The organism is Cellvibrio fibrivorans, from assembly GCF_031457055.1.
Taxonomy (GTDB): domain Bacteria; phylum Pseudomonadota; class Gammaproteobacteria; order Pseudomonadales; family Cellvibrionaceae; genus Cellvibrio; species Cellvibrio fibrivorans.
This window is the reverse complement of record NZ_JAVDVX010000003.1, coordinates 288,357-346,027: the sequence shown is the minus strand read 5'-3', so window position 1 is coordinate 346,027 and position 57,671 is coordinate 288,357. Positions and strand designations below refer to the sequence as shown.

The window sequence follows — 57,671 nt, the reverse complement described above, 5'->3', positions numbered from 1 at the left end:
TAGGTACAAGCATGAGCTTGGATATTAGTTACAATTTTTAAAAAATATGGATGTCACTGAGCCACCTTCGGGTGGCTTTTTTCTGTGCACAGAAATTGACTGCCTCGCACCAAAATACAGAACTATACTTTTTAAACGGTGATTTAAGCAGCCAAAATACATATTCAGGGACACTAAAAAAACCAATCCCCCCTAGTTCGAGGCAAAACTTATAATCAAAATCACAGAAATAACTAAATATTTTTAAATTATTTCTATTTAAATCAAAAAGTGTCACAAACTATTCACATTAGTGTGCTAAGCCGAGTGCTAATCTAACAATGAAGCCGGAGATCAATGACCCAGAAGGGTGCAGATAGCCGTTTAATGATTCACGAGGAGCACACTATGACTAAAAATTTCCTACAAAAAACCATTCGCTCACTGGTAATACTAGCGGCTATTGCACCCATTGCGAGTTATGCAGCAGCATATACTCCAGCAAAGTTTGGCAATGCAGAAGAAACTCTGGGTAAACAAATCACTATGCCGGCCTCGTTTGGCGAGGGCGTAAAAACCGTCGCGGTTTATTGCCAGGCTGATGTAATGACCACCGGCAATATCAACGCAGTCACCTGCTATGAAAACAGCCCACTGGTATCCATGCAAAAAGTAACGGAATCGGCACTCAAGTCAGCCACCTTCACCCCCGCCACTATTGATGGCAAAGCCGTTCCGGTGAGAATGCAAATGCGTGTTGTCTATTCACTGGCCGGCACACAGGCACCGATTGTTTTGCTACCCAATTTAGGCACGCTGCAAGCACAACACGGTACTCACTATTACGCACCGCAAGAGCGGTTGGATACCAGTGATTGGTATGCCACCTACTCCACCAAAGAACACGGTGACGGAAAGTTATTTTTTGCCGAAGGCAAAATGACCCGCGTTATGGCAAACATTGAAGCCGATGGCAAAGTGGAAACTGTGAGCACCATCGAAGCCGCGCTGCGCAAACAAGCAGACGCAGCAAGCATAGAAAGCTCGCTGAAAAAATCCAAATTTATTCCCGGATTTGTGCAAGACAAACCGACTGCCATGCACTACATCGCCGTGGTTAATTACCAAAAATAGATTTTTTATCCCACAAAAAAGGCCGCACCATTTGCGGCCTTTTTTGTTTTACACTTCACAATTAGTTAATCAAGGCAGACAAATTCTATCACCAGCGAAATTCTTCCCATCGCCAGCGGCCGATAATTTTCACGTATCACGGAAAAACCGTTTGCGCATGGCTCCATAGCTTTAGGCAACAACTGCGTGCGCGCCAAAGCGACGCTTGACCATTGATCCACTTCAACACTGAGTGAAAAAACTTTTTTAGCTTGTAGGGAGTTGCCTGGGAGATTTTTTGCTCCTCCTGTTGCTGGGATTTTCTCATCAGCAGAATTTTCTATAGCCGTTTCCAGCACTGCCCCTTCACTACCTTTTTTAAAGGCTTTGCGTAAAACCCCATTAAGCCCTTCATCGGTGTAATCGCAATCCTGCTGGTTTACATTCATTGAATCGGCCGCGTCAACAGCATTTTCACAGGTGTCATCGGCATAGGACTGAGTAGCGCAACACGCACTGATAATGACTGTCAGTAACCATTTCATCGCATCACCTCTTTTTAGCTACTTATCAGAATTACGTACAAACAATAAAGGGTGCCGAGGCACCCTTTATTTTCGCATAGAAAGAACTACAACAATTAGAATTTGTAATCCAAACCAATACCAGCGTAGTTATCATCGCGGTAGTTGTCTACAGCAACCAAATCTGGCTGACCATTTTCTACCACGGTGTAATAACCAAACAAAGTAGCGCTCTTGGTCATTTTGTAATCCACACCAATGCTGCTGCTTTCGCCATCAATCCATCTAACTTCTGAGCTGCCGTGTTGTGCTTTTACCGCCCACTTGTCAGTTACATTCCACAATGCAGAAACCAGTGCACCATCTTCTTCATCGGCAACACCGTTATCGTAATTCTCACCTAACACACCTAACTGGAAAGCGCCGAGAGTCAAACGACCAACCACACGAATCAAATCAACGCCTTCAGCTTCAACGTCCTGATCCATAGCTACACCAACATAAAACGTTGGGCTGTTGTAGCCGAATGATGCAGAAATACCGTTACCTGTTTCACCGGTTTTTTTGGTCACACCATCATTTTCTTCAGTCACATAAGCAACCGAACCAGAGAATCCACCGCCAAAGGTTGGAGTTACGTATTGAACGATGTTGCTCGCACGAATCTCACCTTTGAATATATGTGTGATATCACCTTCCAGATCGTTGAACAAATCAATTTTTTCTTGCGCGACTTTTGTCGGGGTATCAAAGTGACCGCCCATAATAGTACCGGCAGAGCCTTGCAAACCCAAATAGATATTACGCTGACCAAAAGTCTGGCTACCGTTGGTACCATCATCCACTTCAGTTTGGTATTCAAATTGATAAATTACTTTCAGCTGTGAATTAACTTCTTCACCACCTTTAACACCAATGCGCGATGCGTTGCTCAGCAATTCAACTTTGCTACCGTCAGCTTGGTTGCCGTTAGCGCTGGAAAGAGCAGCTTCATCGGTGCTTTGCACAGACACATTTGCTTTACCATAAACGATAACGTCGGCGAACGCAGCGGCGGGAAGTACAGATGCAATGACCAGAGCCAATAATGTTTTTTTCATGGAGTCGTCTCCTGGATGTGTGTGTTTGGTGTTCAGACCCTGAACACCGGGAGTCAGGTGTTATTAATAAAATGACATTTGTGTTTCAGGGGTGTTGCCATTGTGTGACCATAAAGTTACAGAAAGATGACAAAACGCACTCTGAATGTCGCGGGCGGATTATATAAAGAAATTTGCCCTAATTTTGTGATTAAACGTGGTTTTAGGGCAAAAGACCAAACTTTTTGCACTATTTTTGCGCTTTTGATAACCAAATGGCTGCAAAAATCACCAGTGAAAATGTAGTCACGGATATCCGTTACTCAAAATGGCTGATGACATCCAATGCAAACAGCTCATTAATGAGTACCTGAGCTTCACCAAACAAAACGTCAGGTTGGTTGTGCTGCAGTTCGGTGGCAATAAGTTGCAGTTGGTCCCCCAAGGTAGCCTGGGGGTTGGTTTGCAGCAAATGTAAGAGGCGCAACGTCATAGTATTAGCCGTCATAAAACGCACCTTATCCTCGCGGTTGCGGTATACCACTAACCGTGTCAGCTCTGGTGCCAGAGGTCGATGGCGGGGAGAGATTTTATGTACGGGATATTGATAGCTTAAACACACAGCCAAAGGCGAAACACGTGGTTTAGATAGAAGCGGCGTTTCTGGATAGGCAGAAACTGCTGGAATACTCGCCTCATTCACATCCAGCGCCAACTCAATCCACTCATAGTGTGCGAGTTCAAGCAAATATGCCGGGTCGCCATCGCACATGCCACGCTCTTGCGACAGATACTGCAAAAACTCCTCACTGATTTCCAAAAAATACGGCGTTTGACAGCGGTGGCGATGAATAAAATCGCGCACCATCGAATGCCAATGCCCGTCGCTGAGCAGTGAACGCAGAACAGGAAATACATTGGCGATAAAACTTTCAATATTGTTGTAAATCAAGTCGCGATAAATACCCATCCGCGTATCGTTCATTTCTGCTGGTGCAGGGTAGCGATCGGGGGCGCGCAAATGTTGGGTAAATGCCAGCTGGGTTTCTTGAAACGATTTCATGATGCTATAGACCAGCACGAACATTGATTGACGAAGACAAGCGCTGGCGTGTTTTGATTTCATCTAACTCCGCCATTAATTCTGGCAGCGGTGGAATATTAAAATCGCGCTCCAACAACGTCGGTTTTACACCGAACAGTTCATAGGTTTTGTCGAGCAGATCCCACACCGATGCAATTACCGGTGCGCCATGGGTATCTACCCGCAAATCCTCAGCTTCTTTGTAATGGCCTGCAATATGAATGTAAGCGGTGCGCTCGCCAGGCAAGCTGGATAGGAACTCGTAGGGATCGTAATTATGATTAATGCTGTTAACGTAAATATTATTCACGTCAAGCAAGAGCGCGCAGTCTGCTTTTTTGATGACGGCATTGATAAATTCACTTTCCGTCATTTCCTGCTGTGGTGCGCAATAGTAAGAAGAATTTTCGATGGCAATGCGCTGGCCAAGAATATCCTGCGCTTGCTGGATACGCGCGGCGACATAGTCAACGGCTTCTTCGGTAAAAGGAATGGGCAATAAATCGTAGAGCTGCCCGTCATCGCTGCAATAACTTAAATGCTCGCTGTAATAACGGATACCGTGCTCTTGCATCAGCTTTTTTATTGCGTATAGCAAATCTGTATTCAGTGGTGCGGGCGAACCAATTGAGAGGGATAAACCATGGCAGACAAACGGAAAACGCTCAGTGTAAGCGCGAAATTTTTTACCAAGACGACCACCGACATTAATCCAATTTTCCGGTGCCACTTCCATAAAATGGATATCGTCTGGCGTGGATTCTTCAAGGGTATTTAGCAGCGTCCGGCGCAGGCCTAAACCTGCACCGACAATTGCAGCAGAATAATCCACCAAAGAATGCGCTGGCATTATTCAGCTTTTTTCTCTTCTTTAGCTTCGTCTTTTTTCTCGGCTTTATCGGCACCACACTTACCTTCACCGCATTTGCCTTCACCACATTTTCCTTCGCCATCCGCTTTTTTATGCTCAGCAGCGCATTTACCTTCGCCACATTTGTGCTCGCCTTCGGCTTTTTTATCCGCGCCGCATTTGGCTTCACCGCACTTGTGCTCGGCATCAGTTTTATCGGCGTTATCCGCTAGGGTATAACCTGCGTTTAACGAGGTGGCAGCAAAGGTGGCATCTGCCGCTGTTGCCATTGGGGCCAACGCCGCCGATGCTACAAAAGCAGCGCCAACCAAAGCAGACAGAGAAGCAATTTTGTTATTCATAATGAACTCCAGCGTGTTATGTGTCGTTAGGGGCTGTTCAAGCCGTAAGAAAACTATCATAGCCAAGGCAGTAGAGCTAGCGGATGCATCCGATTTTATGGACACTCCAACAGCTAACCACCATATGGTTACAGGATAGACTCAACACACCCGGATTTGTTACAAGGGATCAACATTTCTTAACCTTGGGCCTCCAACATGGCCTGCTCCCACTGTTTATCCATCCGCTTATCGGATACCGGAACCTGGGTTTTGAGGGTCTGCGCAAAAAGCGAAATCCGCAACTCCTCAATCCACCAACGGTAGTCCATCAGTGCCGTATTCTGCGCCAACCGGTAATCGCCCTCTTTCGCCAGATAATCCACTAGCCGCTGCCAATGCGGCGCTATTTCCGCTAGTTGAAGTTTATCTTTTTGCGGGTTCAACGCCGCTTTCTCCAAACGCTGTTGGATGCCACGCATGTATTTCGGGTATTGCTGCAACCACAGCGCAGGCGTTTTATACACCAATCCGGGATAAAACAACTGCGCTAATTGTTGATTGATATCACTAATCGTAAACGCTAGCATCAACATATTTTTTTGTTGCTTGAGTTGTTTTTTAACTTCAACCAATAATTTCAAACTGCTAACCAGATAGCTCGCCAAATCTTGTGCATAAGCAATTAATTTTTCTTTAATAAGATTAACCCGCTCATCAAAAGCAATTTGGGTGCGAGGTAAATTTTTCTGATCAGGTAAAGCAAGTTGTTTGATCGCCGCCATAATTAAATCGTCGGCCACTTGCTCGCGGTTACCAATACCAGCTAAAGTCAATGCAACCTCTTGCCCTTTCAACAACTCTTTCTGTAAATATTTAACTGTTTGTGCCAGCGACAAACACACCAAACGCGCGAGCCCACGCTGGGTTATATCCAATGTTTGCAATGGATTATCTAACACTTGCAGTGCAACTGAGGATTGCTTGTCAACCAATGCCGGATAAGCGCGAATACTGATTCCACCACGAGGCAATTGAATCGCTTGCGGCAACTCAGCAAAATCCCACCCGACTATGCCATCGCGCTCAATATTGGTCGCAGCTGATTGGATATTTTGTTGTACACGCTCTCGGTATTTATCGCGCAGTGGCGCCAGTTCGCGGCCGCTGGCGATGACTTTGCCTTTGTCATCCACCACATGGATATTAAAGCGGTAGTAATCATCCACGCTGGTTTCAAGCCAAGCCTCTTTGGACACCTCTACACCGGTCAAGCGTTTTAATTGCAGGCCCAGCGCTTCGGTCAAGGGCTTATTGTCAGGTGACAAAGTGGCAAGAATTTTATCCACCACATCAGGCACAGGAACAAAATGTTTGCGCACAGTTTTAGGTAGGGATTTAATCAGGCCGATACATTTTTCACGCAACATACCCGGCACCAACCATTCCAGACGCTGCTCCGGAACCTGATGTAAAACACTCATGGGCACGTGAATGCTCACACCGTCAAAAGCATGGTTTGGTTCAAAATGGTAACTCAGTGGAAATACCATACCGCGCCATTCCAATTCATTGGGAAATTGCGCCTGGGTGATATCACCCGCGCCGTGACGCATCAAAATCTCTCGCGTCAGGAATAATAGTTTCGGATTTTGCTGTTCCGCTTTTTTTCGCCATGCATCAAACCCGGCAAGATTTACCACAGATTCAGGGATGCGCTCGTTGTAGAAATCATAAATCACCTGCTCATCCACCACGATATCGCGGCGACGCGCTTTGGATTCAAGATCTTCCAGTTCTTTTAACAACTGTTGCTGATGTATAAAAAAGTCTGAGTCAGGATTTTTATTCTGCAAACTTTTCCGTTTGGGGTGTTGGTCATACTGCCCTTCTACCAAAGCCGCGCGAATAAATACTTCGCGACACTGCACTGGATCTATATGGCTATAACTGACCGATTTTTTCTCAACGATGGTCAAACCATAAAGTGTAATTTTTTCAAACACCATCACCTGGCCGCTGCGGCTATCATAGTGCGGCTCAAAATGCTGGCGTTTCACCAAATGTTCAGCAGCGGCAATGACCCATTCTGGTTCGATTTTGGCAACCGTATGGGCAAACAATTTAGAGGTTTCAATCAGCTCTGCCGCCATAATCCATTTAGGTGTTTTTTTGGCGAGCGATGAACCCGGAAATATTGCAAATTTGCGGTTGCGTGCGCCCAGATATTCGCGCTCTTCATGATTAAAACCCAAATTGCCGAGCAAACCGGTCAACAATGCCTTGTGCACCGATTCATAATTAGCCGGTTCGGAATTAACACGAATACCGAGATCCTTCACTGCAACGCACAACTGATGATGCACATCGCGCCACTCGCGCAAGCGCAAATAAGACAGGAATTCTTTTTTGCATAGCTTGCGCAATTGGTTTTGCGTGAACTCCTGTCGCTGGGTTTCAAAATAATCCCACAGGTTTACAAAACCGGCAAAATCCGTGTGTTCTGCCCAAAAACGGCGGTGACTTTGATCGGCCGCCTGTTGCTTTTCAGCGGGGCGCTCGCGCGGGTCTTGTACTGACAGTGCACTGGAAATAATTAATAGTTCGCGCACACAGGATTGCTCCTGCGCTGATAGCAACATACGGGCAAGGCGCGGATCCAATGGCAATTTACTGAGTTGCTGCCCCACTGGTGTGAGCTGGTTTTTGGCATTGACCGCATGTAATTCTTCCAGCAATTTAAAACCATCGCTAATCAAACGATGATCAGGTGCATCGATAAATGGAAATTTATGGATATCGCCCATGCGCAATTGCAACATTTGCAAAATAACGGCAGCGAGATTGGTGCGCAAAATTTCTGCATCGGTAAATGCCGGGCGCGAATTAAAATCGTCTTCGCTATACAAGCGGATACAAATACCTTCAGCGACACGACCGCAACGACCTTTGCGCTGATTGGCGCTAGCCTGTGAAACAGGTTCAATCGGTAAGCGCTGCACTTTGGTGCGATAGGAATAGCGGCTGATACGCGCAAAACCCGGATCAATTACATAGCGAATTCCAGGCACAGTAATCGAGGTTTCTGCCACGTTAGTGGCCAATACAATGCGCCGCCCGGTGTGAGGTGCAAATACTTTTTGCTGCTCCGCCAAACTCAAGCGCGCATAAAAAGGAATTACTTCCATATGCGCAAACTGTGCTTTGCGCAGCGCTTCGGCGGCCTCGCGAATTTCGCGCTCACCACTTAAAAAAATGAGTATGTCGCCACCGCGAGCACCCGAACCGGTCTTTTCGTGCAATTCAATTTCGTGTACCGCATCGACAATCGCCGCGTATTGGTCGGGTTCATTTTCACTCTCGTCGCTGCCCTCAAACTCATAGAGTGGACGGTACCAGACTTCAACCGGATAGGTGCGACCGGAAACTTCAATAATCGGTGCGTTATTAAAATGTTGTGAGAAACGTTCGAGATCGATAGTCGCGGAGGTAATAATTAATTTTAAATCAGGGCGTTTGGGGAGAAGTTGTTTTAAATAACCCAGCAAAAAATCGATATTCAAACTTCGCTCATGGGCTTCGTCGATAATGAGCGTATCGTATTTATTCAAGTAAGGATCGTGCTGGATTTCGGCCAGCAGAATACCGTCGGTCATTACTTTGATAAGGGTATTTTCATTGGACTGATCACTAAAGCGAACTTGATAGCCCACCTTTTCACCGAGCGTGGTTTTTAATTCTTCAGCGATGCGATTGGCAACGGTATTAGCGGCAATACGGCGCGGTTGGGTGTGGCCAATCAACCCGCTCACACCACGACCGATGGTTAAACAAATTTTGGGGATTTGGGTAGTCTTGCCCGAACCAGTTTCACCCGCCAATACTACTACCTGATTGTTGGCAATAATCTGTGCGATCTCTTCACGCTTTTCGCAGACGGGTAAATTGGGGAATTCAATGTCGAGAGGAACCAGTTGCTGACGACGCGCCACGGCGGCTTGTGAGCGAGCCAATTGGCTATGCCATTTCTCCAAAGCCTGATCATAGGGCTTTTCCGCACGTGCAAGCTTTTCTATCTCGCCCAGCCGGCGCGTGAGATTGTGCCGATCCTGCCCCATCACGTTGACGATGGATTGTTTATAACTTAACCAAATATTTGACATATCGACCCAGATTGCTGCATTGGCACCATAAGGATTAAGGGTGCCGGTGACTCTGGGTGGGGATGATACAGCGAGGAAGATTGGTGATTCAAATAATGCTTACCAAAAGCATAAGCTTAACCCCTATCACTAAAACCAGTATTAACATGGAAGGCGGTTTCGGAATAAGTGATAATGAGCGGTATAAAAATCATGAGTTCAACAACATGTCCAATAACAATTTCTTGCCGCCGCTGCACCCACAGTTCCGTTATCGCATTGAGATTGTTGGCAATGAAAAAGTACCTGTATTGGTAATCGATAATTTTTTACACGAAGCGGAAGCTTTATTGGGCTACGCGGTGAAATTTGGCGAGTTTAGCGATGGGACGGATTATTACCCCGGAATACAATCCCATGTACCTGAGTTTTATAGCCAGGCATTGCAAACTTATTTACCCGATATAATTTGTGAAGCGTTTAGCCTTACGCGAGAAAATATCAATTATTCCCAATCTACCTATTCATTGATACTCACTCCACCGGCCCGTTTAGCGTTGCCGCAATCGCGCCCGCATGTCGATACGATTCACAAAGAAAAGCTGGCGTGTGTACATTACCTTTGCACACCAGAAAAAGGTGGTACCTCTCTTTATCGGCATAGAGCAACTGGATTTGAACTGCTTTCACCTGAGCGAATGGATATATACGGGGAACATCTTGCAAAAGAGGCGCAGGATACGAGTTGGCATAAAAAATATATTAATGGCTCCAACCAATACTACGAGGAAATTGCCCGTTATGAGTCCAATTTTAATCGTTTGATTATGTACCCTAGTGATGTACTTCACTCCGCCTCTATTCCAGAGAACTTCCAGTTCCGCCCCAACCCGATTATTGGGCGGCTAACGTTAAACAGTTTCATTTATTTAAAATAATAAAAACGATTAATTCCAATCGCTCGCTTTGCAATAAAAGTCCAAATAATCTTTATGCGTAGGCATTTTTGGCAGGTTTTGATTTACTTGCGTGCGGATTTCCGCAAGAAATTTTACCAAGTCGTCTGCCGGAATTTCATTCGCCACAGGATGATAATTTTCAGGAATTAAACCCTGCCCCACCATGACCTGCAACCAGGAAGCTTCCGAAAATAATTCATAAGATTTAACAAACACCTTGCCTGTCTCGCGGAACATTCTCATGCGGTGTTCAAGTGATTCGGGAATATCCATATTTCTGCAGTATTGCCAGAATGGACTATCGTTTCTGTCAGTTAAATGATAGTGCAGAATGATAAAATCCCGCACGTTCAGAATTTCCACTTTCATCTGCTCATTATATTCGTCCACATCACAAGCTCGAATACCTGCAAATGGAAACATCTGAATCAAGCGAGTGATTCCTCGCTGAATCAGATGGATGCTAGTAGATTCCAGGGGTTCGATAAATCCACTCGCTAACCCCAATGCAACACAGTTTTTATTCCAATGTTTAAGGCGTTGCCCAGTGCGATATTTGATGATTTTTGGTTCAGAAATCAAACGCCCTTGTATATTATCCAACAATAATTTTTTCGCGTCATCGTCAGATATATAACGGCTACAGTACACCAAACCATTACCTACCCGGTGCTGCAACGGAATTTGCCATTGCCACCCTGAAGCATGAGCGATAGAACGAGTGTAAGGTACAGGGTCACGCACTGATTCAGTCTGCACAGCCACAGCACTATCGCACGGCAACCAATGTGACCAATCTTCATAGCCCGTATGCAACGCTTGTTCGATAAGTAACCCCCTGAAACCAGAACAATCAATAAAAAGATCGCCTTCAACTATGTGGCCAGATGCCAATTCAATGGATTTAATATAGTCATCTTTATCCAGAGAAACATTGGTAACCTTACCCTCAATGCGAGTCGCACCTGCCTGCTCTGCTATGTTGCGCAAAAATTTCGCATAGAATCCGGCATCAAGATGGTAAGCGTAATTGAGCGACGCATTGGGCATGTGAGCGAATTTATTATGCTCTGCTGCTTTGTGCTCCAGCGAATAATCACCCAAAGGATGGTTAACGCCCAACTCCTTTCCACGCAGCCAAAAATGCTGAAAACTTGCTGCCCAAGTGTCTTTACCTGGTGTACCAAACATATGGAAGTAATTTTCGTTAACGTTTTTCCAGTTTTCAAAAGAAATCCCTAGTTTGATACTGCCCTTAACAAACGCAAGAAATTCCTGTTCATTTATTTCAAGATAGCGATTTAACAATATTAAAGGAGGTACAGTAGCTTCACCAACACCAACGGTTGAAATTTCATCTGACTCAATCAAGGTAACAGAAATACTTTTCCCTAATAATTTAGCGAAAGAAGCTGCTGCCATCCAACCTGCGGTGCCACCGCCAACAATCACCACGTTTTTTACTGCTTGACCACCGATCATAGTATTACCAAAAATAGTTAAACATTTATTATCTGGATGAATGACTCATCTGTTTAATTGATTCAGCAGTCGTGCCCGAATTTTTCGGGCATTATCATCTGTCAAATCGCCAATCGCACCTTGGGCTTGTTCAGGTATATGAGCAAAGTCTTCTTTGTTGTAATCAAAAATATAATGATCAAAGATCATTTTCCAGGCAGAACGTTGCTCAGGTGGAAGATCGCGAATTGATAGCACTGCATTAAAAAGTGCGTTTACCGGCTTCCCAAAAAATCCGGGGGCACCTTTAAACCAATAGTTAACCAGTACATTTACAGAATCCAAACTTTCAACATGGTGCCACCACATACTGGGAATAAATAACCCATCACCGGGCTCCAAATCTGCAATCTGTGCATAGGGTAATGCATCTTTAAATTTCGGAAATTTTTCGAAATCGGGATTATAAAAATCCACCAGACTAATGGCTTGCCCGGCAGGTGTTTTATCCAAAGGGCCAACATACAAATTTTCCATCTGTTCAAATGGAAACAGGGTAAAACGGCGATGCCCGACAACCGAGCAAGCAATATTCAACGGACTATCCCAATGGGCAGCGATGCGGCATTTGTTGGAAATCCAAATACTGACCAACGGATTGTGCTCGCCCAAAGCGATATCATTCTCTGCACGAAACCCCGGTAAGTATTGATCGACCGATGTAGAACCTATGTAAATCGTGGGGGGGGCGGAATTTTCGGCGTGTTGACGCAATTGTTTTAATGCAAAATCTAATTTTGTCGAGACAGAATCATAATTAAACCCTGTGAGGGTTTCATCGTAAAAAATGCGACCGTTATTTTCAGGTTTACCTAAAAAGGCTACCACCTCTTGGCCTTCGTAAAATTTCAACAAGTACTTTTCAACTTCCTCAAGAGAAGCTAAACCAGCTTGTGCAATTGGCCAAGAGGATACCAAACCTTTCAAAATCAACGGTTCCGATGAAGACAATACTTCATCGGGGATTTTATCAGGCGTGCAGCCTTCAATAACCTTCACTTTTTTATCAATGTTAATCATAAAAACAACTTGGCGATGTTGGTTATTGGCTTGACAACTTCGCCTCAACACGGGCAATTAATTTGATGACATTGGAATGAGAAGCCAACACCATATAGATGCACTCCATAAAACCTTTAGTGTGCAAATCTGCTACTGCACCACCTGCCAAGCCACTAAGCTTGTCTTCGTTAATGGTGTAAAGCCCTGCAAGATTATTGCGCTCGCCGTTTTTCAGTGTGATCTCAAGTGTCACCACTTCCAACAGTTCATATGCCAATAGCACATCAATAAATTGGTCATTTAATTCTGTTCCATATTGGATGTACTCCAACAACTCCACTATAGATTCCAAATAAGGAGAGTAGCCACCATGTGGTAAAAATACTGGCTCTCCTACCGACTCATTGACACGCGGGCTATCCATATCGACATACACCATACGGCTTGGCTGATTACCTTCGCCCGGTTTAGGTGGCTGCACTCCAATTAAAAAAGGCCGTCTTCTTACTGAGGCTGGAACATATTGCGCATCCCACCCATTTTCAGATAAAAAAAGATTTTCATTTTGGCGAAGTCCCATTAATGCAATAGGGATAAACTTTCCAGTTTCTGCATTTTTCTGAAAAAATATGGGGTATTCATTTTGGATTGCACGGAACTCTTGCGGAAATGTCACAACAGATCTTTCATTATCGCCAAACTGCACGGTGTTATCGCGAATCACACGCAGATTTTTATGGGCAACGTTATTTAATAAAGCAAAATTAGGCATGATATCTCCCGGATAAAGCGTTTCCGCTATCGTTATAATTGGGCTTAAATGGTTTGCAGCCCATGTTGTTTTATTTTGTTGATCAGATCGCGATTAGACTGTAATACTTTTTTAAATTGCTGGATGTACTGGGCATTTTCTATAAACAACGCTTCCGCCTTCCTCAAATTTTTATCATATAGGCGCTTGCTATTGCCATGCGCGCTGCTATCTGCAGCCACGACATCTGTAGTGCTTTGCATACCATAATAGATATATTGATAGCTGGCCGATGGAAACATTTCCTCGCGCCGTATTTCATCGTGCACCCAGGGAGACTGCACTTTCCACAACGCTAACAATTCATGCAAGCTATCGGGAATAGTGCCCGCAAGACAGTTGTCGCGCCAGTATTCAGTATCGGTGCGTTTTGTTAGCACGTAATGCAACTTTAGAAAATCGACTATCTGTTTCCAGTGATGGTGTAGCGTATTATTGAATCGTTTAGCCACAATATCCATCGCACTACGATTAGCAGGAAACTGCTCAGCAATCATTTTTGCCGAGAGTTCGATTAATACCAGTGCGGTCGCTTCCAATGGCTCTATAAAACCGGCAGACAGACCAATTGCAACGCAGTTCTTATGCCAGAAAATATTGCGGTGCCCCGGATTAAATGAAATTTTCCTAACGGATAACTCTTCCGCCATTTTTTCACCCACCGTAGGGGCGATGTATTTACGTAACTCGCGCTCAGCAAGCTCATCAGTAGTATAGTTACTTGAAAAAACATGGCCTATGCCACGACGTGACTGCAAACCTATATCCCAAATCCATCCATGGGTTTGCGCCGTTGATAGCGTATGCGATGCTATAGCATCGGCTCCCTCTGCGTAAGGGATCTGAACAGCAAGGGCGGAGTCATTAAAAAGGACATTTTTTTGTGATAAAAATGGAATGTTGTAATGTTTTCCGAGCAGCAATGACGACAACCCTGTGCAGTCAATAAACAGATCACCAACAACCTTACCTTGGGTATCCGTATTTACCGATTGAATATCACCATTTTCATGAGAATTAATTGCGGTGACATTTGCACTGATGTAAGTAACACCTAATTTTTCTACGCAGTGCTTATGCAAAAATGGCGCAAATTTTCCTGCGTCCAAGTGATATCCGTAATTTAATACAGCAGCAAACTCTGCTGTGGTGATTTGTTTGGGTGCACAACCCAAATCGCACATGACTGCCTGTGGGCAAACTGCATTTGCAAAAGCAATTTTATCTTTAAAGGGCAACCAAAAAGGTGCCAGATTAATTTCATGGTATTTGGCCGGCAGCGTGAAAGGATGATAATAATCATCGTCTTTTGACAAACTCGTCCAGCGCGAAAATTTTGAGCCTTGTTTAAAACTGGCATCGCACTCGCGGAAAAAATCCGTTTCCGATATGCCCATTGATTGCAAAGTTGCGCGCATGGTAGGCCAAGTGCCTTCACCAACGCCAATAGGAGCGACATCAGGAGATTCTATGAGGCTTACATGAACATGAACCGGGCTTGACGCTGCAATAATGCCCGCCGCTAACCAACCTGCGGAGCCCCCGCCCACTATTACAACCCGGGTTATATGATCAGTCATAAACGCCCTATAAATTGCTAATCTTTTTTATTGGTAAGCAGCATATACAGAAATAAGACTAACGCAAACGGTTAAAAAAGCCGCTGTTCCCAGCGGCTTTTCCGGTTTTAACTCCAACTCCACATATTAGAAGCTGTAACGAACACCCAGGTTGTAACGAGCACCGGTTTCCCAGTAATTGCGCACCAGATTCTCATGACGACTGTATTGACGCATGGTTTCGTCAGTCAAATTCAACGCCTCTAAAGAGACCGTCAAATTATCAGTGAAGTCATAGCTCACGCTCGCATCCACTTGACCGTACTCTTCAGTGTAAACAGGGTTTGAACCCGCGCTGTCGCCAATGCTAGCCAGGAAGCTGTCACGCCAGTTGTATGCGATACGCACTTGCAAACCATCTTTATCATAGAAACCGATAAAGTTAGCCGAGTCGCTTAAACCAAAAATCGCAAACTGAGTCGCTTTTGACAGGTTATCGTACTCGGTATCGGAATCCACTTTAGTGGCGTTAGCCTGGAAGCCAAAACCAGACTCACCGAAGGTGTGCTGGAGAGCAAGTTCAACACCGTCTAACGATGCGTCTTTGTTGTTAACGGGGCTGTTAACTTCAAATGGCAAAATTGGATCTTCTGCTAATGCGAATATGTGACCCGTCGCCGGATTCACACTCGCAGGGTAGTTCTGCAGAATGTAATTCTGAATTGCAAGCAGATCAGTACCAACCGCTGCAACTGCCGCTTTCCATCTTGGACCATTCACTGGCGTATGGAAACCGCTGTTGGGCAGTGGCAATTTGTCAGTGCCAATAAAATCAACTACGTCTTTCTTGAATACCCCAAGAGACACATAGCTCGCATCTGCGTAGTACCATTCAGCAGAGATATCGTAGTTAGTTGACTCTAACGGATCCAAATCCGGGTTACCGGCTGAAGCTTCACCCATTGCAATACGTGGTGCAGTATTCCAAACAAACCCACCTTTGATGTCATTGTAGTTTGGACGCGCAATCGTTTTGCTGAAAGACGCACGAGCTTTAACGTCATCTGTCAATGCAATGTCGAAATCAACATTGGGCAATGTTTTGGAGTAATCGCCGTAAGTTGTCTCATCGTTGCTGCCTGATGGTAATAGCGCATACTCGTTACCACCATTCCAACGAATGTACGGAGTATAGGTAGACAGGTATGAAGACGACTCAACATCAGTCGTTTCATAACGTACACCTACGGCCAAGTTTGCTGGCATACCAGCAATATCTTGCTTGAAGCTCGCTTGTAAATAAGCAAAATCAGATGTTTCGATAGTTGATTGATCCGCAAAACCATCGTTTGCTTTGGTCGGATCATAAGATGTGCAATATGCTCTTGGGCAATCACCGCCATCTGTTCCATACAACTCGGCACCAATCGCCAACAAATCATTCCAGTTGCCGTGAATGAAATTGTTTTGGAATCCAGAGTTTCCAGTCGCACCGTTGTCAAAATATTTGGAGAACTGGTCAATCTTCCAATAAGAGGTGGGAATATCACCTATACCGTTGGCTCCCTGTACACCATTCCAACTACCTTGGTTTTGCGCTTGAACACCCAAGTTAAAGTAGTGGTTAGTGATTTCATTTGTACCGACACCCGCTTTGATGTTATCGATGAAACTATCATCAAATGTATAAGTGCCTTTCAACTGGTACTCGTCTACAGATGAGTCCTGTAGCTGCACACGGAATACGTTGTTAGTCAATTGCGCACGGGAAACATCCGGAATAGCCCCAGTGCGACCATCCTGATAACCCACATTGAGGATTGGGAAGTCACCAGTGAAGTCGACGTTGGCACGGTAGTTATCAAACACACCCATGTTAAAGGTGTTGCCGTTGCCCCACTTGCCATTTGGACCTGAGAATGAGGTCGAATTATGACCGTCAAATTCAACAGTCAAATTGTCAGTGGCATCCCATTTAGCATTCAAACCAGCTGACTTGAGGTTTGACTCGGCCAAATTGTAGTTCAAGGAGTTATCGAGTTCGTGCCAACCAGTATTTTCAGTGTAAGAAACTGGGTAAGCCGGGTTGGTATCACTCCACTCAACATCTACACCGCTTGCACGAGTGAACCACATCCCACTTGAAAAACGATTGGTTTCGGTTTCTTGCTGCACGTACAAGTAATCCGCCGTAACCGTCAATTGCTCAACAGGTTGATATTGCAGCGTAAACTGGCCATTTAAGCGCTTACGATTAACTTCGGTCACTGAATAACCAATGTTTACCGGAATCGCGTAAGCACGGTCACCGCTGGGTTTTTCACTATCCGGTACGCCAGCCCAGTCACCACCGTCTTTGGTGTGAGAGAACCATCCACCAACGTTGGCGTTACGGTCACCACTGTTACGCTCCTGATAACTACCAGTCAGGGCAATACCGATAGTGTCGTCGGCAAACGTATTGCTGAACAAACCAGATACTTCCGGAGTCAAGTCGTCTTCCATTACAGAAGACTCATCCTTTACTGCTTTAGCACCCACAACAGCCTTCAAGCCCGGGCTACTAAGCGGGCGAGGAGTCGTGATGTTAATTAATGCACCCATACCACCGGATTGCACATCAGCACGGCCGCTTTTGTAAACTTGTACACCTGAAATACCCTCAGAAGCCAAGTTTGCAAAATCAAATGAACGGCTGGTACCGAAAGATGAAGCCGGCATTTGACGGCTGTTCAGGGTTACCAGATTGTAGTCACCTGCCAAACCACGAACAGTTACTTTACTACCCTCACCGTTTACGCGGTCAATAGACACACCGGGAATACGTTGCAGGGATTCCGCGAGGTTGGCATCAGGCATCTTACCGATGTCTTCGGCAGAGATAGCATCTACTACGCCGACTGCCTCGCGCTTCACATCCATTGCACGCTGTAATGAGCCTTTAATACCGGTAACAACAACTTCTTCTACGCTACCGTCTTGTGCAAGTACTACGCCACTGAACCCGGCCAAAGCGTAGGTTGCGATAGCGCTCGCGATGATCTTCTTCTTAAAGTTGATTGGTCTTTGCATGAACTTATCCTCAAACCGTTTATTGTTATCGTAACCTGCTGTGCGGGATCACTCTCCTGGAGTAGATGTCCTGGGATTGCCGTATCCCTTAGCCAGTTACCATACTGGTCTTGCCTTTGTAGTAGGCTGGTCGCTTAAAGCTTCTCAGCCCATTACATAGTCACAAGTTCGCGTCAAACCAGCGTCCTAGTAAGGCACTAATGTTCAACATGGGAAGTTCAGTTAATTAAATTTATTTAAATCACCCTAAAACAGTCATAAAAATCAAGTAGTTAAAATAAAATTCAACGCCAATTTCACTAGTAAAAATTTGTAGCGAATTTACTCACATCCCAGTTTTACGACAGAGTTCTAACAAAAAATCCCTAGTTGTACGCCTAATTTTTAAACAATAAAAAACCCGGCAAGCCGGGTTTATCAGATATAAAAGATAATCTACTTCAACACGAGAGTGCGATTTACTCTAGCAAACTGCGCAGCATCCAAGCTGTTTTTTCGTGAAGCTGGATTCGCTGGGTTAGCAGATCAGCGGTGGCTTCATCACTAGCAGCTTCAACTGAGGGATATAGCGAGCGCGCTGTGCGCACCACTGCTTCTTGACCCTCTACTAGCAGACGGATCATGTCTTTAGCAGCAGGGACCCCATCTTCCTCTTTGATGCTGCTGAGTGCGGCGTATTGTTTATAGGTTCCAGGCGCAGGAAATCCTAAAGAGCGGATGCGCTCAGCCACCAAATCTACCGCCAGTGCCAATTCGTTGTATTGGGTTTCAAACATCAGGTGCAGTGTTTGGAACATAGGGCCGGTAACATTCCAATGGAAGTTGTGGGTTTTTAAATAGAGGGTGTAAGTATCAGCCAATAAACGTGACAACCCTTGGGCAATCTCCTCGCGATGTTGCTGGGAAATACCGATATCAATATTCATAAGCGGCTCCTTATTAACCTACTTGTTTATTAATAGTAACAACATGATTTGAAATGACTATAGATACGGATCAAACCCTCAGCCATTTGCTTTTGCCTATGGCGGGGATTGCAAAAAATGGTTCACCTTTGAATATACCCCATAAGCACCCAATCGCGGCCACGGGTGCGATAAGTATTGTAAGTACGGAGAATATCTTCAGGGCAGTGTGATGGGTTTTGCACAAAACCCAATGCAGCGTAAAAATCACCCAGGTGTGGAAGAGCAAAACAATAGCAGCGGCGCGGAGTCAAATCAGGCAAGAGTTTCAGCATTAACCAGGTTGCTATGCCCTGCCCGCGCCAATCGCTCGCGACCAACAAATTGCGCATCCAGTAATGCCCTGAACTTTGCGGTACCAAGCGAGCCGCAGCGATAAAGGCTCCATCTTTATCAGCCATAGCATAAACACGCTCATTCACACCGCATTTTACTTTGTAACCCTGGGCGCGATAGAAACGGTCAACCAGTGCGAAACGCTCTGACTCAACCGGTTGAAAAACACAGGATTTATCACCAGTAGATAGAAAAACGGAATCAATTACAGACATAAGGGAGTTTATTTTTTGTTGCTATCGGAATCATCCAAATTATCCAATGGAAATAAATTATCCGCCATCAAATCGTCAGACATACTCATCTCCGAACCCGACATATCTCCCATAGGTATATGTGCCGTCTGGTCATCCGAGACATCAATAGCCGTTTTTTTGGCCGCGTCTTTTTTCAAACTACCGGAATCCGTTGCAAGCGTTTTTTCAATTTCTGCCAATTCATCTTTATTGCCCTTGCCTGCGATCAGGCGATAGGCAACGTACCCCAGCACCAACACCAACAAATTGCCAATACCGATACTGATATACAGCAATAAATTATCCGACTCCTCTTCAGCTTCAGGCTCTTTTTCAGTTGCAGGATCCGCTGCAGCAGCGGGTTCGCTAGCTACCGATGAAGACGCCTCACTTACTGGTTGTTCAGCAGCAAGAACGCTTGCCTCATCCGGAAAATAGAATTGATCTGCTTTGATGGTTTCGGTCAGTGGGCTGCCATCAATTTGCATACCTTCAACTTGCAGCACAATGTCATAACGCGCTACCTGCACCGGCGTAAATGAGAACTCCCAGTGATCTTTACCAATCGTGTTTAGCTGCCGCTCCAGGTTATTGTCTTTGGAGTTTTTAATTACGGCAGTCACTTTGGTCTTGTCTACATCAACCGTTTCCAGATCAGCGGTTAGTGTGTACATGTAGGTCTTTTTACCATCAGCCTCATCTACGCGCTTTTCCAGCTTAAATGCTGAATCAGTAATATTGACGTGATGGACAAATTCGCGCTTGAAGGTTTTTCCATCGATCACGACAGTGACATCGTACTCCCCTTCATTGCCAAAACCGTTTAGGGAATGCTGGAAGATACCATCGGCAGACGCAGCGGTTGCCAAATCAATTTCCGTTACTTCATGGGAGGCTTGATTGGAAACCAATGCCTTACCGGTCAACAAATCCAGAAAATCTTTATTGGTAATCGTTTGACCATTCTCTTGAAACGAATAGGCAAGATCCAATGCCTGATTGGATTTAATGTTGCTTTTCAGAGGTGCAACAACTAGCTGTAAATTACTCACTACCGTAACGCGGCTATTGGGCGCCATATCAGTTTTGACTTTCCACTGACCGGGAACAGGCTGCTGCACAGTGATCAAGTCATATTTACTGGTGCGATACCAATTGACATTATTCTGCGGGTCGGTGCCGCTGTACTCTTTGCCATCAGGTGCAACAATAATTGTTGCAGGTACCTCGGCGCGACGAAAAATCAGCGCGGTAAATTCCTGAATGCTGGCATCTACCAGAAAACCATTTTCATCGAGCGGGACACGTTCAGCAGGAACAGCTTGATCAAATATTCGCAAAAAAGTACTCATCAACTCATCGGCAGTATCGGCAACTTCAAAAATACCGTCGGTGGCGATGGACAATTTCTTCATCAACTCCTGATCCGCATCTCCTGACAGCGCGATAGTGTGTATGCGGTAGTCAGAGGCTTTTAAGCGCGGTAACAATTCAGTCAGTACACGTTTGCGTTCATTTAAATTGACGACAGCTTCTTTGCTGATATCCACTACACCATCAGTCAATAAAATAATATTGCGGCGATAATCTTGCGCAGGCGTTGCGAAATCTTCAGTCGCTTTTTCAAGTGCTGCACCGATATTGGTAAACATGGCAACCGAATTAATCGTTGCCGCTTTTTGAGCACCTTCGCTGCGCCACTGTGGATCTACGACGCGGTGCGGCATCAACATATTGACCGACTGGCCAAAAGTCCACAGGCCTGCTTTGCTCGCGTCGGGCAAGAGCCGCACAATTAAATCTACCGCCGGTTTGCGCAAATTCTCCGGATCGGTTTTTTTCATACTGCCGGATATATCAATAATGACCCGAACATCAGCTGGGAGGGGTTTGGTCAGTTCATCCGCGGATGCCGTAGCGGCAACCCATAGCAGGCAGGACATTAATATACGAACAAGAAGTTGCATGAGAGTTCCCATAAATAATCGCTCTGCGCGCAAGCCGCTGAACCTGCAACTTTTTTGCGCTCATATCGCCATTAGTTATAGCAGCTCATCGCCAATTCGCCATTTTGGACAATCGGGACTTTTGTAAAAAGTGGTTCACCAAAAACCAAAAAGCCAGCGCTATGGCTGGCTTTTGATTGCACTAAACAAATTGAATAAGGCTTAACGGACGGCGCGGATCGGCTCTTCATGCAGCAACTCATCGCGCGCAATACGCTCCTCACGGCTTAAGTTACGGGTACTGGCGGTACGGCGGGTATTAGGGGAATAATCGTAATCGTCCTGCATTTCCGGATGCACATAACCTTTTGTAGATTGACCGTTGCGATAACCTTGTTCGCTTGATGCATGAGTTTTACTACGCGTTAGTAATTGATAGATCAATGAGAGAATCAAGGCACCAATCCAAAAACCCAGCATGAGTTTCAGCACGGGTTTGATAATGATAAAGCCGCCATCCAAATACCCAAACACGAGCGTATAAATCGCAGGTGCCATGGTCATGGTTTCTGCATCAATGGCATAAGGGGTGAATAAAATCACCATTACCGTAATAACAAAAAAATGCACCCAGGCGCGCCCTGCACGGCGAAACAGTAACCAGGTCGCTAGGCTGCAGCCAACTGCGCCGATCAGGTACATCATCCAGGCATATTGATAGTCAGTTATATTTTCCACAATCAAGTCTCCTTTCGGCCCATCATCTGTGACCGCGGTCGATTAATTAACCCAACGTACAACATGGTCTTCCAAATCATCCGGATCGACGGTGTTTTCATGCACAACACGACCACGCACGGATATACCGGCAGTGTGCACTGATTCAGGGTCACCCGAAATCAGTGGATGCCAATCAAACAGGGGAATCCCCTCAGCCACCAGGCGGTAGGCACAGGTTTCCGGCAACCAGTAAGTATCTTGCACGCTTGCAGGAGTCAGCACTGCGCAAGCTTCCACCAGACGCTGACGCTCAGTGTATTCCTGACAGCGGCAAGTGTCATGATCCAGATAGCGACAGGCGACTTTGGTGTAATACACATCGCCAGTGTCTTCATCTTCCAGTTTATGCAGGCAGCACTTGCCGCAGCCGTCGCAGAGGGATTCAAACTCCTCTGAAGACATCTGCGCAAGCGTCTTAGCCAGCCAAAAAACCTGTTGTGCCATTGTTGCCTATCCAAATAAATAACAAGAATGCCCGAATTAATGCCCCGACAATTTGGAATTAAGCGCGCGTAAACGCTCTGCTTCCGGGTCGCGCTCATTGCGCGGTGGCAACTGCAAATAGAAGCCCTTTTCCTCAAGACTTTCTGCCACCTTCTCTACACTTGCATGTGCCAGTTTTTTGCCGGGAGTTAACAGCAACACCATCGCTTGTTGTGGTTTACCAAACACTTTTAGCAGCTCTTCCGGCACCTTACTAAGGCCTTCTTCCTTTTTTACGTAGAGGTACATACCCTCTTCTTTTGGGCTGCGGTAAATTTCGCAAATAATTTTCATAAATAATAGACGTCGCTTTAGAGTGTTTCAGACTGCTGGGATTGTGTTTGGGCAACCTTAAGCAAACCTTCACCAATCAAGGTAAAGCGCCAGCCCATTAAACGCGCAGGCAATTGGTACGCACCACCCTGCATGCCGGAGCGCACTAGATATTCGTAATCTTTTTTACGGATCAACACTTCCGGTGGCAACTGCGCCTGCTCTGCGTATTCACGCACATAATTTTTTAGCGCTTTCATCAGCGGCCCTTCGCTCTGCGCCAGTGGCGGTTCGAGGCGCGCAGGCCAACTTGACTCATCAAGTTCAAGCGCGTCACGCACAATCTGTAAAATTATTTCAGCATCGTTTTTCAATGTCCGCGAAGGGATATCCGGCACCTTGGACAAATGCGCTATATCCTGAATTTTTTTGCGCGCGATTTCCCACAACGATGGCTCTTTGATTAAACGGTTGCGCGGCAAGTCGCGTGCGCGCGCTTCGCGTTCACGCCAAATACACAGCTGTTTTAATATCGCCAATTCTTGCGGGCGCAACTTCCAAGCGAAACCGACTTTTTGGTAGGCATCGCTATAATCTTCAAGTTTGCGTGCATTAGCCACCAAATCTGCACAATCGCTTTTTACCCATTCCAAACGCTCGCTGGTTTTAAGCAATTGCAGTAATTTTCCGTACACAATCAGCATATGCGCAACATCCAGAGCTGCGTATTTTAATTGTGCGACGCTGAGTGGGCGCTGCAACCAATCGGAGCGGGTTTCATCTTTGGGGATTTCAATGGTCAATAAATTTTTAACTAATCCCGAATAACCCAGACTAAATCCCAAACCGGCAAATGCAGCAGCAATTTGGGTATCAAACAAAGGAGCGGGCACAACACCCAACCAACGCTGAAACACTTCCAGATCTTCCGAGCAGGAGTGCAATACTTTAGTCACCGCAGTATCGAGCATTAGCTCGCGCAGCGGCGCAAGATTGCTGATCGTCAGTGGATCAATTAAATAACAACCTTTGCCGTCGCCAATTTGCAGTAAGCCAGCGATAGGATAAAACGTATCGCTGCGCATAAACTCGGTATCTACAGCAATCGCCGCTTGTTTACGCCATACAGCGCACAACTCGGCCAATTGATCGTCTTGATCAATCCAGATAGGTTCACTCGGAATCAACATTAAAATTACAGACTTCTGCGAGAGGAAAAAGCGTGAGCGAGTGTTCCGCCGTCAATAAATTCCAACTCGCCACCGAGCGGAACACCATGAGCAATACGCGAAACAGTCACATTAAGATTTTTAGCGCGCTCACTAATATAATAAGCTGTCGCCTCACCTTCTACGGTGGGATTAGTTGCAAGAATTACCTCGGTAATCGGTTCTTGTTGCAACAAATTAATTAATTGATCAACACCAATATCTTCTGGCCCTATGCCATCAATCGGCGATAAATGCCCGAGCAATACAAAATATTTTCCTTGATAAGTTCCAGCCTGTTCAATCGCCAATACATCACCCGGCGTTTCAACGACACAAAGCAAACTGTTGTCGCGGCGATTATTCGCGCAAATCCCGCAATGTGTTTGCTCTGTGAGCGTGCGGCAACGCTGGCAGCGGCCAACACCTTCAACAGCCTTGTGCAAGCTCTGCGCGAGACGCTCAGCACCCGCGCGGTCGCGCTCTAATAAATGCAGCGCCATCCGCTGTGCGGATTTGGGGCCAACACCAGGCAAGCAGCGCAGAGAAGCCATAAGATCGTCGATTAGCGGGCTGAACATTCAATTTCCAAATTTTGTAGGGGCGCCGCTGGCTGCGCCCAGATGTTTTTGCGGTTTTTCGGGCGCAGCAAGCAGCGCCCCTACGATGTAAAAACGAGCAACATCACAAGAATCAAAACGGCATTTTGAAATCCGGCGGAATTCCCATACCAGCAGTCATTTTTGCCATCTGATCGCGATTTTGTGTTTCGATTTTACGCACCGCATCATTCACGGCAGCCGCCAATAAATCTTCCAACATTTCTTTGTCTTCAGTCATCAGGCTTGCATCAATCTGCACGCGCTTTACATCGTGACGACCAGTCATCACTACACTCACCAAACCAGCGCCCGCAGAGCCTGTGACTTCAGCTTTCGCCAAATCTTCCTGCATTTTTTGCATATTGGCCTGCATTTCCTGGGCCTGCTTCATCAAATCGCCAAGACCTTTCATAGCATCCTCTTTCGTAAATTAACTAAATAGATTAGACAGGTTGAATAGTTTCTTCGCGCAGGGTCGCGCCAAATTGCGCAATTAGTTGCTGCACAATAGGATCATTTTTTATCGCGCTAATCGCATCCTGCAAACGCTCTTCGCGCAATCGGATTGCCATCATCGATGGCGTTTCTGCAGTGATCTCACCCAATTGAATATGCGCACGCACCGGCTCGACAAAATAATCGCTGAGTAAATCCGCGAGGCGCTTTTCGTGACTGGTGTCGTAAAGGGTGCTATTGGCTTTATCCAATACAAAATAAAAATCATTGCCCTGGCGATTGATCATCTGACAATTCGCCACAGTGCTTTGCAAAATGCCGGTTACGCCCAACCCCAAATAAATTTCTGTCCAATCGGCAGGGCTCGCCTGTTCGTAGGGTACCTTGCGCAGGGTTTTGGAGGCTGGAACTTTAATCGGCTCCGCAGGGGCTATTGCGGCGGGCACCGCTACTGAAACCGCCGCTGCTGCTACCGGCGGCTGAGCCGCCTCAGGCTTTTTTGGTTCGTTTACCTCGGGCACGGCAGTAGCCGGGGCTTCGTAATATGCAGGCGCCGGCTCGTATTCATCTTCTGCGGCGGGGACATAATCATCATCAGGCCCATTCCCGTAAGAGCCCTCGAATACAGGCGGCTCTGGACTTGTCGGTGCTGGCTGTATGACCGACGCAGAAGTGTCTACTACAGATAGGGACGTCATTACCGCCGGTACGGGGGCCGTTACGGAAAGCGGTGCAGCAACTGGAACAGCAGCGGGCGCAGCATTCGCGGCAACAACATTTGCCACGGCAACAGGCGCCAGGGCTGCGGGCTTAATCGGCGTCGTCGATTGCGGCAAAGCCTGCGTCGGAACCTCCATCACACCCTGAGGCTTAAATGCCAACATGCGCAGCAGAACCATTTCAAATCCGGCACGGGGATCGGGAGCTAAGGGTAAATCGCGACGACCTAATAACGCGGTTTGATAAAAGAGTTGTACATCTTCCGATGGTAATTGCTGCGCGAGTTGCATGATGCGCTCACGATCACCATGGCTATTATCCACCGCTTCAGGCAAGGCCTGTGCGATTGCAATGCGATGCAACACCGCCAACATTTCTGCCAGCGCACTGGCGTAATCCGGTGCTTGCTCGGACATGCGCTCCACTGCCGCCAACACCGCGCGGCCATCAAGCGAAGCCAGTGCATTGACAATATCGTAGACCGCCGTTTGGTCGATGGTGCCGAGCATGGTGCTAACTTCAGCTTCGGTAATTTTGCCTGAGCCGTAAGCAATAGCCTGATCAGTCAAGCTCATCGCATCGCGCATACTACCATCGGCGGCGCGGCCCAGATGCCAAAGCGCTGATTCTTCAAATGGCACCAATTCCTCGTTTAGCACAAATTTCAAATGCTGAACGATACGCTCGGGGTTCATATTTTTGAGATTAAATTGCAAGCAGCGCGACAAAATCGTCATGGGCAACTTTTGCGGGTCGGTCGTCGCCAACAAAAACTTCACGTGCGGTGGTGGTTCTTCGAGTGTTTTCAGCAAGGCGTTAAAGCTGCTATTGGAGAGCATGTGCACTTCGTCGATCAAGTACACCTTATAGCGGCCTCGGGTCGGCGCGTACTGGACATTTTCCAGCAGCTCGCGGGTATCTTCTACTTTGGTGCGCGAGGCCGCATCTACTTCGATCAAATCGACAAAACGGCCTTCGGCAATTTCGCGGCAACTGGAACATTGGCCGCAGGGTTCAGAGCTAACACCGGTTTCGCAGTTCAGGCACTTGGCCAAAATCCGTGCGATGGTGGTTTTACCCACACCGCGCGTACCAGTAAATAGATAGGCATGATGCAGACGATTGTGATCCAGTGCATTAATCAACGCCTGCAGGACATGCTCCTGCCCAACCATTTCGCGGAACACACGCGGGCGCCACTTGCGCGCCAGAACTTGATAGCTCATGCCGATTGCTGCTCTCTATTCAAAAGGGGGCGGATTGCCAAAAACAGGGCGCGATTATAGCGGCCAATGGCGGAAATAGACACCAACTCAAATCGATGAAAATCGGATGGAATCGCTATAGCCAGCAGTGTTTGAGGCACCCAGAGATGCAAAGGGAACCAGAAGGAAAACAATAGGAAAGAAAATTGGAGGTGACCTAACCAGCCACACCCCGGCACATAACTTACTGCTACCGTTGCTCCCTTCCGGGCCTGGCGGGGTTTACAGATCGTCATTGCGAGGGGACCGGCTAGATCACCATTGCAGCTTGCTAATAACATCACCCCAAGACAGAGGCGGCCAGCGCAAGAGGCGCGCATTATCATCACTTTGCATTGCCAATGCAAGGCGCAATTTTGTAGTTTTCGAGCAATAGGGCAAGAGCAATCGCTTGTTAATGAAAGATTTTATTGCTGTGGCGCCCATTGCAATTCCCTTTTTCGCCACGATCAACTAGGCTTCATGCAGTGTTTTTCTATGACAAAAAAACCACAACAAATCCATCCCCACCGTTCAGGAGTATTTCAATGGCAACAGTCACCCTCAAAGGAAACCCATTCAACACCAATGGCAATTTGCCCGCTGCAGGCAGCAAAGCGCCAGCGTTCAAACTGGTTAAGACAGATTTATCAGAGGTTTCCTCAGCGGATCTCGCTGGCAAACGTGTGGTACTGAATATTTTCCCCAGCGTTGACACTCCTACTTGTGCGCAATCTGTACGCACTTTCAATGCCCAGGCCAGCGCACTGGATAACACTGTAGTCGTTTGTGCATCGCAGGACTTGCCCTTTGCGCTCGCACGCTTCTGCGGTGCTGAAGGCTTGGATAAAGTCATCCCCGCCTCGGCGTTCCGCTCCAACTTCGCTGCTGATTACGGCGTAAAACTGGTTGACGGCCCGCTGACTGGCTTAACTGCACGCGCGGTTGTCGTGCTGGATACCGAAGGCAAAGTGTTGCACACCGAGCTGGTAAGTGAAGTAGCGCATGAACCTAATTACGATGCGGCACTAAAAGCACTGGCGTGATCGTCGTTACGCATTTTTATTGATCAATAACGCCAGCAACTATGCTGGCGTTGTTTTAATCACCCTATCGCCCAATCATAAAGCCCTGCCAAAAACTGCTATCAATAACTATTTTTTATTTCCAAACACTCTGAAAAATACCGCCCTTTTTTCTTGCCTGCCAATGCCCGTGCATAGACGATGCCTATACTCAAGCTCATAGACGCTAAAACGAGCGAGAAGCAATCTTACAAGGGAGAAAATGCAGGATGTCCTTTCAGGAAGAGCCCGGGAGTGCCAATCAACCGAGTTACATAAGGGAACTGTTGGACGCAGTGCCCGCAGGCATTATTGTCACCCATCAGGACGGCCGCATCAGCTACCTGAATGCAGAGGCCGAACGATTATTTGGTTACGCCCGCAATGAGTTAATCAATCAGAGCATTGATTTATTGCTCCCTGACCGCTTCAATCACAACCATGCACAGTTGCGTCAAAGCTACATCAACAACCCTTCTACACGTTACATGGGTGCGGGCCGTGATCTATATGGCAAACGTAAGGACAACAGTGAATTCCCTCTCGAAATAGGCCTGCGTTCGCTAACCGCCGATAATGAACAACTTATTGTTGCTACTATCGTCAACATCACCCGCCGAAAACAATTGGAAGAGCGGCTGGCAAAAGTCATTGACGCCTCCCCCTATGGACAGTTATTGGTTGATGAGAAGGGCATCATTCAATTAATCAATCCCAGCTTGCTACAGCTTTTTGGTTACAACAAAGAAGAATTGCTGGGTAAATCCATGGATATCCTATTACCCGAACGCTATCGGGCTGGCCATGAAAAATTGCGCTTGGGCTATGTACAAAAGCCCAGTTTACGCCCAATGGGACTCGGCCGGGATCTGACCGGACGCCACAAAAGCGGAACCGAAATTCCTATCGAAATTGGTTTAAGCCCGGTAGAAAGCGATGCAGGAAATTTAACGCTCGCGGTCGTCACCGATATTTCCGAGCGTAAACGGCTGGAGTTAAATCTCAAACAAGCTAATGCGCACCTTGAAGAATTTACCTACGTTGCCTCGCACGATTTGAAATCACCACTGCGCGGCATTAGCGATTTGGTGGAATGGATTAGTGAAGATTTGGGAGCAATCACACCCGAGCCCGTCGCTAAAAATATCGAGCGCATTAAGCTGCGCATTGGCCGGATGGAACGTTTAATTGATGATCTATTGTTGTACGCGCGCGCGGGCAAGCGCGCCAAGGAATCGGCAGCAGTTGATGTATATTCATTGATTGCTGACATTATTGAAATGCATCCCATTCCCGCTAACTTTCAAATCCTGCAAGACATCCGTATCAGCGAAATTTATGCTGCAAAAATTCCGTTGGAAACGGTATTGCGCAATTTATTTAACAATGCGTTAAAACACCACAGCGGCATCAACCCCACCATTACCATCAGCGCCGAAGCCAGTGGTAGCTATTGTTTATTCAAAGTGATCGATAATGGGCCTGGCATCCCTAAAGCAGCACAGGAGCGAGTATTTCGCCTTTTTCAAACGCTTGGCAACAATGAAACCAGTGGTAGCGGTATAGGTTTGGCGCTAGCCAAGCGTCTCACTGAAAGCCACGGTGGACAAATTGAACTAATCAGCACGAGTGATAATAAAGGCTGCAGCTTTCATGTGTGGTGGCCGCGATTTGCGAGGAAAGATATTGATGAATAGCCCGACCAAAGTGAATATTTTATTAGTAGATGACGATGATGTCGCCGCTGAATCTGTAGTACGTAGCCTGCGAAAGCACGCCATGGATTTTCCGGTGACACTTGCACGCGATGGCATTGAAGCGCTGGAAATATTGCGCCACACCCACCCTGATTTAAGCATTGAGAAGCCCTACTTAATATTGCTGGATCTCAATATGCCGCGCATGAATGGTTTTGAGTTCCTACAAGAAGCGCGCAGCGATAAAAATTTACACGATTCAATCATATTTGTACTAACTACATCAGATTTCGAATCCGACAAATCCCGCGCTTACCATGAAAATATTGCTGGCTACATGGTTAAATCTGCCGTCGGCCCACAATTCGCCAAGTTAGCTGCATTGCTGGACAATTACCGCAGCACAGTTTCGCTGCCCGCTTAATACCGTCGGCATGGAAAGAGGTAAAGGCAATGATGCTCGATAACATTTCAGATAAACCTATCAATATTCTACTGGTAGAAGATGATGATGTTGACCTTGAAAAAATACTTCGTTTATTGCATAAGGCCTTACTCAAATTAACCATAGTAGAAGCCTCTTCTGCTGCCGAAACCATGGAGCTTATCAATAATCAACAATTTGATTGTGCCATTCTCGATTACCAACTAAAAGATGCGATGGCTTCAGAATTAATAAGGAAAATCCAAAATCATAAAAGCGCACCAACTCCTATCATTATGATCAGCGGGAACAGCGATGAACGTGTTATTGCTGATCTGATGCGCGATGGTGTATTTGATTATTTACCCAAACGTCATTTGGATGCAGGACAGTTAACTGACACCTTGAGCGCAAGCCTGAAATGGGCAGAATCCGAACGTCTACTGAAAGAAGATCGTTTAAGGTTCAATCAACTCGCAGAGGGGTTGCCGCAATTGGCATGGACTTGTTTACCCGATGGGCGCTGCGACTTCTTAAATCGCCGTTGGTGTGACTACACAGGTATAAGTGAACAAGAGCAATTGGGTTATGGATGGCTCAATCAACTTCACCCGGATGATCGCGACCCCTTGCAACAAGCATGGACCAAAGCCGTTATTAGCGGCAATGAAATGTATACGATGTTTCGCATTCGCCGTTACGATGGCGAGTACCGATGGTTTGACACGCGCGCGGTTCCGCAAAAAAATGATAAAGGTGAAATTATTCGTTGGCTGGGTAGCAACACCGACATCACTGACATTGAATTAACACGACAAGCCCTTGCCAATAGCGAACAACTATTTCACACCGCTTTTGATTACGCTCCACTGGGCATGATGATGGTCAATCTGGATGGCACCACTATTCAAGCTAACCCGGCGCTGCGCCAACTGCTGGGTTACGAGAGCTCGCCCAATTCATCGGCTATGCCGGGGCTACTGGCATTAGTCCATCCGGAAGATTTGAGCAACACTCAGTTCCAATTAGAAAAATTACGCATTGAAAAACTGGCGTTTGCTCAATACGAAACACGCCTGCTCGCGGAAGACGGACATTCCGTCCCAGTATTGATTAGTTTGGCATTCATTAACAAAGTCGCCGGCGAACCCTGTTACCTGCTACAAGTTTATGACCTCTCCGAACGCAAACGCTACGAATTGCAATTAATTAAATTAGCACATTTTGATCCACTAACCGGGTTGGGCAATCGAGCCAAACTGCATGAGGAAATTGAATTTTTAATTCAAAAATCTCGCCGCAACTCTGCTCCCTTTGGTGTTCTTTTTGGCGACCTTGATCACTTTAAACAAATTAACGACGGCCTTGGGCATGAAGCTGGCGATCTACTATTAAAAACCGTAGCGCGCCGCCTACAAAAAGCATTACGCCATGAGGACAGTATTTGCCGATTGGGGGGTGATGAATTTGTCGTTCTCTTGCATGACGTCACCAAATTTGAAGCCGTCGTCACTGTGGCAGAAAAACTGATAAAAAAAATTAATAAACCCATTCGCCTCGGCAATAACAAAGTCCACGTGGGCATGAGTTTTGGTATTGCACTCTACCCCACCGATGGTGATGATGCCAAAACCCTGTTGCGCAATGCTGACAGCGCACTCTACGACGCTAAAGGCAAAGGGCGCGGCTGCTGTCAGTTGTACCGCAAAGAGCTTACTGAATATGTCCATAATCGTCTGCGGATGGACACTGATTTGCGCAAAGCAATTAACAACGACGAGTTTGAACTTTATTATCAGCCTATTATCAATTTGCAAACGCAGCAGATTGTATCGGCGGAAGCGCTGTTGCGCTGGCATCACCCGACACGCGGAATGATTCCACCCAACGACTTTATTCCCTATGCGCAAGAGAGCGGCCTGATTTCACCTATCGGTGAATGGGTGATTCAGCAAGCATGCAGACAAGCAGCTGAATGGCACAACAATGGCTTTCCACTATCAGTATCGATAAATGTCTCTGTCCGACAATTTGAGCAGCATAATTTATTGCAATTATTTTCCCAGGCACTAACGGAGACCAAGCTGACCGCAGAAAAATTGGTTATCGAGATTACCGAACAAATGTTTTTGGAAAATACCGAAAGCAACTTGAAACAAATCAGCGAACTTAAAAGTATTGGTATCAATATATCGCTGGATGATTTTGGAGTTGGCTATTCATCACTCAGCTATATAGTGCGCTTTGCGCCCCAGTACTTAAAAATTGACCGCTCATTTGTAAGCAGGATAGGTGAAGCTAAAGAACACGATGAAATGGTGAATGCAATTATCGGATTAAGTAAAATTATCCCGATGAAAATTGTGGGCGAAGGTATAGAAGAAGAAAGCCAGCGCGATTTTTTAGCCAGCCGCGGCTGCGATCTGGGCCAGGGTTATTTATTTTCGCGCCCACTACCACAAGATAAATTCATAGAATTATTGCGCAACCGCACTCGCTAATTAATTTGTACCACGCCTTGTAAATGATTAAGGCAATGCGCTTTTGCCAATTGCAAAAATTCCTGCACAAATGGCGACATCAAGTGTTCTTCACGAACCGCCGCATAGAGCGTCGGCCAAACACCTGCTTTTCCTGCCGAACGTACACTGATTAATCCTTGCGCTACATACTCGGCCAATACCCAATTAGGTAAAGCACACACACCACGGCCACTGGCAACCAACTGCACCATCATCAAGGTCAATTCCGACGTGCGCACCGCTTTGGGTTCAACACCAGCAGGTTCCAGAAATTGCTTGAACACATCCAGCCGATTGCGCGCAACCGGATAACTAATCAGCGTTTGGTCTGCTAAATCCTGCGGCTGCAAAAAAGTTTTTTCAATTAGTGTGTGATTATTCGCAAGCGCGATTTGCATTTCGTAACCAAATAGCGGCACATATTCGACGCCTTTAATAGGTTGCGGATCAGAGGTGATCACCAAATCAATATCGCCCTGCGCCAACGCAGGCAGTGGTTCAAAGGTAAATCCACCGGAAAAATCCAGCTCAATACCTGGCCACTGATTGCGGTAAATATCAATTGTCGGCATCAACCAGTTAAAACAACTGTGGCATTCAATCGCCATATATAAACGTCCCGCTTCACCGTGCACGAGTTTTTTGACATCGCGTTCGGCTTCGCTGACCTTGGCGATGACTTCATCGGCCAACATCAAAATACGCTTACCCGCCTCACTAAACCGCAATGGGCGGCTTTTGCGGATAAACAGCTCGCATTCCAAACGCGATTCCAATTCCTTGAGCTGGTGTGAAAGCGCAGATTGAGTGAGGAACAAACGCTCAGCCGCCTCCACCAAACTGCCCGTTTCCCGCAGTGCAATCAAGGTTTTCAGATGGCGGATTTCAATCATAGCGATGTGCTCCGTAGGTTGCTGGTCAGCTTGCGAACTGCAACGTTTGTCGATTGGGGTTCCTGTGGTTCGGCTAATTGGTCGTGTTGCGGTTCGCTCCTCAGTCTGCGCGACCCGCGACAACCCACACAAAAACATTAATATTATTCATGTTAAACCTGAAAATTACCAGTTTGATTCATATTAACCACTAAGAAACAATAGGTTCACTTGCCAGTGCATAAAGTTATACGAATCGAAAAGGGTAATTTCACATGACTCAAAACATCACCACCCATAATCTGGGTTTTCCCCGCATCGGCGGCGACCGTGAACTTAAGAAGGCACAAGAAGCCTACTGGCGCGGCGAGATAGACCAGGCGCAACTGGAGCACATCGGTCGCGAGCTGCGTAATATTCATTGGCAGTTGCAGGCCGATGCCGGTTTGGATCTTATCCCCACTGGCGATTTCGCCTGGTACGATCAGGTCCTGACCCTCTCGGCCACAATCGGTAATATCCCGGCGCGCCATCGTAAAACCGCAAAACCTGGCCACACACATGCGCATGATGACGACCAACACTGCTGCGCACATCTCAGCCATGATGTGAATGAATTTAACCCGGCACCTTGCCGTGATATCGATTTGGACACGTTGTTCCGTGTCGCTCGCGGCCGTGCGCCCACCGGTAATGCGACAACTGCTTCGGATATGACCAAATGGTTTGATACCAATTATCACTATCTGGTACCGGAATTTCACCAGAGCCAGCAATTTCAACTAAGTTGGACACAGATTATTGATGAGACTGCCGAAGCCATCGCTTTAGGTTACAAGGTAAAACCGGTAATTCTTGGGCCGCTCAGTTATTTATTCTTAGGAAAAGAAAAAGGCGCGGCGTTTGACCGTTTTGATTTGCTGGATAATCTCTTACCTGCTTATCAACAATTGCTCACTGCACTCTCGCAATCTGGGGCGACCTGGGTACAAGTTGATGAGCCCATTTTAGTATTAGATTTGCCCGAAAAATGGCAACGCGCGTTTGAATCGGTGTACAACCGTTTACAACACCACAAATTAAAAGTGCTGCTAGCCACCTATTTCGGTGCACTGGGTGAAAATTTATCAACTGCAGTCAACTTACCTGTTGCCGGATTGCACATAGATGTCGTGCGTGCACCGGAACAACTACTCGCAGTAGTTGATCGTTTACCTGCACATAAAATTCTGTCGGTCGGCGTCGTCGATGGCCGCAATATATGGCGCAATGATTTAGCGAAATCGCTCAATCTATTAAAACAAGCGCGAGAGCGTTTGGGTGATCGCTTGTGGGTCGCACCTTCATGTTCGCTGCTGCACTCACCGGTGAATTTGGAGCGTGAAGAAAAACTGCCGCAGGATATTAAAAGCTGGCTTGCATTTGCAAAACAAAAAGTGCAGGAAGTGGTCACCTTAAAAACACTACTGACACGTCCGTTTGACGCAATCGCACAGGAATTTTTGGCTGCCAGTGTAGCAGCGGCACACGCGCGCTTGAACTCCCCAAAAATTCACAACCCTGAAGTGCAAGCGCGCCTGAAAGCCATCAAGCCAGAACACACACAACGCAGTTCGGTATTTGCAGAGCGCATCGCCAAACAACAAGCAATTCTGCAATTACCTGCATTCCCTACCACCACCATTGGTTCCTTCCCGCAAACAGAACATATTCGCCAAACGCGTAGCGAGTTCAAGCAAGGAAAAATTAATTCTGTGGAATACGAAAACCGTATCCGTCAGGAAATTGCAGATTGCATTGCGAAACAGGAACAGTTGGATATTGATGTGCTCGTGCACGGTGAAGCCGAGCGCAACGACATGGTGGAATATTTTGGCGAGCAATTAAACGGCTACGTATTTACCCAATTTGGCTGGGTGCAAAGTTATGGTTCGCGCTGCGTAAAACCGCCGATTATTTTTGGCGATGTATCACGCCCAGCCCCCATCACTGTGAGCTGGGCGCGCTATGCACAATCGCTCAGTAAAAAACCGGTAAAAGGCATGCTCACCGGCCCTATCACTATGTTGTTCTGGTCATTTGTGCGCGACGACCAACCGCGCGCAACTACTGCGCTACAACTTGCATTAGCGCTACGCGATGAAGTTGTCGATTTGGAAAGCGCAGGAATCCGAGTCATCCAAATTGATGAACCGGCAATTCGCGAAGGTTTGCCGCTGCGCGAAAAAGATCGCAAGGAATATCTGGATTGGGCAGTTAAAGCCTTCCGTATTTCCGCCAGTGGCGTGCAGGATGAAACACAAATCCACACTCATATGTGCTACTCGGAATTCAATGACATCATAAAAGCGATTGCAGACATGGATGCGGATGTCATCACCATTGAAACCTCGCGTTCCGATGGCGAATTGCTGCAAGCGTTTGAGCAATTCAATTACCCGAATGATATTGGGCCGGGAGTTTACGATATTCACTCACCGAATATTCCCGACATTCAGGCGATGGTGAATTTACTGAAACGCGCCGCACGTGAAATCCCGGTAGAGCGTTTATGGGTGAATCCGGATTGCGGTTTAAAAACGCGCCGCTGGCCGGAAACTGAAGCAGCGCTGGCGCGCATGGTAGAAGCGGCAAAAATTTTGCGTGTGGAATACAACACTGGTGCATCTGCCAAAACCAACAAAACAGCAGAACTTGCTTAACACTTAACCCCTGCTCAAGGATGAGCCTTTTTATTTTTTTTGCTAACTTAAAACTGGCTCACCATTGCCAATGCAGACCTATACTCGCCTCACGCCCGCGATTGGGCACACCACCGACTAATCCAGTACCCTGCGATGGCGTGAAATAATTTTTATCCGATAAGTTTTTTATCGCGAATGCCAAGGTAGTTTTTGCATCTACCGCATAACGCACCTGAGTGTTGAAGTACCAATAAGAATCCAATGTTGCGCGCTGGCTACTGGTCAGTTGGTATTGGCGTTCGCCTTGATAAATTGCCGATAGATTCCAATTCCAGCGATCACGCTGATAATTCACACCTAATGAACCCAAGCTGTCGGCTTCACGAAAAAAAGCGTCGGGCAATTCATGAAATTTGCTTACATGACCACGTAGCATCCATTGAGAATTGAGCTGCCACTCAAATCGTGCCCCACTGCCATATATTTTTTGGCCGGCGCCATTGACATATGTTCGTGTCGCACCAACAAAACCTGTGCTAATCGGTTTTTCATATTGATTGTGGTTCAACGTCATTCCCAAGGTGAGCTGTTTCCAAGTACCAACCCACAGCAATTCGCTGGATTTAACCGTTTCACTTTCCAAATCGGGATTGCCTATTAAAAACTGGTTATTCTGTAAATCGGTTTCGCCAAACGTTGGCGCACGAAAAGCTTCACTGTAGAGCAATTTGAGCGTGTGATGCTCATCCAGTTGATGAACCACTCCAAGGCGCGGACTAACATGGGCTTCCAGAAATTCGTAATGATCATAACGAAGCCCGGCCGTTAAACGCGTATCATCGCGTAACTGATACAACCATTGCGTGTAAATCCCGGTCAAATCGCGCGACCGCTCCCGTCCCACAACAGTTTCACTGGTCAATTCGCCGTAGTAGTTCACCGGATATTCGCGCTGGACCCATTGCAGCAAATCGTAATTGTTGTAGGAGCGCGCCTTAATTTCGCGTTGATGTTGCCACTCCATCCCAAACTGCATGCTAAGCAGTGCGTTGATATCCAAATCGTTAGCGACATTAAACCGGTAAGCTTCGCTGGCCAAAACACCCTTGGTTAGCAGAGGTGCGTCGCTGGAAGGGGTACTGATTACACTCAATGCTCCGGCCGGCAAAAGAGTTCCCATCAATTCTTGCTGAGCTTTTTCATGGCTGAGCGCCAGATTTATTTTCCAGTTTTCGCTCGGATTTAACTGGTGATCAAAACGCAAATGCTTGAAAGTTTGCCAATAATTATTAAATCCATTGTTTATTTTTTCCAGCACATAAAAATCACTGGCTTCTTGCTCGGAATAAAACGCTTGTATGCGGCTATTGCGGTACTGGACATTCCAGTCTAACAACATTTCCCGGTGGGGATCACGCGTCGTCTGGGACCCAATTTGATACTGCTGTCCACTGTCCTGTGCCAAGCGCCCATAAAAGTGGGTTTGCCAATGACCTAGCTGGTAGGAGAGATTAATATCGGCATTACGCTTTTGATTTTCCCCCACCCCCAACGTCACCTGATTAACTTGTTTGCGGCTGGTGATGCTGATCACGCCGGTGAACGCCCCGGAACCATAAATCGCCGATGCGGGACCACGGATAATTTCCACCTGTTCGATATTGGCGATGGGGTAAAGATGTATAGCACCCTCGATACTGCCCGAACGGGGATCGGTAAACGCACGACCGTCCACCAGAAGCATAACCTCGCGCGACTGGCCACTTTGGCGACGGCCACGAATACTGAACGAATAGCTAAAAGGGCCATCGGCGGCGCGGCTGGTTTGGAAACCAGGCACCAGACTGAGAAGCTCATGCAAATAATCCAGACCCAATGCATCCAATTGGGAACGCGTAAAAACCGTGGTTGCTGAAGGTACTGTTTTAATTGACTCTGCGCGTAACGTTGATGAGGTGATATCGACTTGTAGCAACTGCTCCAGGTTCATATCCAGCAAGTTGCCCGGATTGGCCCAAACAGATTGAGTCACTAGCACAACACCCGACAACATCAGACGAATGACACGGAGCATTGCGGGGGCTCGTTTAAACATGATTAAAACCGCCACTCAACTTCAGCACTAAGTTCACGGCCGCGATTGGGAATTCCATCGAGTTTCCCCAAACTCTGGGCGGGTGTTGCGGCTTCTTCGTTGGTGATATTTTTTACTTGCAGCTTCAGCTCGTAACCGGCAGAGAATTGATAGCGCCACTGGGTGTTGAGCATCCAAAAATCATCCAGCGTTTGCTCGCTCGTTGGGGTAATAGGTGTTTGGCGTTCGTCCTGATAAAAGCCTAACAAATTCCAGTTCCATTTTTCAGCAGCGTAATTTATTTCAAATGAACCGGTGCGCGCAGCTTCGCGAAATGCGCTCGCAGGTAAATCCATGTAGGTATAAGTCGAGCGCAATGACCAATGGGTGGATAACTCCTGCGCCAACTCAACCTCCACCCCTTGGCTCTTTTCCTCAGGACCGTTCCGGTAAGTACGCGCAGCGCCCACAAATACAGTTTCAATGGGATGCTCATAGCGATTTTCAAACACCCCCACACTGAGGTTAGTCGCCTTCCAATTGCCCATCAGGATCAGGTCCCAGGTTTTTACAATTTCGTGGTTTAGATCCGGGTTACCGAATAGCAGCGGATTATTGATCAACCCGATTTCCGCCAGCGTAGGCGCACGAAACGCTTCGCCATAAAGCAGTTTGAGGCTGTACGTCTGATTTAGCTGCTCCACTAAACCCAAGCGCGGGCTAAAACGCCCAGCCAACTCTGTAAAGTCATCATAGCGCCCCCCCAGAGTGAGGCGGGTGGACTCACGCAGATCGCGCAGGTATTGGACAAAAAAACCGACGTTGCTCTGCGACGCCTCAGTACCTATAGGAAAAACCTTGCCCTCATCACCATAAAACGCGATGGGGAATTGCCCGTGACTAAGCTGGATCAAATCAAAATTGCCGCGCGCGCTGGCTCTGGTTTCTTCATGCTGCGCCCACTGCACACCCCATTGCGCGCTGGATTGATCATCAATCGCCCAATCATTACTGAACGTGAAGCGCCAACTTTCGCCCGCCAAACCAGCATCACCCCAGAAAGGCTCAGCGCTAGGTGGATTGCTGTAGTTAGCTAAAAAACCCGGGGCAGTAACATACAATTTAAAGTCATAGGAAAATTGCTGGTAGCTCAATACCACCTGCGATTGGGTATCAGGAAGCCATTTAAAACTCTGATCAAACGCGATATGCCATAGCTCCCGCTCATTGGCATTGAAGCCATTGGCGGTATTCTCAGATTGGTAAAAATCCTCAGTTTCCGCACGGTTGTATGACAGGCTGATACCGGTGTTGCCCTGCTTGAGCGCCAAATCTACGGCGAGTTGCTGGCGCGGATCGCTAGTGGTGATGGGCTGGCCACTGAAGCTGTCGCGCAGGGTAAATTGCTCGCCATTGTCCTTATAGGCATGAATGAAGAAGTCAGACTCCCAGCCACCAACTGATTGTGACCAAAATCCTTCCAGTTGACGCCGCTGCTGCGAGCCGTACGCCAACGCGAGAGATTTTTGCTGCTTGCGCGTGATGATATTAATAACGCCGGTAAACGCAGAACTGCCGTACAAAGCTGAACCTGGCCCGCGAATCACTTCCAAGCGCTCGATACGCGCCAGCGGGTAAAGTGGCAAGGTGATATCCGGACTGCCGGCGCGTGGGTCATTCACCACTTTGCCGTCGATCAATAGCATCACTTCCAGCGACTGCTGGGTAGTCCGCCTGCCGCGCGCGCTGTAGGTATATGCTAATCCGTTACTGGCATTGCGGTTGAATTGGAAACCGGGTACCAGGTTAAGTAGTTCATAAAGGTAATCCATCCCCAAGCGGTCAATCTGCTCACGGGTAAATATCGATACGGCTGCCGGTACGGTTTTGAGAGTTTCTTCAGTCAGAGTGGAGCCGGTGACGGGTACATGAAGCAGCTGTTCAAGGCTGAGGTCGAGATAGGCGAGATCTTCATCGGCATGGCTGCCATTAGCGAGCAGGCATAACAAGACCAACACTATGATCGATGGCAAGTCTTTCGAATTCCTGATCGGCATAACACCTCCTCCATCCCCCATCTGACAGCGGTGGTGAGTTGATGGCTACCAGCGCCAGTCCAGCCCTATTCCCCACTCACGGGCTCGATTGGGAACACCCCCAATAATCCCCGCCCCCTGCGGCGGGCTTGCGTAGTCCTCATCCATAAGGTTTTTGATTGTTAGTTTGATTCGTGTGTCTTTAACCAATTGGTAACTTAGCTGACTATTGGCTAACCAGTAGCCTGCCAAACGCTCTCGTTGGCTGGCGGTGCGCAGGTAGTCCCGCTCGCCTTGATAATTGAACGAAAGGTTCCAGTTCCACACACCCTTGTGGTAGTTAAGTATATATGCTGCCAGCCGATCTGCCTCCGCGAAGGCGGAATCGGGCAGATCGGTAAAACGGGTTAGGCTCAGGCGCATTAACCAGCTTTCGCCAATTTGGTGTTTGATATCCAGTGAAGCACCTGCACTCCGCTGATCGCTACTGTTGATGTATGAGCGTGCGCCTATGTCATCCAATCCCGAGATAATCGGATCTTCATAGCGATTAAAAAAGCCGGCCAGATTGGTGCTGGTGTTTTGCCACATTCCCACCCAAACCAGATTCCAGGTTTTGACCAATTCGTGGTTAAGCTCCGGGTTACCACGAATGAACGGATTATTAGTCAACCGCGTCTCGGCAAATGAGGGGGAACGAAACGCCTCGCCGTACAGTAGCTTCAGGCTGTGATATTCGTTGAGCTGGTGTACCAGGCCCAAACGCGGACTGGGGTGATCACCAATCTCCTCGTAGTGGTCGTACCGGATGCCCAACGTCAAGCGGGTATCAAACCCGAGTTCTTGCAACCACTGGGCATAGGCACTGGCTGTATCGCGGCGGGCGGCGCTCTCGACTACCGTGAAGTTGTCAAAATTACCGTAATAATCCACTGGAAACTGCCGTTTAACTATCTGCTCCAGATTGAAATTGGTGTAGGCCTTGGCATCAATCTCTTTCGCGCGCAGCCCCTCAAGGCCAAATTGGATACTGCCGTCGTCGCTCAGTGAAAGATCATTTGCCAGGGCGAGTTTATGCGCCTCAGCAAAGAAATTAACTTTGGTGAGCACTGGATCTCCGCTGGCCGGTTGGCTGACCGATGTTAGTGCACCTGCAGGTGACAAAAGCGCATGCAGATCCTGATCGTCGCTCTGGTAGTGATAACTCAATTTGGTCTGCAAGTTGGGGCGCAGGTGAAATTCCTGTTCAAGGCTAAAGTGGCGATACTGCGGCTGGAAGTGATTGAACTCGTTGTACACTTTTTCAAGCACGTAGAAATCATCTGCAGTCAGGCGAAACCACGCAACTTGAACACGGGTATCGCGATAGGCCAAGCCTAAATCCAACCCCAGTTCCTGACGCGGGTCGCTGGTATGTGCACCGTTCGCCAAGCGATAATCCTGCCCTTGATCTTCATAGGCATGGGCAAAGAGATTCAATTGCCAATCATCCTGCGAATGGTTTACATGCAAATCGGCCTTGCGCCTCTGGTCGCTGCCGGTGGCAACACTGAGCGATTTACCGCCACGGCGACTCACGATATTAATTACACCAGTGAATGCACCGGAACCATAAATGGCTGATCCGGGGCCCTGAATGACTTCCACCCGCTCAATATTCGCCAGCGGGAACAATGCAAAAGCACTGTCGGCCCCGCTAGAGCGGGGGTCAACAAATAACCTGCCATCCACTACCAGCGCGATTTCGCGCGCGCGGCTACCGGTGCGCCGACCGCTCGTGCTAAACGTGTAATTCAGCGGATTATCAGCAACCCGGTTAACCTGAAAACCTGGCACCAGGCGCACCAGCTCATACAAATAATCCAACCCAAGAGTATCCAACTGCTCACGGGTAAACACAGTGACAACCGAGGGCACGGTTTTAAGGGATTCATCACGCAGGGTTACGCCCGTTACCTTGACCTCCAGCAACTGCTCCAGATCCATCTCCAAATAATCCGCCCCACGTGCCATCATCGACATGACACCAGTGGCCGCCAAAAGCCATATCGATAGACGATGCGCGCTCATATCAAGATGCCAACCACTGCGTCAACCAAGCCTCAAACTGTACGGGTGGCAAAGGTTTGGAAAAGTGGTAGCCCTGCATCAACCTGCAACCCTGGCTGGCGAGCAGAGCTACCTCTTCCGCTGTTTCCACCCCCTCGGCAATCGTCTCCATTCCCAGCGATTCAGCGAGGCGGATAATGGACGTTACGATCGCGAGCGAAGCGCCATCTGTCTGCATATCGCGTACAAAGGATTGGTCGATCTTGAGGATATTCACCGGCAGGCGACGCAGGTAATTAAGGCAGGAAAAACCGGTGCCGAAGTCGTCGATGGCAATGCGGTAGCCCAGATCACGGAAGGCTTGCAACACCTGGATCGACACCTCCATGTCACTCATCAACATGGATTCGGTCAACTCCAATTCAAGCGCACTGGGTTGGGTACCCGCTTGCGCCAACAGCCCCTGCACTTCTGCTAAAAAACCCGCCTGATGGAATTGCAGCGCAGAGATATTCACGCTCACTATCAAATCGGCAAAGCCTGCCTGATGCCAGGCGTTGACTTGCCGCGCCGCTTCGGCAATAACCCATGCCCCCAAGGGGATGATCAAACCTATCTCTTCCGCCAAGGGGATGAAGTGGTTGGGCGGCACCAACCCGCGCTCAGGGTGACGCCAACGCAACAGCGCCTCGGCGCCGTAAAGTGTTTTACTGCCCGCCACAATTTGCGGTTGGTAGTGCAATTCAAACTGCCCCTGCTCCAGCGCCGAGCGCAGGTCATATTCCAACTTCAAGCGATCCAGCGTGCGTGCATTCAACACCGGGGTGTAGAACTGATAGTTGTTGCGCCCCTTCTCTTTGGCGAGATACATAGCGGCGTCGGCATTTTTGATCAGCGTACTGGGAGTTTCGCCATCATCCGGGTAAACCGCAATCCCGATACTCGGGCTCAAGTGCAGCGGCATATCTTCCAGAATGTAAGGTAACAGCAATTCTTCGCGCAATTTGATCGCTACTTCAGCGAGGCTGCGTTCATCGCGCACACGCGGGAGCAGCACCACAAATTCGTCGCCACCCAAACGCGCAACAGTATCGTCGGTGCGCACCGCAGCACTTAAACGCGCGGCAGTCTGGCGCAAAATCTGGTCGCCCGCTGCGTGGCCTAGCGAATCATTAATATTTTTAAAGCGGTCGAGATCGATAAATAAAATTCCGACTTTTTCGCCACGCCGTTTGGCGGTATTGATCGCCATTTCCAACCGGTCATTGAGCAGCGCGCGGTTGGGCAATTCAGTCAGGCTGTCGTGATGGGCGAGGAAGTCGATCCGCTCGCGGGATTTTTTCCGCTCGGAAATATCGCTGAAAATGGCGATGTAATTTTCCGGCTGGCCGTCGGCATTCAGCACCTGGCTGATCGAATACCAGGTCGGAAACTTTTCGCCATTCTTGCGTTTGTTAATCAGCTCGCCCTGCCAGTAACCACGTTCCTTAAGAATATGTACAAGGTTGCGGAAAAAACTGTGTGAGTGCAGCCGGGTGCCGACCGTTGCGGTATCCACCCCCAGCACTTCCTCTTCTGTGTAGCCCATGATTTTTTCATAGGTCTTGTTGACCAAAATAATATTCAGATGCGCATCGGTAATCAGGATCGCCTCATTGCTGCCCTCAAATACCTTGGCCCATAACCGCAGCTCAGCCTCCTGTTGTTTGCGCTGGGTGATATCGCGGATCACCATCACCACCTCATCCCGCTCACGCAGAATCACCCGTGCCTCCCAGGTGCGCTGTTTTTTCTGCGCTTGCGACCATTCAAACTCGACCAACTGTTCACCTTTACCCGCGAACACCCGGCGGATTTGCGGAGCAAGGATCCGGTATACCGGGCCAGGTAAATGACCTTCACCTGTTGTAGGGTCATAAACGACCCACTCTTCCATCTCGTTCACGTAAGTGCCGACTTGCATATCAATCACATGGCCATCACGGTCTATGCGCAGAATAATGTCGGGGATGCCCGCGAGCAGTGCGCGCATCTTGCCTTCACTGATACTGGCCTCGTTAAGTGCTTGTTTGGCGCGCAAAATAAATTGGATGCGGTAGGGCAAGGTGCCCCAACTAACCGGTTTGGTAATAAAGTCGGTTGCACCGGATTCATAGGCTTGATGGATGGAATTGATGTCATCCAACCCGGTTACCATCGCGATTGGCAAATCGCGCCCGCGCGGATGGGCGAGAAATTCACGGCACAGGCTGTAGCCATCTCCGTCGGGCAAGAGCACATCGAGCAAGACAATATCGGGGATACGCTCGGCAAATCGCTCGCGAGCACTGGCGCAGTCGGCCGCTTCCAACACCTGATAACCCGCCCGCTCCAAGGTGATGCTGGTGGTCAGGCGCGCGGCTTCATCGTCCTCGACGACCAACACCAACGCTCCGGCTCCTGAATCAGGCGATGCGATGCCTGTCGATGTTAATTCTTTCACTCGCCTTGCTCCCTTCGCTCCAGTTCAACTAGCCCCTGTAGCGATAAACCATAAAGTGTTTGGATGCTATGCAGCTGTTGCTCAGCCTGATCCAGATCACCCTGACGCGCCTTGGACTCGCAGTCGCGGCAAGCTGCTGCCAACTCCACCAAACCGAGGTTGGCAGCACTGTTTTTAAAATTGTGCGCCGTTTTATAAAGCAGGTCTGCATCGCGCTGAGCCACCGCCATTTCAAGTTGGGCGAGCAATGGAGGGCTGCTGCTGCGGAATAAACCAATAATGCGTGGCAACAACCCTTCGCGCAGTTCACGCAGTTGGCGAATGACTTGCTGATCAATTTCAATTGATGGAGCCTGTGCCGGAGCGGCAAATTGCGTTTTTATTGGAGTAACTGCAGCAAGTGCAGCAACCGTTTCAGGCTGGGCTCTGCGCGTTGGTAGCCAGCGCGCCAATAACTCGTGCAACTGCTCCTGTGCGAAGGGTTTGCTGAGGTAATCATCCATACCGAGCGCGAGGCAGTGTTCGCGGTCACCACTAATGGCGTTGGCAGTAAGCGCAATAATCGGTATGGCCGCCAAACCCAATTCAGCTTCGCGCTGGCGGATACTGGCGGTTGCCTCAAAGCCATCCATGATCGGCATTTGACAGTCCATCAATACCAGATCAAAACTTTCCAGTTGCAATAAATCGATCGCCTCCTGGCCGTTGTTGGCAATTTTCATGCTCACGCCCACACGCTGCAGCATGGCAGTGGCCACCTCTTGATTGACTGGATTGTCTTCCGCCAACAATACCCGCCCTGTTAGTTTCGCCAGTGCTGCGGTGCTGACAACCGGCTCAAAGCTGTGGAATTTTCGGGTTAAATCACCGGCAATGACTTGCGCAATCAGGTTGTGCAACTCCGATTGGCGCACCGGTTTCAACAGCAGTGGCGCGCGCTCTGCCACTTCAGGGCGCGCTGCCATGCCCGCCGAACTCAATACGATAATTGCCATGTTGTTAAAACGGGCATCGGCAGCGAGCGCATCCAGCAATTGCCCGCCATCCATATCCGGCATACACCAGTCAGTCAGCATCAATTCAAACGGGGTACCCGCCTGCGCCTGCTGCCGTAGGAGCGTCAAGGCTTCGGGTGCTGAAGCTGCTAGCAGCGGCGCCATCCCCCAGGATTTGAGCCAGTATTCAAGGATTTCTCGGTTGGTGGGGTTGTCGTCCACGATCAAGGTATGCAACTTGCCAAAACCAGCGACCAATTGGTAATCGCGCGGGTCGTTTACTTTTTGCAGGTTGAGTTGAAAATGGAAGTAACTGCCCTTGCCTGCATCACTCTGCAAACCTATTTCCCCCCCCATCATTTGGGTGAGACGCTGGGAAATCGTCAGCCCCAAACCGGTGCCACCGTATCTGCGCGCCATGGAAGAGTCGGCTTGGGTAAAGGATTGGAACAAGCGCGCCTGTTGTTCAGGGTTGATGCCAATACCGGTGTCGCGCACACCAAACTCCAGTTGCACCATGCCATCGCGCTCGGCAATCAGTTGGATATCAATTTCCACTTCACCGGCTTCGGTAAATTTGATCGCGTTGCTCAACAAGTTAGTGAGGATTTGCCCCAAACGCGCCGAGTCACCTACGACCGAGAGCGGTGGCAAAGGTGTTTTGCACAGCAATTCCAGCTTTTTGCCTTGGGCTATAGGGGCGTAGCGCTCGGCAATATCTTCTACCAACAAATTTAGCTGGAAGGGGCGATATTCAAGCTCGAGCTTGCCCGCCTCAATTTTGGAGAAGTCGAGAATATCGTTAATGATCAGAAGCAGATCTTCACTGGAGCGGCGTGCAACACGGGCGAAACGTTTTTGTTTGGCATCCAGCTCGGTGTCCATCAACAGGCCGGTCATACCCATGATGCCATTGAGCGGTGTGCGAATTTCATGGCTCATGACCGCCAGGAATTCACTTTTGGCTTTGCTCGCTGCCTCGGCTTGTTCCCGCGCCGTTTGTAGCTCGATAGTGCGCGCCAGTACGCGCTGTTCCAATAACTCCTGATTGAGGCGCAGCTCGCTGTCTTGTGCCTCGATACGGTCGAGCATGGCATTAAAACGGCGGGTAAGCCGGCCGACTTCGTCCTCCACCGCAGGTTCGGGTGCACGCTCCTGATATTGGCCTTCGCGGCCAATTTTTTGCGCCAGTTCGCTGAGGTTGCCCAAGGGGCGAAGGACTGACGAGATCAACGCCCAGGTAAGCAATCCACAAACTAACAAGGCGACTACCGCAATCGCCAACACCCATATGATCTGGCCATAAAATTGGGTGCGCAGTGGTTCAAGGGTTACATCCAACTCCAATTGCCCGAGATGCTCGCCCTCCCAAAACACCTTGGCGGTAATCTGTTCGTCTTTGGAGAGGTGTATATCCTGCGGCACCTGGTATTGCGCCAGCAATTGATGATCTTTCAGATGCAGGCGCGCCGCCAATACTTTGGGCTCGACGCGCAGGGCAGCGAGGGTTTGCTGAGCCGCATCGGTATCGATAAACATACTCGGCGCGGCCAGATTGAGCGCTGTCGCTTCCGCCAGGATCTGCAATTGGTTGTTCACCTGATTGCAGATGTAGTTGTACTGCTGCCAGGTACTCGCCAATGCCGCTCCCAATACCGCAATGCTGGTCAGCAGCATCGCCAATAAGCTGATTTTGCGTGCAAGAGAGACGTTGCGCATCTTAGCTGCCTCCCTCTTTACGCTTCTTCGCCAGTTTGAGCAGTTGGCTACTGACTTTAACGCCTGCGTGTTGGATCGCTTGTTCGTTCATTACAAACTCAATACGGTTATCGGCCGTGCGCTGCAGCGAAATACCGACGCGGGCATCATTGGGGTCTGCTTCGTCGACAACTAACAACACGCCGGAAGGAAAAGACTGAGGCAATTGGAGATCGGCCCCGGTGTTGGGGACGTAGAGTAATTGGCAAGTAGTGAGTTGTTGAGCGACGACATCAAGCGAGTCGATATAAACAACCTTGATACGGCGCTGCTGATAGGGTTTGTTGTCCAACTGCGCCAATGACTGGCGCGTTACATCCTGCGCGCCCAGCGCACACAGGGAGAATTGTGAGCCTTGTAATGCGGGCCACTCGATAAACTTAAGGAAGTTGTAGACGAACGCGACACGCAGACCCGCCTCTGATGCCTGAGCAGATGCCACCAAACAATGCACACTGAGGATTAAGCCTAACCCCCAGCGCAACATTAATTTGCTAGCCCATGTCACTTGCACCACAACCAAAAGTACCTCCTCTGACGCACGCACAAAGCGTGTTATCAGCCAAACCAAACCCTTGCGGCCATGGCTAGCAAGACAATAATTTTTATAAAAGGAATAACCCTGAGAAGAAATCAGTGACTTGAGAATAGCCCAGAGTTCAGCGCTTGGCGAAAATGTGCAGAAAATCACGAGGGAAAGAACTTCTGTGAAGGTAAGTGGTATTATGCCCACCCTTCCGAACCTACCCGAATGGCGTTTTTATGTTGTTGTTTGTCGATAACCTCACCAATGTCGATTTCAGTTTCCTTGACCCAGAGCGCGGATTATTGGGCGAAACCTGGCTGGCCAATGTGCGCCTTTTCGGCGAATTGGATGAACAGGGCATGGTGTGCGATTTCGGCACAGTGAAAAAAGTCCTGCGCCATTGGCTGGATACCGAGCTGGACCACCGCCTCGCGGTGCCTGTGCACTCACCCAATATCCGGATTGAAGAAGAAGGTGATTTTTTGCAGATCCACTGGCAATTCGGCAACGATGGCGAATTTCTCAGCACCCGCTCACCGCGCGATGCAATCGCCCTTGTGGATGCGGAAATCCTCACCCAAGAGACTGTCGCCGCCTGGTGCATCACCCAACTCAAACAGCAATTTCCCATGACGGTGGCGCGTCTGGAATTGGATTTCACTCTGGAAGCAATGGACGGAGCTGCCTACTACCATTACAGCCACGGCTTGAAAAAACATCTGGGCAACTGTCAGCGTATCGCCCACGGCCATCGCTCGCGCATCGATGTCTGGGCCAATGGCAAAAAATCACCCAAGCTGGAACAGCGCTGGGCCGATGAGTGGAAGGATATTTATATAGGCACACGCGACGATTTGACCGATAAACTACAACACGCCGGTATAAGTTATTACCAGTTTAATTACGAGGCGCAGCAAGGCCCGTTTGAAATTATCCTACCTGCGCGTTGCTGTTATCTAATCGACACCGACAGCACCGTGGAATTTATTGCACACCATATCGCGCAAAAAACCCGGCAGGAAAATCCCGAAGCCTTTATTCGAGTGAAGGCCTATGAAGGGATTAATAAAGGCGCGATTGCCGAAGCCTAACGATTTACCGGCTCGCAAGCCGCGAGCCAATCACTGTGCAATGCCAATCAGGCATTGCGCAGCAGCATCACAAAAGGTATTAGCGTCAACCCCGCCACAAACATAATTCCCAGCGCGACTGCAATAAAACGAATGGGCTGCGCGCAAAAATGTTGCCACACACTGGGTACCTGCCCTGCTTCCACCAACTGCGCATAATTTTGCTGCTGGCGAACAGCGCGCTCCGCTTGATACTCTCGAATCAACTCCCGCGCGCGCTCTTCTTGCGTGCCATCGGCTAACCAAATCGCATCCAAACCCACGCGGAAAAAACCCGCATCGGTTTCGTAATAATGAATCTGGTGTTCGTCCAAGATAGTGCGAATTTCCTGAGCTTCATCGTCAGGCACTTGCGCAAGTTTGAATAATAATCTGGCCATAATGTCCGGTTAATCTTGTTATTGAGGGCGCTAAGTGCGCAGGATAACAGTTCTCCCTCAGTGATTTGTATTAACTTGCCAGCTTAGGCGTTTCATTTTCCGCGCCAGAGCGACTATGATCGACCTCAACACCCAATTTGAAAGATAAGGATGAACGCGTTGCTCTTTCGTATTGAACAGTCTGATATCGGGAATCAACCTACAGCCGATCCCATAGAGGGCACCTCTTCCGCAGCTACAGCCACCTCAAAACTGCAGCTGCATCTGTGTGGTGATTGGCAACTTGGCCATACACCGGACAGTGAAACCCTGATTGCCGCTATTCCAGCTGACTGCAACGGCATCGCCCTTACCACCAATGAACTACGACACTGGGATTCAAGCCTTGCAGTCACATTGCTACAACTTGCGCGCTGGTGTGAACAAAAACAGATTGCCTTGGATACCAGCGCCACACCCGAAACATTACAACAACTACTTAACCTGGCGACTGCCATTCCTCCATACCAGCCTGGTACCAACACCAATAAAATTAGCCTGCTCGCGCGCTTGCAAAAAACGATTACAGTCCAAGGCGAGGGTTTAACAAATACGCTCATTTTTATTGGGGACATCAGCCTTGCATTTACCCACTGGTTGCGAGGCAACGCAAAAACCCGCACACAGGATATTTTCTTTTTTATCGAGCAGGTGGGTCCGCGGGCGCTGGCAATCGTAACCTTGATTGCACTGCTTGTGGGTATGATTCTCGCCTACCTGGGTTCAGTACAGCTACGCCAATTAGGTGCACAAGTATATGTTGCCGATTTGGTTGCTATTGGAATGGTGCGGGAAATGGGCGCGCTGATGACCGCCGTGATAATGGCTGGACGCACTGGCGCCGCTTACGCCGCGCAGCTGGGAACTATGCAGGTGAATGAAGAAATTGATGCACTGAAAACCATGGGAATTTCCGCAATGGAATTTTTAGTGCTGCCGCGTTTGTTGGCATTGGTTTTTATTATGCCGTTGCTGTGTATTTATGCCGATGTGGTCGGCATGTTGGGCGGTGCCTTGGTTGCCACCAGTATGGATGTCAATTTTAGCCAGTACATCTTGCAAACCCAGGGTGCGGTTGACTTGATGGATATCCTGGCAGGCCTGATAAAAAGTGTATTTTTTGGAGTGTTAATCGCTATCGCCGGTTGCCAGGCAGGCATTGAATGCGGTCGTAATTCCGATGCGGTGGGCATGGCAGCAACTAATGCCGTGGTGCGTGCCATTGTTTATCTGGTCGTCGCTGATGCTGCGTTTAATATTCTTTACGACAAGCTGGGTATTTAACGATGAATACCACTCCATTTATCAGCGTGCGCGATCTCAGCATTGGCTATGGCAGCCGGGTAGTGCAGCAAAACTTAAATTTTGATATTAGTAAAAACGACATATTTTTTATCATTGGCGGCAGCGGTTGTGGTAAAACCACATTACTCAAACACATGATTGGTTTAATTGCGCCCAGTAAAGGTCAGGTATTGTATGAAGGCGTTAATTACTATCAAGCGAGCGAAGATACCCGATTAAAACTGTTGCAGAGTTGGGGCATTACTTATCAATCCGGCGCTTTATTTTCCAGTATGACGCTTGCCGAAAATGTTGCCCTGCCCCTGCAGCTTTATACAGACTTGTCGGAAAAACAGATCGCCGAAACAGTCTCATACAAATTGTCGTTGGTGGGGCTGGCAGGTTACGAAACTTTTTATCCATCCGAAATTAGCGGCGGCATGCACAAACGCGCGGGGCTTGCACGCGCAATTGCACTCGACCCGCAATTATTATTTTTTGACGAACCGTCAGCAGGCTTAGACCCTATCAGCTCCTTGCGCCTTGACCAGTTAATCGTACAGATATGTAAAGCATTGGGGTCAACAGTGATTATCGTTTCTCACGAGCTACCCAGTATTTTATCTATTGGAACCCACTGCGTGATTCTGGATGCACAGGCCAAAACCATGCTGGACTCAGGTGACCCGAAAGAATTACTCCATCACAGTCAGCACGAAAAAGTGCGCCAATTTTTAAGCCGTGCAGGAACAGCGGCAGCGGAGAATCAATGAAGAAGAATAAATCGCTCAGCATAGGTGCTTTTATCGTCGGTGCAATATTGCTGGTTTTTCTGGCACTCCTATTCTTTTCCGGCGGAGACTTGTTTTCGCAAAAGGAACGCGTAGTCATGTATTTCGAGGGCTCGGTGCAAGGCCTGCAAGTAGGCGCACCTATTAAACTAAAAGGCGTGATCCTGGGCGAAATAACTGACATTCAAATTAACTTCGACAGCAATGCGCAAGATAATGGCAACAAAAATAATTCCGCAAAAAACATTGTGACTGCAGTGACCGGTGATTTAGCGCTAAAACGTATTAGCCGCAAGGGAACTGAAGTGTCGATTGAATTCTTTGAAGAAGCCATAAAAAATGGGCTGCGCGCACAACTGAACTTCCAAAGCTTTTTAACGGGGCTACTCTACGTAGAATTGGATTTTTTCCCGGACACACCCGCTACACTTTATGGCTTCAAAAAAAATCACCTGGAGCTACCTACTGTTGCGACGGGTTTTGAAGAACTCACCAAAAACCTGCAAGAGATTAACTTGAAAGGTTTGGTTAATAATTTGGACAAGCTGACTTTGCACCTTAACAAAATTGTAGCAAGCGGCATGATTGAACAAACACTGGGTAGCGTCAAATCAGCAGCCGACAGTTTCACACTCACGGCCAACACAATGCGGCAGGACGTGAGTCTGCTCAGCAAGAATCTTAGCCACACCAGCAGCCAACTGGATCAATTATTGGCATCCCTTAACCAGCAAACACCGATAGTTGCCCATGAACTGCGAGCGAGCATGGTGCAACTACAAAAAAGTTTAGTGGAATTGGATAAAGCCACTAACAGCGTACACCAAAGTTTTTCTGAAGATGCACCACTGATAAACCAGCTCAACGAAACACTCGACGAGGTAAGCCGTTCTGCACAGGCGTTCCGCACACTTAGTGAAACCATCGACCAACAACCTGAAGCATTTTTACGCGGTAAAAAGTTAACGGATAAGGATGAATAAGACTATGCGCGTTTTTATTATTTTATGTTTAGTCGGCAGTTTAATAACTGGCTGTCAGCAGTCGCCACGCAAACAATATTATTTGCTCAGTGCGACCCCCACAGCGAATCACGGGATAGAAATAACCCGAACGCTGGGATTGGGACCAATCGACGTTGCCGATTATTTACATAATTCCCAAATAACGACTAATCGCAATGCCAATCATTTACTGACCACTGACAACGCCTACTGGGGCGAGCCGTTACAAAAGGGAATTATGCGGGTGTTGACGGTAAATTTAATGAATCATCAACCAGACACCATCATAGAAGCATTTCCCTGGCGTAGTGATTCCATGCCTAAATTCAGTTTGCGCCTCAGCATTTACGATTTACAACTCATCAATGGTGAAGCACTTATCAACGCCAGCTGGAAATTAATCAATAACGAAACCAAAGCCGTGCTGACACAGCAACATTTTGTGCGCAACAAACCCAGCGGAGATAGCCCTGCACAAATTGCTGGAATTTACAGTAAATTGCTGGTCGAATTGGCGGGAGAAATGAATAAAGCCATTGCGCTACAAAACTAACCACGATGAATTTTTGTTTATTGGGGTGGCCATTATTTACGAGCATCCCTTATCAAAGCACGACAGTTTGCATCAGGCGCGTCACCATCTTCCACAAATGCAAGCAGTGCTGCGAAAGGGGTTAGTAGCGCCCCCAATACAATAGCAGTGACACCACGATTGGCTGTTTTTTCCTTGTCGATTCCAATTGATGGGGATTTAAGATCTCCGGTGATCGTAATCGGAATGCGCAACGAAAGCAGACTGTTATCTTTAGGTTTTGCATCCAAACGTGCATCAATCATTTCATCTTTTAAATCGATATCCACATTGCCAACCAACAGTGAATCCTTCGTATCCAGAGCCACCACATTAGAACTGAGCAATCCATTTTTAACATTAAAATTCATTACACCACAATTAATACGCGTGGATTTATCTTTTCCCAGAAATAGTGGCAGCGCCTGCCCAATGTCGAGATCAGCCGCTTCGATCAACAGTAAACTGATTTCTCCGCCAGACATGATTAACGCTAAATCGCCGTTGCTGGTTGCGAGCACGTCGGCGAGCGATTTACCCTCTCCAGCGAGAGACAACTTCCCTCCGAACAAGCCGTTAGTGTTGGATTCAAAACGTGTGCCTTTAAAAAATTGAGTGAGATTTAGCTGACGCAATTTTAAATTCATTTTCATGGGTGGCAATGCAGGGTTCGCATCAATTTCAATTGTGCCCTCCACCCTGCCGTCGGCAAGCACAAGATTGAGCGGATCAAGTTTTAAAACCCCGGCGCGCAAATCGAAGTGCACATCCATTCCTTTAAAGGGTAAGTTCGGTGCCTCCACTTTTTCAGCTTTTAAATGTATGTTTAGATCGGTAGCCAGTAAACGCTCGCGACTCAAAGGAACATCAGGAATTAATTTTGTGGACTTGCGCGAATCACTATTGGGCGAGAGGCCAATAAATCCACCGAGATCTGCAGCATCCAACACACTGGATGTTAAATCTGCAGTTAAAAAACCACGCTCGCCACCAATAGCATATGCCAGAGTACCCGCCAAATCACTGCTTCCCACCTGCCCTTTAAAATCGCGATAGGCCCATACAGTGCCGGATTTGGTGAGCTGACCTTCCAAGGTGTAATTCGGTGTAGGTGGCAAAGGGATGGCGGTGAGGTAAAAAATATCGGCGAGATTAGCCCCTTCTATTTTTAATACCGCATCTACACCCTCCATTTTTATCGGGTCCTGAAATCGCCCATCAATCGATACCTTGGTGTCACCCATTTCAAGTTGTATGCGCAATGGAAAAGGCACTGAAGAATCACGTAACTCGCTCAACGAGCCACCAAACGCAACAATACTGAAATCTTGCCCCTGTAATTTTCCCGTTCCACTTACGGCATAACCTTTTTCAAAACCCGGACCAGTGGAAAAGGTGGTTTTGTCATTTGCCGTAACAGAATCCAATTTCAAATCAAGATCCAAGCCCTTAAAGCCATCTTTAAAAAAGATGCGACCGCGACTGATTTTCAGTTGATCAATCACCGGGAAATCATAGCGACCATCCGGAACCATTTCATCGGCATGCGTTTTAGTGAGCGAGGGAAAATTCCAATTGGTGACATCAACTGATTTTCGCTCCAAAAAAATTTCAGGTGCGATAATACTGACTTCGCTGATATCAATATAACCGCGCAACAAACTGAGCGGTTTAAACTGAAGATTAACAAGTTCGACCCGCGCCATATCCGGCTCGCTAAAATCGGTGGCATTTCGTAAACGCAGTTTTTCAACATGAATGTGGGTGTATGCCCAATGCCATTCGACCTTGATTTTGCCATCTACAGCTACTTCACGTTCCAAAAATTGGCTTCCTTTGACTTCGATCAACGCGCGCAACAAAGATTCGGAAAATAGTATGACGCTCAGCAGGCTCACTGAAATCAGTAACACAGCGGCAGCGATGACTCCAACTAATGTCGATACAAGGGGACGCTTAGGCAGGTAAAACAGAGGCATAAAAAATCCAAAGAAGGGTTCAGTTTAATCATCGCTGCAAATGTATTCAGAACTCTGTGCGCGGCCACACTTACCCTAAAATTGGCCTTCTCGCGCCACCCGCCAACCTTTGCAGACAAGGCGCCTTAACTGGGGCTATGATGTGATTGTGAATCGCTACTGAAAGGAAACCCACCATGAAAGTCGCCATATTCAGTACCAAACCCTACGATCGCGAATTTTTAACGAACGCCAACAGCGCACTTACCCAACCCCATGAACTAGTGTTTCATGAAACCCAGCTCAATCCACAATCCGCGCTGCTTGCGCAAGGCTGCACTGCCGTGTGTTGCTTTGTGAACGACCACCTGGATGCAACCGCCTTGCAACAATTGACCAATCTGGGAGTGAAATTAATTGCCCTGCGTTGCGCCGGTTTTAATCAGGTAGATTTGGTGGCCGCAAAAAACCTCGGCATAGTTGTTGCGCGCGTCGCCGAATATTCTCCCCATGCCGTTGCGGAACACGCGTTGGGCTTGATCCTTATGCTCAACAGGAATTTGCATCGTGCCTATCACCGCGTGCGTGAAAATGATTATTCATTAAATGGGTTGCTCGGTTTTGATATGGTGAATAAAACTGTGGCGGTAATTGGCACCGGAAAAATCGGCCAGGTATTTGCAAAAATTGTGCAGGGTCTTGGGTGCAGAGTAATAGCCTATGACCCCCAACCCGCACCGATCCTCGCCGCGAATGGAGTGAATTACGTGGCGCTCAGCGATATATGGCCTACGGCCGATATTATTTCCCTGCACTGCCCACTCGATAAAAACACTCATCATTTAATCAATGCCGACGCAATTAGCCTAATGAAAGCGGGGGTGATGCTGATTAATACCGGGCGCGGTGGATTAATTGATACGCCGGCAGTGATTGGCGGTTTAAAAAGCAAAAAAATTGGTTACCTTGGTTTGGATGTTTACGAAGAGGAAGGTGATTTATTTTTTGAAGACAATTCCAACCTCCTGCTGCAAGACGATGTATTTGCACGCTTGCTGACCTTCCCCAATGTGGTGATCACCGGCCACCAGGCATTTTTTACGCGCGAGGCATTAACTGCCATCGCTGCTATTACGCTTGCAAATATCACGCACTTTGAGCGTGAAGAATTATCACAGATGTGCATCGTGAATTAATTGACTGGTCAATGGCACAAAGGAATAGTTCGATGGATAGCATCACCGATTCAACCGCCGACGATTCGCCCTCACTAAAAGATCCCCCATTAGTGGATGACGCCCACGCCCAAACACCAGAACAATTATTTAGCGCGCTTAATTGCAGCGCCGCTGGCCTCACCGAGGCTGAGGCCACTGCAAGGCGTAGGCGCTGGGGCGACAACCAATTGCCGGTTACGCCGCCAACTCCCGCCTGGCGCCGCTGGCTGCGGCAATTCCACAACCTGTTTATTTACGTGTTGTTAATTAGCTCGGCGATTAGCCTGCTGCTCCAGCATTGGATCGACGCAGGCGTGATTTTTACCGTCATGTTGATCAATGCTGGCATAGGTTATGTGCAAGAAGGAAAAGCCGAAGCGGCACTGCGCGCAATTATGTCGTTGAGCAAAAGCCTATGCATGGTGGTGCGCAGCAATGCGGGCATGGTGAGCGCCGGCATCACCATTGACAGCAGCCATCTGGTGCCGGGTGACCTGGTGATGTTGCAAGCGGGTGATCGCGTACCCGCTGATTTACGCTTGATTGAAGTCAGGGAGCTGCGCTGCGATGAAGCCCTGCTGACCGGTGAATCCCAATCCACCTCCAAAAAAACAACTACGCTCCCAGCCGACACCTTACTGGCAGAGCGCCACAACATGGCCTACATGGGCACGCTAGTGACGCAAGGCACTGCGCGCGGGCTGGTAGTTAACACTGGCAGCCGTACTCAAATCGGCGCTATCAATAAACTCGTGCAGAAAGTCGAAGTCACTGAAACACCCTTACAGCGCCAGCTAGGCAAACTCGCACAGCAGCTGACATTCGTGAT

At 48.0% G+C, this 57,671-nt stretch carries 45 protein-coding genes and 1 other RNA gene (2 of these 46 cut by a window edge); 15 read left to right on the top strand and 31 right to left on the bottom strand.

Annotated elements, in window-relative coordinates; genetic code table 11:
- Together J2X05_RS10050 and J2X05_RS10045 are read left to right on the top strand one after the other, a co-directional pair.
- A protein-coding gene (locus tag J2X05_RS10050; RefSeq protein ID WP_310072019.1) for a TonB-dependent receptor domain-containing protein crosses the window boundary here: on the top strand, positions 1 to 41 show its 3' end. It extends 2,647 nt beyond the left edge of the window; 41 of the gene's 2,688 nt are visible here — the last part of the coding sequence; its start codon lies beyond the left edge, outside the window; its stop codon occupies positions 39 to 41.
- 346 nt (positions 42 to 387) lie between these two features.
- Positions 388 to 1,113, top strand: coding sequence for an energy transducer TonB (locus tag J2X05_RS10045; protein WP_310072016.1), 726 nt, complete (start codon positions 388 to 390; stop codon positions 1,111 to 1,113).
- Positions 1,114 to 1,178: 65 nt separating this feature from the next.
- Here the strand turns inward: J2X05_RS10045 and J2X05_RS10040 are convergent, their stop codons facing one another.
- From J2X05_RS10040 to hrpA, 6 genes are all read right to left on the bottom strand, one after another.
- Positions 1,179 to 1,637, bottom strand: coding sequence for a hypothetical protein (locus tag J2X05_RS10040; protein WP_310072013.1), 459 nt, complete (start codon positions 1,635 to 1,637; stop codon positions 1,179 to 1,181).
- Positions 1,638 to 1,732: 95 nt separating this feature from the next.
- On the bottom strand, positions 1,733 to 2,716 hold the full coding sequence (locus J2X05_RS10035) for a porin (protein WP_310072010.1): 984 nt from the start codon (positions 2,714 to 2,716) through the stop codon (positions 1,733 to 1,735).
- 298 nt (positions 2,717 to 3,014) lie between these two features.
- Positions 3,015 to 3,758 (bottom strand): HvfC family RiPP maturation protein, encoded by a 744-nt coding sequence (locus tag J2X05_RS10030; protein ID WP_310072008.1) that lies wholly within the window; start codon positions 3,756 to 3,758, stop codon positions 3,015 to 3,017.
- A 4-nt stretch (positions 3,759 to 3,762) separates the two neighbouring features.
- Positions 3,763 to 4,629 (bottom strand): HvfB family MNIO-type RiPP peptide maturase, encoded by an 867-nt coding sequence (locus J2X05_RS10025; RefSeq protein WP_310072006.1) that lies wholly within the window; start codon positions 4,627 to 4,629, stop codon positions 3,763 to 3,765.
- The gene (locus J2X05_RS10020; RefSeq protein ID WP_310072003.1) at positions 4,629 to 4,991 is read right to left on the bottom strand and encodes an HvfA family oxazolone/thioamide-modified RiPP metallophore; all 363 of its coding nucleotides are present in this window, start codon (positions 4,989 to 4,991) and stop codon (positions 4,629 to 4,631) included. Before J2X05_RS10020 ends, J2X05_RS10025 begins: the two co-directional genes overlap by 1 nt.
- A 179-nt stretch (positions 4,992 to 5,170) precedes the next feature.
- Complete coding sequence (hrpA, locus tag J2X05_RS10015) at positions 5,171 to 9,133, bottom strand: ATP-dependent RNA helicase HrpA (RefSeq protein ID WP_310072002.1); 3,963 nt, start codon at positions 9,131 to 9,133, stop codon at positions 5,171 to 5,173.
- A 206-nt stretch (positions 9,134 to 9,339) separates the two neighbouring features.
- Here hrpA and J2X05_RS10010 point away from each other — a divergent pair, with 206 nt between their 5' ends.
- A complete protein-coding gene (locus J2X05_RS10010) occupies positions 9,340 to 10,050 on the top strand; it encodes a DUF6445 family protein (RefSeq protein WP_310072000.1) in 711 nt (236 codons plus the stop codon).
- 9 nt (positions 10,051 to 10,059) lie between these two features.
- Here J2X05_RS10010 and J2X05_RS10005 read toward each other — a convergent pair whose 3' ends face one another.
- The 16 genes from J2X05_RS10005 to ffs form a co-directional block, all read right to left on the bottom strand.
- Entirely contained in the window at positions 10,060 to 11,553 is a 1,494-nt protein-coding gene (locus J2X05_RS10005; protein WP_310071999.1) for a tryptophan halogenase family protein, read from the bottom strand.
- A 45-nt stretch (positions 11,554 to 11,598) separates the two neighbouring features.
- Positions 11,599 to 12,612: a cupin-like domain-containing protein gene (locus tag J2X05_RS10000; RefSeq protein ID WP_310071997.1), complete on the bottom strand. Its 1,014-nt coding sequence runs from the start codon at positions 12,610 to 12,612 to the stop codon at positions 11,599 to 11,601.
- A gap of 22 nt (positions 12,613 to 12,634) precedes the next feature.
- On the bottom strand, positions 12,635 to 13,366 hold the full coding sequence (locus tag J2X05_RS09995) for a SapC family protein (RefSeq protein ID WP_310071996.1): 732 nt from the start codon (positions 13,364 to 13,366) through the stop codon (positions 12,635 to 12,637).
- A gap of 44 nt (positions 13,367 to 13,410) precedes the next feature.
- Complete coding sequence (locus J2X05_RS09990) at positions 13,411 to 14,985, bottom strand: tryptophan halogenase family protein (RefSeq protein ID WP_310071994.1); 1,575 nt, start codon at positions 14,983 to 14,985, stop codon at positions 13,411 to 13,413.
- A 126-nt stretch (positions 14,986 to 15,111) separates the two neighbouring features.
- Positions 15,112 to 18,036, bottom strand: a complete 2,925-nt coding sequence (locus J2X05_RS09985; protein ID WP_310071992.1) for a TonB-dependent receptor — start codon at positions 18,034 to 18,036, stop codon at positions 15,112 to 15,114.
- A 458-nt stretch (positions 18,037 to 18,494) separates the two neighbouring features.
- Positions 18,495 to 18,962 (bottom strand): Dps family protein, encoded by a 468-nt coding sequence (locus J2X05_RS09980; protein WP_310071991.1) that lies wholly within the window; start codon positions 18,960 to 18,962, stop codon positions 18,495 to 18,497.
- 122 nt (positions 18,963 to 19,084) lie between these two features.
- Entirely contained in the window at positions 19,085 to 19,552 is a 468-nt protein-coding gene (locus J2X05_RS09975) for a GNAT family N-acetyltransferase (protein WP_310071989.1), read from the bottom strand.
- 8 nt (positions 19,553 to 19,560) lie between these two features.
- Positions 19,561 to 21,540: a VWA domain-containing protein gene (locus tag J2X05_RS09970; RefSeq protein WP_310071988.1), complete on the bottom strand. Its 1,980-nt coding sequence runs from the start codon at positions 21,538 to 21,540 to the stop codon at positions 19,561 to 19,563.
- 201 nt (positions 21,541 to 21,741) lie between these two features.
- Positions 21,742 to 22,257: a hypothetical protein gene (locus J2X05_RS09965; protein ID WP_310071986.1), complete on the bottom strand. Its 516-nt coding sequence runs from the start codon at positions 22,255 to 22,257 to the stop codon at positions 21,742 to 21,744.
- A 42-nt stretch (positions 22,258 to 22,299) separates the two neighbouring features.
- Entirely contained in the window at positions 22,300 to 22,743 is a 444-nt protein-coding gene (locus J2X05_RS09960; protein ID WP_310071982.1) for a YcgN family cysteine cluster protein, read from the bottom strand.
- Between the two features lie 36 nt (positions 22,744 to 22,779).
- Positions 22,780 to 23,076 carry a YcgL domain-containing protein gene (locus J2X05_RS09955; protein WP_310071980.1) on the bottom strand — a complete coding sequence of 99 codons (297 nt, stop codon included), beginning with the start codon at positions 23,074 to 23,076 and terminating at the stop codon, positions 22,780 to 22,782.
- A 17-nt stretch (positions 23,077 to 23,093) separates the two neighbouring features.
- On the bottom strand, positions 23,094 to 24,245 hold the full coding sequence (rnd, locus tag J2X05_RS09950; protein WP_310071978.1) for a ribonuclease D: 1,152 nt from the start codon (positions 24,243 to 24,245) through the stop codon (positions 23,094 to 23,096).
- 5 nt (positions 24,246 to 24,250) lie between these two features.
- Positions 24,251 to 24,844, bottom strand: a complete 594-nt coding sequence (gene recR / locus J2X05_RS09945; protein ID WP_310071976.1) for a recombination mediator RecR — start codon at positions 24,842 to 24,844, stop codon at positions 24,251 to 24,253.
- A gap of 112 nt (positions 24,845 to 24,956) precedes the next feature.
- Positions 24,957 to 25,277 carry a YbaB/EbfC family nucleoid-associated protein gene (locus J2X05_RS09940; protein WP_310071974.1) on the bottom strand — a complete coding sequence of 107 codons (321 nt, stop codon included), beginning with the start codon at positions 25,275 to 25,277 and terminating at the stop codon, positions 24,957 to 24,959.
- A gap of 31 nt (positions 25,278 to 25,308) precedes the next feature.
- Positions 25,309 to 27,267 (bottom strand): DNA polymerase III subunit gamma/tau, encoded by a 1,959-nt coding sequence (gene dnaX / locus J2X05_RS09935; RefSeq protein ID WP_310071971.1) that lies wholly within the window; start codon positions 27,265 to 27,267, stop codon positions 25,309 to 25,311.
- A 195-nt stretch (positions 27,268 to 27,462) separates the two neighbouring features.
- Positions 27,463 to 27,558, bottom strand: an RNA gene (ffs, locus tag J2X05_RS09930) — signal recognition particle sRNA small type.
- Positions 27,559 to 27,833: 275 nt separating this feature from the next.
- Here ffs and tpx point away from each other — a divergent pair.
- The 4 genes from tpx to J2X05_RS09910 all read left to right on the top strand — a co-directional run bounded on the left by tpx (position 27,834) and on the right by J2X05_RS09910 (position 32,971).
- Positions 27,834 to 28,331: a thiol peroxidase gene (tpx, locus tag J2X05_RS09925; protein WP_310071968.1), complete on the top strand. Its 498-nt coding sequence runs from the start codon at positions 27,834 to 27,836 to the stop codon at positions 28,329 to 28,331.
- Between the two features lie 248 nt (positions 28,332 to 28,579).
- Positions 28,580 to 30,046, top strand: coding sequence for a sensor histidine kinase (locus J2X05_RS09920; protein ID WP_310071966.1), 1,467 nt, complete (start codon positions 28,580 to 28,582; stop codon positions 30,044 to 30,046).
- Positions 30,039 to 30,470 carry a response regulator gene (locus J2X05_RS09915; protein WP_310071965.1) on the top strand — a complete coding sequence of 144 codons (432 nt, stop codon included), beginning with the start codon at positions 30,039 to 30,041 and terminating at the stop codon, positions 30,468 to 30,470. The genes J2X05_RS09920 and J2X05_RS09915 overlap by 8 nt, the downstream gene beginning before the upstream one ends.
- Before the next feature lie 29 nt (positions 30,471 to 30,499).
- On the top strand, positions 30,500 to 32,971 hold the full coding sequence (locus J2X05_RS09910; RefSeq protein ID WP_310071963.1) for a two-component system response regulator: 2,472 nt from the start codon (positions 30,500 to 30,502) through the stop codon (positions 32,969 to 32,971).
- Here J2X05_RS09910 and J2X05_RS09905 read toward each other — a convergent pair.
- Positions 32,968 to 33,885: a LysR family transcriptional regulator gene (locus tag J2X05_RS09905; protein WP_310071961.1), complete on the bottom strand. Its 918-nt coding sequence runs from the start codon at positions 33,883 to 33,885 to the stop codon at positions 32,968 to 32,970. The genes J2X05_RS09910 and J2X05_RS09905 overlap by 4 nt on opposite strands.
- A 254-nt stretch (positions 33,886 to 34,139) precedes the next feature.
- On the opposite strand from J2X05_RS09905, the gene metE reads away from it, so the two are divergent.
- The gene (metE, locus tag J2X05_RS09900) at positions 34,140 to 36,566 is read left to right on the top strand and encodes a 5-methyltetrahydropteroyltriglutamate--homocysteine S-methyltransferase (RefSeq protein WP_310071958.1); all 2,427 of its coding nucleotides are present in this window, start codon (positions 34,140 to 34,142) and stop codon (positions 36,564 to 36,566) included.
- A 58-nt stretch (positions 36,567 to 36,624) separates the two neighbouring features.
- On the opposite strand, the gene J2X05_RS09895 is transcribed toward metE, so the two are convergent.
- The 6 genes from J2X05_RS09895 to J2X05_RS09870 are packed head-to-tail and all read right to left on the bottom strand — an operon-like array spanning position 36,625 to position 48,459.
- A complete protein-coding gene (locus tag J2X05_RS09895; RefSeq protein ID WP_310071957.1) occupies positions 36,625 to 38,622 on the bottom strand; it encodes a TonB-dependent receptor plug domain-containing protein in 1,998 nt (665 codons plus the stop codon).
- A 23-nt stretch (positions 38,623 to 38,645) separates the two neighbouring features.
- The gene (locus J2X05_RS09890; RefSeq protein ID WP_310071956.1) at positions 38,646 to 40,679 is read right to left on the bottom strand and encodes a TonB-dependent receptor plug domain-containing protein; all 2,034 of its coding nucleotides are present in this window, start codon (positions 40,677 to 40,679) and stop codon (positions 38,646 to 38,648) included.
- Positions 40,680 to 40,724: 45 nt separating this feature from the next.
- The gene (locus tag J2X05_RS09885) at positions 40,725 to 42,728 is read right to left on the bottom strand and encodes a TonB-dependent receptor plug domain-containing protein (RefSeq protein WP_310071953.1); all 2,004 of its coding nucleotides are present in this window, start codon (positions 42,726 to 42,728) and stop codon (positions 40,725 to 40,727) included.
- A 1-nt stretch (position 42,729) separates the two neighbouring features.
- On the bottom strand, positions 42,730 to 45,189 hold the full coding sequence (locus J2X05_RS09880) for an EAL domain-containing protein (RefSeq protein ID WP_310071949.1): 2,460 nt from the start codon (positions 45,187 to 45,189) through the stop codon (positions 42,730 to 42,732).
- A complete protein-coding gene (locus J2X05_RS09875; protein ID WP_310071946.1) occupies positions 45,186 to 47,903 on the bottom strand; it encodes a response regulator in 2,718 nt (905 codons plus the stop codon). Before J2X05_RS09875 ends, J2X05_RS09880 begins: the two co-directional genes overlap by 4 nt.
- Before the next feature lies 1 nt (position 47,904).
- The gene (locus tag J2X05_RS09870; protein ID WP_310071942.1) at positions 47,905 to 48,459 is read right to left on the bottom strand and encodes a YfiR family protein; all 555 of its coding nucleotides are present in this window, start codon (positions 48,457 to 48,459) and stop codon (positions 47,905 to 47,907) included.
- A 245-nt stretch (positions 48,460 to 48,704) separates the two neighbouring features.
- Between J2X05_RS09870 and J2X05_RS09865 the strand changes: the two genes are divergently transcribed.
- Positions 48,705 to 49,559, top strand: coding sequence for a 6-carboxytetrahydropterin synthase (locus tag J2X05_RS09865; RefSeq protein ID WP_310071939.1), 855 nt, complete (start codon positions 48,705 to 48,707; stop codon positions 49,557 to 49,559).
- A 47-nt stretch (positions 49,560 to 49,606) separates the two neighbouring features.
- On the opposite strand, the gene J2X05_RS09860 is transcribed toward J2X05_RS09865, so the two are convergent.
- Complete coding sequence (locus tag J2X05_RS09860) at positions 49,607 to 49,978, bottom strand: DUF6164 family protein (protein WP_310071938.1); 372 nt, start codon at positions 49,976 to 49,978, stop codon at positions 49,607 to 49,609.
- 150 nt (positions 49,979 to 50,128) lie between these two features.
- On the opposite strand from J2X05_RS09860, the gene J2X05_RS09855 reads away from it, so the two are divergent.
- The 4 genes from J2X05_RS09855 to J2X05_RS09840 are packed head-to-tail and all read left to right on the top strand — an operon-like array spanning position 50,129 to position 53,649.
- On the top strand, positions 50,129 to 51,301 hold the full coding sequence (locus J2X05_RS09855) for an MlaE family ABC transporter permease (RefSeq protein ID WP_310071937.1): 1,173 nt from the start codon (positions 50,129 to 50,131) through the stop codon (positions 51,299 to 51,301).
- Between the two features lie 2 nt (positions 51,302 to 51,303).
- Positions 51,304 to 52,074, top strand: a complete 771-nt coding sequence (locus J2X05_RS09850; RefSeq protein ID WP_310071936.1) for an ABC transporter ATP-binding protein — start codon at positions 51,304 to 51,306, stop codon at positions 52,072 to 52,074.
- Positions 52,071 to 53,075, top strand: coding sequence for an MlaD family protein (locus tag J2X05_RS09845; protein ID WP_310071934.1), 1,005 nt, complete (start codon positions 52,071 to 52,073; stop codon positions 53,073 to 53,075). Before J2X05_RS09850 ends, J2X05_RS09845 begins: the two co-directional genes overlap by 4 nt.
- The gene (locus tag J2X05_RS09840) at positions 53,068 to 53,649 is read left to right on the top strand and encodes a PqiC family protein (protein ID WP_310071932.1); all 582 of its coding nucleotides are present in this window, start codon (positions 53,068 to 53,070) and stop codon (positions 53,647 to 53,649) included. Before J2X05_RS09845 ends, J2X05_RS09840 begins: the two co-directional genes overlap by 8 nt.
- 32 nt (positions 53,650 to 53,681) lie before the next feature.
- Here the strand turns inward: J2X05_RS09840 and J2X05_RS09835 are convergent, their stop codons facing one another.
- Positions 53,682 to 55,646, bottom strand: a complete 1,965-nt coding sequence (locus J2X05_RS09835) for an AsmA family protein (RefSeq protein WP_310071930.1) — start codon at positions 55,644 to 55,646, stop codon at positions 53,682 to 53,684.
- Between the two features lie 176 nt (positions 55,647 to 55,822).
- Here J2X05_RS09835 and J2X05_RS09830 point away from each other — a divergent pair, with 176 nt between their 5' ends.
- Positions 55,823 to 56,821 carry a 2-hydroxyacid dehydrogenase gene (locus tag J2X05_RS09830; protein ID WP_310071928.1) on the top strand — a complete coding sequence of 333 codons (999 nt, stop codon included), beginning with the start codon at positions 55,823 to 55,825 and terminating at the stop codon, positions 56,819 to 56,821.
- 32 nt (positions 56,822 to 56,853) lie between these two features.
- Positions 56,854 to 57,671 carry the start of a cation-translocating P-type ATPase gene (locus tag J2X05_RS09825; RefSeq protein WP_310071926.1) on the top strand. The gene runs 1,969 nt beyond the window's last position, so the window shows 818 of its 2,787 coding nt (coding positions 1-818); the start codon lies at positions 56,854 to 56,856; its stop codon lies beyond the right edge, outside the window.

Excerpts from the sequence above, each read along its gene's own strand:
- J2X05_RS10045 (WP_310072016.1), top strand. The coding sequence starts at position 388 with ATGACTAAAAATTTCCTACAAAAAACCATTCGCTCACTGGTAATACTA.
- J2X05_RS10040 (WP_310072013.1), bottom strand. The coding sequence starts at position 1,637 with ATGAAATGGTTACTGACAGTCATTATCAGTGCGTGTTGCGCTACTCAG.
- J2X05_RS10035 (WP_310072010.1), bottom strand. The coding sequence starts at position 2,716 with ATGAAAAAAACATTATTGGCTCTGGTCATTGCATCTGTACTTCCCGCC.
- J2X05_RS10030 (WP_310072008.1), bottom strand. The coding sequence starts at position 3,758 with ATGAAATCGTTTCAAGAAACCCAGCTGGCATTTACCCAACATTTGCGC.
- J2X05_RS10025 (WP_310072006.1), bottom strand. The coding sequence starts at position 4,629 with ATGCCAGCGCATTCTTTGGTGGATTATTCTGCTGCAATTGTCGGTGCA.
- J2X05_RS10020 (WP_310072003.1), bottom strand. The coding sequence starts at position 4,991 with ATGAATAACAAAATTGCTTCTCTGTCTGCTTTGGTTGGCGCTGCTTTT.
- hrpA (WP_310072002.1), bottom strand. The coding sequence starts at position 9,133 with ATGTCAAATATTTGGTTAAGTTATAAACAATCCATCGTCAACGTGATG.
- J2X05_RS10010 (WP_310072000.1), top strand. The coding sequence starts at position 9,340 with ATGTCCAATAACAATTTCTTGCCGCCGCTGCACCCACAGTTCCGTTAT.
- J2X05_RS10005 (WP_310071999.1), bottom strand. The coding sequence starts at position 11,553 with ATGATCGGTGGTCAAGCAGTAAAAAACGTGGTGATTGTTGGCGGTGGC.
- J2X05_RS10000 (WP_310071997.1), bottom strand. The coding sequence starts at position 12,612 with ATGATTAACATTGATAAAAAAGTGAAGGTTATTGAAGGCTGCACGCCT.
- J2X05_RS09995 (WP_310071996.1), bottom strand. The coding sequence starts at position 13,366 with ATGCCTAATTTTGCTTTATTAAATAACGTTGCCCATAAAAATCTGCGT.
- J2X05_RS09990 (WP_310071994.1), bottom strand. The coding sequence starts at position 14,985 with ATGACTGATCATATAACCCGGGTTGTAATAGTGGGCGGGGGCTCCGCA.
- J2X05_RS09985 (WP_310071992.1), bottom strand. The coding sequence starts at position 18,036 with ATGCAAAGACCAATCAACTTTAAGAAGAAGATCATCGCGAGCGCTATC.
- J2X05_RS09980 (WP_310071991.1), bottom strand. The coding sequence starts at position 18,962 with ATGAATATTGATATCGGTATTTCCCAGCAACATCGCGAGGAGATTGCC.
- J2X05_RS09975 (WP_310071989.1), bottom strand. The coding sequence starts at position 19,552 with ATGTCTGTAATTGATTCCGTTTTTCTATCTACTGGTGATAAATCCTGT.
- J2X05_RS09970 (WP_310071988.1), bottom strand. The coding sequence starts at position 21,540 with ATGCAACTTCTTGTTCGTATATTAATGTCCTGCCTGCTATGGGTTGCC.
- J2X05_RS09960 (WP_310071982.1), bottom strand. The coding sequence starts at position 22,743 with ATGGCACAACAGGTTTTTTGGCTGGCTAAGACGCTTGCGCAGATGTCT.
- J2X05_RS09955 (WP_310071980.1), bottom strand. The coding sequence starts at position 23,076 with ATGAAAATTATTTGCGAAATTTACCGCAGCCCAAAAGAAGAGGGTATG.
- rnd (WP_310071978.1), bottom strand. The coding sequence starts at position 24,245 with ATGTTGATTCCGAGTGAACCTATCTGGATTGATCAAGACGATCAATTG.
- recR (WP_310071976.1), bottom strand. The coding sequence starts at position 24,844 with ATGTTCAGCCCGCTAATCGACGATCTTATGGCTTCTCTGCGCTGCTTG.
- J2X05_RS09940 (WP_310071974.1), bottom strand. The coding sequence starts at position 25,277 with ATGAAAGGTCTTGGCGATTTGATGAAGCAGGCCCAGGAAATGCAGGCC.
- dnaX (WP_310071971.1), bottom strand. The coding sequence starts at position 27,267 with ATGAGCTATCAAGTTCTGGCGCGCAAGTGGCGCCCGCGTGTGTTCCGC.
- tpx (WP_310071968.1), top strand. The coding sequence starts at position 27,834 with ATGGCAACAGTCACCCTCAAAGGAAACCCATTCAACACCAATGGCAAT.
- J2X05_RS09920 (WP_310071966.1), top strand. The coding sequence starts at position 28,580 with ATGTCCTTTCAGGAAGAGCCCGGGAGTGCCAATCAACCGAGTTACATA.
- J2X05_RS09915 (WP_310071965.1), top strand. The coding sequence starts at position 30,039 with ATGAATAGCCCGACCAAAGTGAATATTTTATTAGTAGATGACGATGAT.
- J2X05_RS09910 (WP_310071963.1), top strand. The coding sequence starts at position 30,500 with ATGATGCTCGATAACATTTCAGATAAACCTATCAATATTCTACTGGTA.
- J2X05_RS09905 (WP_310071961.1), bottom strand. The coding sequence starts at position 33,885 with ATGATTGAAATCCGCCATCTGAAAACCTTGATTGCACTGCGGGAAACG.
- metE (WP_310071958.1), top strand. The coding sequence starts at position 34,140 with ATGACTCAAAACATCACCACCCATAATCTGGGTTTTCCCCGCATCGGC.
- J2X05_RS09895 (WP_310071957.1), bottom strand. The coding sequence starts at position 38,622 with ATGCTCCGTGTCATTCGTCTGATGTTGTCGGGTGTTGTGCTAGTGACT.
- J2X05_RS09890 (WP_310071956.1), bottom strand. The coding sequence starts at position 40,679 with ATGCCGATCAGGAATTCGAAAGACTTGCCATCGATCATAGTGTTGGTC.
- J2X05_RS09885 (WP_310071953.1), bottom strand. The coding sequence starts at position 42,728 with ATGAGCGCGCATCGTCTATCGATATGGCTTTTGGCGGCCACTGGTGTC.
- J2X05_RS09875 (WP_310071946.1), bottom strand. The coding sequence starts at position 47,903 with ATGCGCAACGTCTCTCTTGCACGCAAAATCAGCTTATTGGCGATGCTG.
- J2X05_RS09865 (WP_310071939.1), top strand. The coding sequence starts at position 48,705 with ATGTTGTTGTTTGTCGATAACCTCACCAATGTCGATTTCAGTTTCCTT.
- J2X05_RS09860 (WP_310071938.1), bottom strand. The coding sequence starts at position 49,978 with ATGGCCAGATTATTATTCAAACTTGCGCAAGTGCCTGACGATGAAGCT.
- J2X05_RS09855 (WP_310071937.1), top strand. The coding sequence starts at position 50,129 with ATGAACGCGTTGCTCTTTCGTATTGAACAGTCTGATATCGGGAATCAA.
- J2X05_RS09850 (WP_310071936.1), top strand. The coding sequence starts at position 51,304 with ATGAATACCACTCCATTTATCAGCGTGCGCGATCTCAGCATTGGCTAT.
- J2X05_RS09845 (WP_310071934.1), top strand. The coding sequence starts at position 52,071 with ATGAAGAAGAATAAATCGCTCAGCATAGGTGCTTTTATCGTCGGTGCA.
- J2X05_RS09840 (WP_310071932.1), top strand. The coding sequence starts at position 53,068 with ATGAATAAGACTATGCGCGTTTTTATTATTTTATGTTTAGTCGGCAGT.
- J2X05_RS09835 (WP_310071930.1), bottom strand. The coding sequence starts at position 55,646 with ATGCCTCTGTTTTACCTGCCTAAGCGTCCCCTTGTATCGACATTAGTT.
- J2X05_RS09830 (WP_310071928.1), top strand. The coding sequence starts at position 55,823 with ATGAAAGTCGCCATATTCAGTACCAAACCCTACGATCGCGAATTTTTA.